Source organism: Monashia sp. HAY1-2A (assembly GCF_056755315.1).
Window position 1 is genome coordinate 1 of record NZ_JBNDHY010000003.1, and the last position, 57,671, is coordinate 57,671.

44 protein-coding genes and 1 riboswitch (1 of these 45 running past the window's edge) are annotated in these 57,671 nt (G+C 73.4%); of the genes, 35 read left to right on the forward strand and 9 right to left on the reverse strand.

Going from position 1 to position 57,671, the window contains the following annotated elements:
* The coding region (locus tag ACPYOM_RS00765; protein WP_481344505.1) for a zinc-dependent alcohol dehydrogenase at positions 1-1,182 on the forward strand (1,182 nt) is incomplete at its 5' end.
* A 93-nt stretch (positions 1,183-1,275) separates the two neighbouring features.
* Here the strand turns inward: ACPYOM_RS00765 and ACPYOM_RS00770 are convergent.
* Complete coding sequence (locus ACPYOM_RS00770) at positions 1,276-5,214, reverse strand: S8 family serine peptidase (protein WP_481344506.1); 3,939 nt, start codon at positions 5,212-5,214, stop codon at positions 1,276-1,278.
* Positions 5,215-5,515: 301 nt separating this feature from the next.
* Here ACPYOM_RS00770 and ACPYOM_RS00775 point away from each other — a divergent pair, with 301 nt between their 5' ends.
* Positions 5,516-8,884, forward strand: a complete 3,369-nt coding sequence (locus ACPYOM_RS00775; RefSeq protein WP_481344507.1) for a TM0106 family RecB-like putative nuclease — start codon at positions 5,516-5,518, stop codon at positions 8,882-8,884.
* A gap of 68 nt (positions 8,885-8,952) precedes the next feature.
* On the opposite strand, the gene ACPYOM_RS00780 is transcribed toward ACPYOM_RS00775, so the two are convergent.
* Complete coding sequence (locus ACPYOM_RS00780; RefSeq protein WP_481344508.1) at positions 8,953-10,398, reverse strand: ADP-ribosylglycohydrolase family protein; 1,446 nt, start codon at positions 10,396-10,398, stop codon at positions 8,953-8,955.
* A gap of 145 nt (positions 10,399-10,543) precedes the next feature.
* On the opposite strand from ACPYOM_RS00780, the gene ACPYOM_RS00785 reads away from it, so the two are divergent.
* The 5 genes from ACPYOM_RS00785 to ACPYOM_RS00805 all read left to right on the forward strand — a co-directional run bounded on the left by ACPYOM_RS00785 (position 10,544) and on the right by ACPYOM_RS00805 (position 17,649).
* Complete coding sequence (locus ACPYOM_RS00785) at positions 10,544-10,906, forward strand: hypothetical protein (protein ID WP_481344509.1); 363 nt, start codon at positions 10,544-10,546, stop codon at positions 10,904-10,906.
* Positions 10,899-11,366 carry a hypothetical protein gene (locus ACPYOM_RS00790; protein ID WP_481339101.1) on the forward strand — a complete coding sequence of 156 codons (468 nt, stop codon included), beginning with the start codon at positions 10,899-10,901 and terminating at the stop codon, positions 11,364-11,366. The genes ACPYOM_RS00785 and ACPYOM_RS00790 overlap by 8 nt, the downstream gene beginning before the upstream one ends.
* A 10-nt stretch (positions 11,367-11,376) precedes the next feature.
* Entirely contained in the window at positions 11,377-12,597 is a 1,221-nt protein-coding gene (locus tag ACPYOM_RS00795) for a lipid II:glycine glycyltransferase FemX (protein WP_481344510.1), read from the forward strand.
* 79 nt (positions 12,598-12,676) lie between these two features.
* Positions 12,677-16,621 (forward strand): ATP-dependent RNA helicase HrpA, encoded by a 3,945-nt coding sequence (hrpA, locus tag ACPYOM_RS00800; RefSeq protein WP_481344511.1) that lies wholly within the window; start codon positions 12,677-12,679, stop codon positions 16,619-16,621.
* Positions 16,622-16,701: 80 nt separating this feature from the next.
* On the forward strand, positions 16,702-17,649 hold the full coding sequence (locus ACPYOM_RS00805; protein ID WP_481344512.1) for a proteasome assembly chaperone family protein: 948 nt from the start codon (positions 16,702-16,704) through the stop codon (positions 17,647-17,649).
* Between the two features lie 49 nt (positions 17,650-17,698).
* On the opposite strand, the gene ACPYOM_RS00810 is transcribed toward ACPYOM_RS00805, so the two are convergent.
* Together ACPYOM_RS00810 and ACPYOM_RS00815 are read right to left on the reverse strand one after the other, a co-directional pair.
* Positions 17,699-19,453 carry a DNA polymerase gene (locus ACPYOM_RS00810; protein ID WP_481344513.1) on the reverse strand — a complete coding sequence of 585 codons (1,755 nt, stop codon included), beginning with the start codon at positions 19,451-19,453 and terminating at the stop codon, positions 17,699-17,701.
* Positions 19,454-19,481: 28 nt separating this feature from the next.
* Positions 19,482-20,630 (reverse strand): MalY/PatB family protein, encoded by a 1,149-nt coding sequence (locus tag ACPYOM_RS00815; protein WP_481344514.1) that lies wholly within the window; start codon positions 20,628-20,630, stop codon positions 19,482-19,484.
* A 237-nt stretch (positions 20,631-20,867) separates the two neighbouring features.
* Between ACPYOM_RS00815 and ACPYOM_RS00820 the strand changes: the two genes are divergently transcribed.
* The 7 genes from ACPYOM_RS00820 to ACPYOM_RS00850 all read left to right on the forward strand — a co-directional run bounded on the left by ACPYOM_RS00820 (position 20,868) and on the right by ACPYOM_RS00850 (position 28,792).
* Positions 20,868-21,590: an EcsC family protein gene (locus tag ACPYOM_RS00820; RefSeq protein WP_481344515.1), complete on the forward strand. Its 723-nt coding sequence runs from the start codon at positions 20,868-20,870 to the stop codon at positions 21,588-21,590.
* Between the two features lie 136 nt (positions 21,591-21,726).
* Entirely contained in the window at positions 21,727-22,476 is a 750-nt protein-coding gene (locus ACPYOM_RS00825; RefSeq protein WP_481344516.1) for a YkvA family protein, read from the forward strand.
* Between the two features lie 101 nt (positions 22,477-22,577).
* Entirely contained in the window at positions 22,578-23,765 is a 1,188-nt protein-coding gene (locus ACPYOM_RS00830) for a DUF4192 domain-containing protein (RefSeq protein ID WP_481344517.1), read from the forward strand.
* A gap of 73 nt (positions 23,766-23,838) precedes the next feature.
* Positions 23,839-23,953: riboswitch (SAM riboswitch) on the forward strand.
* A gap of 17 nt (positions 23,954-23,970) precedes the next feature.
* Positions 23,971-25,206, forward strand: coding sequence for a homoserine O-acetyltransferase MetX (gene metX, locus ACPYOM_RS00835; RefSeq protein ID WP_481339084.1), 1,236 nt, complete (start codon positions 23,971-23,973; stop codon positions 25,204-25,206).
* A gap of 125 nt (positions 25,207-25,331) precedes the next feature.
* Entirely contained in the window at positions 25,332-25,730 is a 399-nt protein-coding gene (locus ACPYOM_RS00840; RefSeq protein WP_481339082.1) for a universal stress protein, read from the forward strand.
* A gap of 314 nt (positions 25,731-26,044) precedes the next feature.
* The gene (locus ACPYOM_RS00845) at positions 26,045-27,724 is read left to right on the forward strand and encodes an RNA polymerase sigma factor (protein ID WP_481344518.1); all 1,680 of its coding nucleotides are present in this window, start codon (positions 26,045-26,047) and stop codon (positions 27,722-27,724) included.
* A 117-nt stretch (positions 27,725-27,841) separates the two neighbouring features.
* Positions 27,842-28,792 (forward strand): rhamnan synthesis F family protein, encoded by a 951-nt coding sequence (locus tag ACPYOM_RS00850; protein ID WP_481344519.1) that lies wholly within the window; start codon positions 27,842-27,844, stop codon positions 28,790-28,792.
* Between the two features lie 15 nt (positions 28,793-28,807).
* On the opposite strand, the gene ACPYOM_RS00855 is transcribed toward ACPYOM_RS00850, so the two are convergent.
* Genes ACPYOM_RS00855 through ACPYOM_RS00865 form a run of 3 tightly spaced genes read right to left on the reverse strand, consistent with a single transcriptional unit; the run spans position 28,808 to position 33,381 of the window.
* Positions 28,808-31,123, reverse strand: a complete 2,316-nt coding sequence (locus ACPYOM_RS00855; protein WP_481344520.1) for a transglutaminase TgpA family protein — start codon at positions 31,121-31,123, stop codon at positions 28,808-28,810.
* Positions 31,120-32,364 carry a DUF58 domain-containing protein gene (locus ACPYOM_RS00860; RefSeq protein WP_481339052.1) on the reverse strand — a complete coding sequence of 415 codons (1,245 nt, stop codon included), beginning with the start codon at positions 32,362-32,364 and terminating at the stop codon, positions 31,120-31,122. Before ACPYOM_RS00860 ends, ACPYOM_RS00855 begins: the two co-directional genes overlap by 4 nt.
* An 18-nt stretch (positions 32,365-32,382) precedes the next feature.
* Positions 32,383-33,381 (reverse strand): AAA family ATPase, encoded by a 999-nt coding sequence (locus ACPYOM_RS00865; RefSeq protein WP_481339050.1) that lies wholly within the window; start codon positions 33,379-33,381, stop codon positions 32,383-32,385.
* 482 nt (positions 33,382-33,863) lie between these two features.
* Between ACPYOM_RS00865 and mraZ the strand changes: the two genes are divergently transcribed.
* The 18 genes from mraZ (at position 33,864) to ACPYOM_RS00955 (ending at position 54,413) form a co-directional block, all read left to right on the forward strand.
* Positions 33,864-34,295, forward strand: coding sequence for a division/cell wall cluster transcriptional repressor MraZ (mraZ, locus tag ACPYOM_RS00870; RefSeq protein ID WP_481339048.1), 432 nt, complete (start codon positions 33,864-33,866; stop codon positions 34,293-34,295).
* Between the two features lie 272 nt (positions 34,296-34,567).
* On the forward strand, positions 34,568-35,578 hold the full coding sequence (gene rsmH, locus ACPYOM_RS00875; protein WP_481339046.1) for a 16S rRNA (cytosine(1402)-N(4))-methyltransferase RsmH: 1,011 nt from the start codon (positions 34,568-34,570) through the stop codon (positions 35,576-35,578).
* Positions 35,575-36,234, forward strand: coding sequence for a cell division protein FtsL (ftsL, locus tag ACPYOM_RS00880; protein WP_481344521.1), 660 nt, complete (start codon positions 35,575-35,577; stop codon positions 36,232-36,234). The genes rsmH and ftsL overlap by 4 nt, the downstream gene beginning before the upstream one ends.
* Positions 36,235-36,649: 415 nt before the next feature.
* Positions 36,650-38,434, forward strand: a complete 1,785-nt coding sequence (locus ACPYOM_RS00885; protein WP_481339042.1) for a peptidoglycan D,D-transpeptidase FtsI family protein — start codon at positions 36,650-36,652, stop codon at positions 38,432-38,434.
* A gap of 47 nt (positions 38,435-38,481) precedes the next feature.
* Positions 38,482-40,125 (forward strand): UDP-N-acetylmuramoyl-L-alanyl-D-glutamate--2,6-diaminopimelate ligase, encoded by a 1,644-nt coding sequence (locus ACPYOM_RS00890; protein ID WP_481344522.1) that lies wholly within the window; start codon positions 38,482-38,484, stop codon positions 40,123-40,125.
* The gene (locus tag ACPYOM_RS00895) at positions 40,122-41,549 is read left to right on the forward strand and encodes a UDP-N-acetylmuramoyl-tripeptide--D-alanyl-D-alanine ligase (RefSeq protein ID WP_481344523.1); all 1,428 of its coding nucleotides are present in this window, start codon (positions 40,122-40,124) and stop codon (positions 41,547-41,549) included. Before ACPYOM_RS00890 ends, ACPYOM_RS00895 begins: the two co-directional genes overlap by 4 nt.
* Positions 41,546-42,631 carry a phospho-N-acetylmuramoyl-pentapeptide-transferase gene (gene mraY, locus ACPYOM_RS00900; protein ID WP_481339037.1) on the forward strand — a complete coding sequence of 362 codons (1,086 nt, stop codon included), beginning with the start codon at positions 41,546-41,548 and terminating at the stop codon, positions 42,629-42,631. The genes ACPYOM_RS00895 and mraY overlap by 4 nt, the downstream gene beginning before the upstream one ends.
* The gene (gene murD / locus ACPYOM_RS00905; protein WP_481339035.1) at positions 42,628-44,118 is read left to right on the forward strand and encodes a UDP-N-acetylmuramoyl-L-alanine--D-glutamate ligase; all 1,491 of its coding nucleotides are present in this window, start codon (positions 42,628-42,630) and stop codon (positions 44,116-44,118) included. The genes mraY and murD overlap by 4 nt, the downstream gene beginning before the upstream one ends.
* Before the next feature lie 19 nt (positions 44,119-44,137).
* Positions 44,138-45,505, forward strand: a complete 1,368-nt coding sequence (ftsW, locus tag ACPYOM_RS00910; protein WP_481339033.1) for a putative lipid II flippase FtsW — start codon at positions 44,138-44,140, stop codon at positions 45,503-45,505.
* Positions 45,502-46,617, forward strand: coding sequence for an undecaprenyldiphospho-muramoylpentapeptide beta-N-acetylglucosaminyltransferase (gene murG, locus ACPYOM_RS00915; RefSeq protein WP_481344524.1), 1,116 nt, complete (start codon positions 45,502-45,504; stop codon positions 46,615-46,617). Before ftsW ends, murG begins: the two co-directional genes overlap by 4 nt.
* Positions 46,614-48,098, forward strand: a complete 1,485-nt coding sequence (gene murC / locus ACPYOM_RS00920; RefSeq protein WP_481344525.1) for a UDP-N-acetylmuramate--L-alanine ligase — start codon at positions 46,614-46,616, stop codon at positions 48,096-48,098. Before murG ends, murC begins: the two co-directional genes overlap by 4 nt.
* Positions 48,098-48,865 (forward strand): cell division protein FtsQ/DivIB, encoded by a 768-nt coding sequence (locus ACPYOM_RS00925; protein ID WP_481344526.1) that lies wholly within the window; start codon positions 48,098-48,100, stop codon positions 48,863-48,865. Before murC ends, ACPYOM_RS00925 begins: the two co-directional genes overlap by 1 nt.
* A 287-nt stretch (positions 48,866-49,152) precedes the next feature.
* Positions 49,153-50,535, forward strand: coding sequence for a cell division protein FtsZ (gene ftsZ / locus ACPYOM_RS00930; protein WP_481344527.1), 1,383 nt, complete (start codon positions 49,153-49,155; stop codon positions 50,533-50,535).
* A gap of 99 nt (positions 50,536-50,634) precedes the next feature.
* Entirely contained in the window at positions 50,635-51,396 is a 762-nt protein-coding gene (pgeF, locus tag ACPYOM_RS00935) for a peptidoglycan editing factor PgeF (protein WP_481344528.1), read from the forward strand.
* Positions 51,393-52,175 (forward strand): YggS family pyridoxal phosphate-dependent enzyme, encoded by a 783-nt coding sequence (locus ACPYOM_RS00940; protein WP_481344529.1) that lies wholly within the window; start codon positions 51,393-51,395, stop codon positions 52,173-52,175. Before pgeF ends, ACPYOM_RS00940 begins: the two co-directional genes overlap by 4 nt.
* A 43-nt stretch (positions 52,176-52,218) precedes the next feature.
* Positions 52,219-52,701: a cell division protein SepF gene (locus ACPYOM_RS00945; RefSeq protein WP_481339019.1), complete on the forward strand. Its 483-nt coding sequence runs from the start codon at positions 52,219-52,221 to the stop codon at positions 52,699-52,701.
* Between the two features lie 84 nt (positions 52,702-52,785).
* Positions 52,786-53,070 carry a YggT family protein gene (locus ACPYOM_RS00950; protein ID WP_481339017.1) on the forward strand — a complete coding sequence of 95 codons (285 nt, stop codon included), beginning with the start codon at positions 52,786-52,788 and terminating at the stop codon, positions 53,068-53,070.
* Between the two features lie 131 nt (positions 53,071-53,201).
* Positions 53,202-54,413, forward strand: coding sequence for a DivIVA domain-containing protein (locus ACPYOM_RS00955; RefSeq protein WP_481344530.1), 1,212 nt, complete (start codon positions 53,202-53,204; stop codon positions 54,411-54,413).
* Here the strand turns inward: ACPYOM_RS00955 and ACPYOM_RS00960 are convergent.
* A complete protein-coding gene (locus tag ACPYOM_RS00960) occupies positions 54,325-55,464 on the reverse strand; it encodes a hypothetical protein (RefSeq protein WP_481344531.1) in 1,140 nt (379 codons plus the stop codon). The genes ACPYOM_RS00955 and ACPYOM_RS00960 overlap by 89 nt on opposite strands.
* On the opposite strand from ACPYOM_RS00960, the gene ACPYOM_RS00965 reads away from it, so the two are divergent.
* From ACPYOM_RS00965 to ACPYOM_RS00975, 3 genes are all read left to right on the forward strand, one after another.
* A complete protein-coding gene (locus ACPYOM_RS00965) occupies positions 55,448-55,936 on the forward strand; it encodes a TraR/DksA family transcriptional regulator (RefSeq protein ID WP_481339011.1) in 489 nt (162 codons plus the stop codon). The two genes, ACPYOM_RS00960 and ACPYOM_RS00965, sit on opposite strands and share 17 nt — an antisense overlap.
* Before the next feature lie 106 nt (positions 55,937-56,042).
* On the forward strand, positions 56,043-56,690 hold the full coding sequence (locus ACPYOM_RS00970) for a signal peptidase II (protein ID WP_481344532.1): 648 nt from the start codon (positions 56,043-56,045) through the stop codon (positions 56,688-56,690).
* Positions 56,683-57,633: an RluA family pseudouridine synthase gene (locus ACPYOM_RS00975; protein WP_481344533.1), complete on the forward strand. Its 951-nt coding sequence runs from the start codon at positions 56,683-56,685 to the stop codon at positions 57,631-57,633. Before ACPYOM_RS00970 ends, ACPYOM_RS00975 begins: the two co-directional genes overlap by 8 nt.
* Before the next feature lie 5 nt (positions 57,634-57,638).
* Here ACPYOM_RS00975 and ACPYOM_RS00980 read toward each other — a convergent pair whose 3' ends face one another.
* On the reverse strand, positions 57,639-57,671 hold the 3' end of the coding sequence (locus tag ACPYOM_RS00980; protein WP_481344534.1) for a hypothetical protein. The gene runs 741 nt beyond the window's last position; only the last 33 of its 774 coding nucleotides appear in the window; its start codon lies off the right edge, out of view; the stop codon is at positions 57,639-57,641.

Consider the following 57,671-nt stretch of genomic DNA (forward strand, 5'->3'; position numbering starts at 1 on the left):
CCCCCCCCCCCCCCCCTTCCCCCAACCAACACCCCCCCCCCCCAGATTACTACGCGTCTCGTGGGCTCGGAGATGTGTATAAGAGACAGCTCCCGAGGGAGGGCCGCCTCCCCGAGTGCGGCCTGGGAACGCCAGGCCTCGGAACAGGAGAGAGCCATGAAAGCAGCCGTCGTCACTCGTCTCGGTGAGCCGCTCGAGATCCGTGACCTTCCCGTCCCCGTTCCCGACCGCGGGCAGGTCCTCGTCCGCATCGAGGCCAGCGGGCTCTGCCACACCGACATCCACGCCGCGCGCGGCGACTGGCCCGTGCCGCCCACGATCCCGCTCGTGCCCGGCCACGAGGGCGTCGGCACCGTGTGCGCGCTCGGCCCCGGCGTCGACGACCTGGCCGAGGGGGACCGCGTCGCGATCCCGTGGCTCGGCCACGCCTGTGGGCGCTGCCGCTCCTGCATCGCCGGCCACGAGACCTACTGCGTCGCGCCGCAGTACACCGGCTACACGGTCGACGGCGCGTACGCCGAGTTCGCCGTCGGCTGGGCCAGCCACGTCGTGCGCGTGCCCGACGCGGTCTCCTCGCTCGATGCCGCACCCCTGACCTGCGCCGGCGTGACGACGTACGCCGCGCTCAGGGCCGCCCGCCCCCAGCCGGCCGAGACCGTCATGGTCGTCGGCATCGGCGGACTCGGACACCTCGGTCTCCAGTACGGCACCGTCTTCGGGTGCCGCACCGTCGCCGTCGACGTCGACGATGCCAAGCTCGACCTCGCCAAGCAGCTCGGGGCGGACCACGTCGTCGACGCCCGCGCCGGTCAGGCGGAGCAGGTGGCGCAGCTGGCGCAGGCAGGTGGCGCCGACATCGCGCTGGTCACCGTGCCCTCGCCGGCGGCGATGGCTGCGGCCCACGCCTGCCTCAACCCGCGGGGTCGTCTCGTCATCGTCGGCCTGCCGCACGACAACACGCTGCGGCTGCCCGTCTTCGAGACGGTGCTGCGCGGCATCAGCGTCCACGGCTCGCTCGTCGGCACGCGCAACGACCTGGCCGACGTCTTCAGCCTGCACGCCGACGGACGCACCCGCGTCGTGGCCCAGACGCGCCGGCTCGAGGACGTCAACGCCTGCTTCGAGGAGGTGCTCTCGGGCAGCGTGCCGGCGCGGCTCGTCTTCGACCTCTCGGGGGAGTGAGGTCGCCCCGGGTGGTCCCGGGACGCACGTGTGCCGCCCGGGGTCCCCGGGCGGCACACGTGTCGTGTCAGCGGTCGCTGCGCGGCGGTCGGCTCAGCGGACCGTGAGCGTCACCGCCGCCGAGGACGACGGGTTGTAGGCCCTCGACCCGGAGTAGGTCGCCGTGACCCGGTGCGTGCCCCTGGAGAGCACCGGCGCCCAGAGGGTCGCCTTTCCGGACCGCACCGTGCTCGTGCCGAGCACCCGCGAGCCGTCGCGAAAGGTCACCGTGCCGGTGGCGCCCGAGGGCGTCAGGGTCGCGGTGAGCACCGGACGACCGCCGTAGCGGTAGCTCGTGGCACTGGCCGACAGGGCCGTGCGGCTCGTCAGGCCCTTGACGGTGACACCGACCGTGCCCGAGCGGCTCGCCACCGTCGACGCGTCACCGGAGTACGACGCCGTGAACGACGCCGTCCCGCGGGGCAGCCCGCTGACAGGCAGGACGGCCTTTCCGCCGGAGACGGCGACCGTTCGCAGCGCCGTGCCGTTGTAGCCGAAGGTGACCGTCCCGGTGGCGTTCGAGGGCGACACGGTGGCCGTCAGTGTCGTGCGGCCCCCGTAGGTGATCGACGTCGGGCTCGCGGTGAGCGTCGTCGTCGAGGCACGCTTGACCGTCACCACCTGGGCGCGCGAGCCGTCGGTGTTGAGGTGGTGCAACAGCAGCAGGCCCTGCGGCTTGTCCACCGCGGCGGCCGTCGCGTCGCGGTAGACGTCGAGCGTCGCCCCCGGCAGGTCGGTGTCGAGCAGGGTGCCGTAGTCGCCGAAGGCGGACAGGCCGGGTGAGGCCAGGCTGACCGTCAGCGGAGCCTCGGGGCTGCCGACCCCGTCGACCTCGCCGTTCTGGCTGAACGAGCTGACCCAGTACCGCACCTTCGGTGCCGACCCGGAGACCAGACCGGCGTCCATGAGCACGCCGACCGAGACCGGCATGACGAGCGAGTCGCTGTTGAACGGGTTCGTCTCGAACGAGCCGTCGGTGCCGTTGACGAGCTGGTCGTCGAGGATGTGCCCGACGTGTCCCGGACGCAGGTCGACCAGCTCGGTGAGGAAGTAGTCGTAGTCGTCCGTGCTCGTGGCGTAGCGCGTCGTGTAGGCCACGGCGTCGGCGGTGCCGTCTCCGTCGGTGTCGAGGTTGACGTCGAACTCGACCTCGCTCGCCGGCGTGCGCCACGGCCCGTGCGTGCTGATGCCGAAGGTCAGCATCGCGTTCGTCGGGTCGTCCCAGCCGGGCCAGTCCGAGGCCGAACCGACGTAGCGCAGGTCGGCGCCCCGGTCGTCGGCGGTCTCGAGGCAGTCGAGGACCTGGGACGTCGAGCACGAGGCCAGGCGCGGGCTGCTCGCCTGCAGCTGGAACGTCGAGACCGTCGACACGTGGTCCTCGGGGTCGGTGCCCTGGTCGAGGCCCGAGCCGGTGAGCGGCAGTGAGGAGTGCTGGACGCTGCCCGCGCCGGTGACCGTGGTGCTGGCGGCCGCCCTCATGGCCGAGGCGGCCCGCGGGGCGGACCACACCGGCACCCGCAGCTCTCCACCCGACGTGCCGTCGACCGGGGTCAGGACGATCCGGCCGCTCGCGTCGGTGCGCTGGTTGCGCATGATGCCGAGGTCCGCCGGGTCCGCCGACGTCGTCGGGTCGGTGACGGCGCGCAGCGCCGAGCGGGTGAAGGTCGCGGTGACCGTCACGTCGACCGAGCCGCCGGCCGGGACGCGGACCTGCGACGGGCTGAACGTGTACGTGACGCCGGGCGTGGGGTGCGCGGCGACGTAGTCGAGGGTGTACGACGCCGAGGTGACGGGCCGCTTGTTGACGACGCGAACGGTCCTGGTCAGCGTCTTCGTCGCCGTCGTGACCGCCACCGGGCCGAACGAGACGCTCACCGCGCCCGGGTCGTCGGTGACGTAGGCGAGCGTCGAGGTGCCGACCGCGGCGTCGGTGACGACGCGTCCGGACCCCACGCGCTCGGGGCCGTAGACCTCGCCGGTGTGGTCGGGTCCGACGAAGACGTCCTGGGTGGCCGTGTTCATGATGGCCGCCTTGACCTCCTCGACGGTCCACCCGGGGTGGGCGGCGCGCACGAGGGCGGCCTCGCCGGCCACGTGCGGGGAGGCCATCGAGGTGCCGGACTCGGCGATGCCCTCGTCCCCCGTGCCGACGGCGGCCGAGAACGTCGTGACGCCGGGCGCCGCCACGTCGGGCTTGACGCCGCCCGCGACGCCCACACCGCGCGAGGAGAAGTCGGCCAGCCGGTCGACGGCCTCGGGGTTCTTGACCGTGACGGCGTTGCGCAGCGCGTTGGTCAGCGTGACGCGGACCTCGGTGGAGGCGTCGAGCCGGGCCTTGACCGCGTCGCGCCCCTGCTTGACGAGGAGCATCGCCGGGATGTCGGCGTTGCCGCTGACCCCTGCCGAGAAGGCGTTGGAGTCGCTGCCGTAGACGACACCGACCGCGCCCGCGGCGAACGCCGCGTCGGCGCGCACCTTGGAGCCGCACCGGCGTCCGTTGCCGTCGAGCCACCAGACCATGACGACCTTGCCGGCGACTGCCGCCTTCTCTGCCGCGGAGTAGGAGTCGCAGCCGTCGATGTTGTTGCCGGTGCCGACCGGCTGGGTCCAGTCGCCGATGGTGACGAGCGGGGTGTCGGAGACGCCGGGCTCACCGGCCCAGTCGTAGCTGACCGAGCGCAGCGATGCGAAGACGTCGTCCTGATCGCCGTCGATGGTGTCGGCCGGCTCGATGCCCGCGGGGGAGTCGATGCGCAGGCCGTCGACGACGTCGTCGCCGTCGTCGGAGGCCGCGACGCCGAGGACGCGGCGGGCGTTGCCCGGCGAGCCGCCGACCTCGTACACGTCACCGGAGTTGCCGATCGAGGCGACGACCGTCGTGCCGAGCGCCGCGAGGTTGTTCGAGGCGACCGAGTCGGGGTCCTCGGGCGAACCGTAGGAGCTGCCCAGCGACATGTTGACGACGTCGAGGTGGTCGGAGACGTCGCCGTCGCCGTTGGGGTCCGCGGCCCAGTCGAGGGCCTGTCCGACGAGGTTCGTCGAGCCCTCGCAGCCGAAGACCTTGAGCGCGTACAGGGCCGCGCCGGGTGCGACGCCCGGGCCGATGCGCACGGCGGCCGGGTCGATCGGGTCGGCGTAGCCGCCGGTCCACGTCGAGCCGTCGGCCGCGACGCCGAGACCCGCGGTCGTTCCGGCGACGTGCGAGCCGTGGCCGTCGCAGTCGAGCGGGTTGGCGTCGGGCGTGGGGACCGACGCGGGGTCGTCCCCGTCGTAGTCGTCGCCGGCGAAGTCGTAGCCGCCGACGACCTTCGCTGTGGGGGTGAAGGCGTTCGAGGCCTTGGCCGCGGCGTAGGCGGCCGTGGTGCCGTCGCCGCCGAAGTCGGCGTGCGTGTAGTCGATGCCGGTGTCGATGATGCCGATGCGGACGCCCTCGCCGGTGTTGCCCGTGCCGGCCCACACCTTGGGGGCACCGATGAGCGGCACCGACGAGCTGTTGGACGTGGTCTTCGGGGTGAGCCGGTGGACCGCCTTGACGCCCGGGATCGCCGCCAGCGCCCTCAGGCGGGCGGCGTCGGTGCGGACGGCGACACCGGCGTACACGGCGTGCGTGCGGAAGAGGGTGCGGGCGCGCGTCGCGCCGGCGCCGAAGCGGCTCTCGACGGCCTTCTGGGCCTGCTCGACCGCGGACGTCTGGCTCCGGGCGGCGGTCCTGGCGGCGGCGAGGCCCCGACCGCGGGCGTGGCCGAAGGCGCGGGCCGCGGGCGCGGCGTCGAGCTCGAGCATGACGTCGACCGTGCCGGTGGCCCGGCGCAGGGACGGGTCCACCCTTTCGCCGGGGGTGCGCTGCGTGCCGAGGCCGAGCGAGCCGGCACCCTTGACGCGTGCCGGTAGCTGCTTGTCGCTGCGGTGCTTGACCGACGGGTGGGGGTCAGCCGTCGCCGGCGTGGCCCCGAGGGTCGCGGCGACGAGGGCCGTTGCGGCTCCTGCGCTCACCGTGCCAACCAGACCGCGGCGACGTCGCCGCGGGCCCCGAGAGTTGATCGACACTCATCCTCCTCGCGCGGCTCCGATCGCATCGGCGCCCGCTCGGGCCCCCGTGCGCAGGGGCGCTCGCCCCCGAACCTTGCCTGCCACGCGGGGGCAACCTATCCGACGCAGGGGGTGTCCGCGCGGTCAACCGAGCACCTGCGCTCCCCGCGTGTCAGCAGGTCCGCCCGGGGCGCCCAGGCAGTCCTGCTGACGATGGACGGCACGGCTGCGCGGGCCTGTCGGTGCACCTCGGCATACTCGGGCCATGCAGCGCATCGACGGCCACCTCGTCCTGTCACCCACGGACCTCACGAAGCACGTCGCCTGCGCGCACATCACGACGCTCGACCTCGAGGCGCTCGACGTCCGCGAGGGCAGTGCGCCCCGCGTGGCGCCCGACGACTCGCTCAACCTCGTCTTCGCCAAGGGCCTCGAGCACGAGCGCGCCTACCTGGCGCGGCTGCGGGCCGAGGGCCGCGAGGTCCTCGACGTCGCGGCCCTCGGTCTGTGCGGCGCCGCCGCCGAGGCCGCCACGGTCGAGGCGATGCGACGCGGCGTCGAGGTCGTGTACCAGGCGACGTTCTTCGACGGGCACTGGGTCGGCCTGGCCGACTTCCTCCTTCGCGTCGACCTCCCCTCGGGGCAGCTCAGCGCGTTCGGCCCGTGGCGCTACGACGTCGCCGACACCAAGCTGGCCCGGCGCCTCAAGGTGCCCGCGCTCCTGCAGATGGCCACCTACGCCGCCCGGCTCGAGACCCTCCAGGGTCTGGCCCCGAAGTGGCTCACCGTCGTCATGGGCGACCAGGAGCAGCACCCGTGGCGCCTCGTCGACGTCGCCCCGTACGCGCGTCGCCGTCGCGACGAGCTCCTCGACGCCATCGAGCGCCCGCAGCCGACCGAGTCGGCACGCGTTCAGCACTGCGGTCAGTGCCGCTGGAAGGACCGGTGCGCGCAGGAGTGGCTGGACCGGGACGACCTCGTGCAGGTCGCCGGCATGCGGGCCGACCACCGGGCCGCCCTGGTCCGGCTCGGCATCCCGACGCTCCGGGCGCTCGCGGGCGCCACGGAGGAGCAGCTGGCCCCTGCCCTGTCGGCGACCACCCGGCGCCGGCTGCTCCAGCAGGCCCGGCTCCAGCTGGCCGAGCGCGAGACGGGGCGGGCGCAGTTCGAGCTCCTCGAGCCCGAGCCCGGTCGCGGCCTGCAGCTGCTGCCCGAGCCCGACGCCGGCGACGTCTACCTCGACTTCGAGGGCGACCCGTGGGCCGAGGGCGGGGCGGGGCGCGAGTACCTCGCGGGCATCTGGACGCGCGAGGGCGAGTTCGTCGACTTCTGGGCGCACGACTTCGCCGAGGAGGGCCGCCTGACGGCCGACCTCGTCGACTGGCTCACCGAGCGCTGGCAGCGCCATCCGGGCATGCACGTCTACCACTACGCGCCGTACGAGACCACGGCCCTCAAGCGGCTCGTCGGCCAGCACGCCACCCGCGAGGCGCAGCTGGACCAGCTGCTGCGCCACGAGGTCTTCGTCGACCTCTACGCCGTCGTGCGCCAGGGCGTGCGCATCAGCAAGGGCTCGTACTCGATCAAGAAGCTCGAGGAGTTCTACTGGGGGCACACGCGGTCCGCCGACGGCGATGGCGTCGCCGACGGCCTGTCCTCCGTGGTCGAGTACGAGCGGTGGCTCGCCGGGCGTGCCGAGGGCAGGGCCGACCCCGCGATCCTCGCCGACATCCGCCGCTACAACGAGGAGGACGTCCGCTCGACGCTCGCCCTGCACGACTGGCTCGAGGACCGGCGCCGCGACCTCGAGGCGGCCGGCCACCTCCTGACCCGGCCGGTGCCGGAGCCGCTCAGGGAGGTCTCCGAGGAGGAGCAGGCCGAGATCGACCTCACCGAGCGACTCGTCGGGGCCGGTCACGAGCTTCTCGCCGGGTGCGTCGGCTGGCACCGCCGCGAGAAGCGACCCGAGTGGTGGGACTTCTTCCGCTACAAGGACCTCGACACCGCCGAGCTCGTCGAGGACGCCACGGCCATCGGCGACCTCGGCGAGCCGGTCGAGGTCGGGCAGGTCAAGCTGTCGCGCATCTGGCGCTACCCCTTCCCGCCGCAGGACTGCAAGGTGTCCGAGGGCAAGTACGTGCCCGACGTCGACACGCACGCCCCGGTCGGCAAGGTCGTCGCGCTCGACCCCGTCGGGGGGTGGGTGGAGCTGTCGATGAAGCGCACCCTGGAGCCACCCCGCCCCCGCGGCATCGGCGGCCCGGGACCGATCATGGACGCCGTCCTGCGCCAGTCCATCGCCCGCACCGGTGAGCTCGCGCTCGCCGGCGGGAGCAACCTCGCCACGCGGCTGCTCGAACGCGTCGTCCCCGCCCCCGACGTGCTCGCCGTCCGTCCGCACGAGACGCCGAAGGACGCCGTCGTCCGCGTCGGCTCGCGGCTGGACGGAGAGGTCCTCGCCGTCCAGGGACCGCCCGGCACCGGCAAGACCCACGCCGGCTCCGCCCTCATCCGGCAGCTGCTCGACGCGGGCCTGACCGTGGGCGTCACGGCGCAGTCGCACGCCGTCGTGCTCAACCTGCTGCACGAGGTCGGCCGACCGGCCTGGCACAAGGACGGCACCAACGCCGAGGAGGGTGACGAGCCCGCCGACCCGGACTCGCTCGTCCGGCACACCTGCGACAACTCCGAGGTGGTCGAGGCCATCACCTCCGGGCAGGCGCGGCTCGTCGGGGGCACGGCGTGGCTGTGGGCCCGCGCGGACCTCGCCGACGCCGTCGACGTGCTCGTCATCGACGAGGCGGGTCAGTTCTCGCTCGCCAACGCCGTGGCCGTGGCCCCCGCTGCGCGGTCCCTCGTGCTGCTCGGGGACCCGCAGCAGCTGACCCAGCCGACCAAGGCCGTGCACCCGTTCGGCTCGGGGGTGTCGGTCCTCGACCACCTCCGCGCGGAGCACATCGGCGACCCCGGCGGTCACGGCGTCCTCGTCCACGACGTCATCCCGCCGGACCGGGGCATCTTCCTCGACCGCACCCACCGGATGCACCCGAGCCTGACGTCGTTCGTGTCCGAGCTGGCCTACGAGGGGCGCCTGGAGTCGGCCCCCGGTCGCGACCGGCTCTCCGTCGAGGCCCCCGGGGCCCTCTCCGGCGACGGCCTGCGCTGGGTCCCGGTCGAGCACACCGTCGTGTCCGAGCAGGCCAGCGCCGAGGAGGCCGCCGTGGTACGCGACCTCGTGGCCGACCTCCTGCGCGGGTCGTGGACGTCGGCCGACGGGCGCTCGCAGCCGATCGGGGCCGACGACGTGCTCGTCGTGGCGCCCTACAACGCCCACGTCGCCACCCTCGCCCGGGCGCTGCCCGACGGCGTGCGCGTCGGCACCGTCGACCGGTTCCAGGGCCAGCAGGCGGCCGTGGTCATCTACTCGATGGCCAGCACGAGTGCCGCCGTCGCACCGCGCGGCGTGCCGTTCCTCTACGACCTGCACCGCCTCAACGTCGCCGTCTCACGGGCAAAGGCCATGGCGGTCGTCGTCGCGTCGCCGCTGCTGCTCGACGCGGCCGTCCACACGCCCGAGGAGCTGCGGGCCGTCAACGCCCTGTGCCGGTTCGTCGACGAGGCCAAGGCGGTCTGAGGCCCGGACAGACCGCCCGGCCGGCCCGTCCGGGCACCTCAAGCACTGAGTCGGGGCGGGGCGTCCGGTCAGGCCCCGTGGGCGGCCACCCGCCACAGCCGGCCCTCGCCGCGGATCCCCGGCAGGGCCGCCCGGATGGACCGTTCGGCGAGCTCGGGCGCCACGCCGAGGTCGACGGCGTAGCGCAGGGCGACGGCGGGGGCGCGGTCCCCGCCGTGGTGGCAGTGGACGAGGACGCGCTTGCCCTCGGCCCGGAACTGGCGCAGCGCAGAGGAGGCGTCGTCGAGGACGAAGTCGAGGTGGGGGTTGAGCTCCTGGTCGTCGTGCTCGTTGATCCAGAACTCGATGTGGTCGCGGGCCGACATGCCCTCGGCCGGGATGTCGCGCAGCCCGAGCGGACACAGCGACACGACGGCCTGGACGCCGAGCTCGCGGACCCGGCCGAGGTCGGCGATGCTGCCGAGGAGGATGTCCGGGTCGATGGGGTGAGGCTGGGCCCGGGACGGGACGTCGGGATCGGCCATCGTCTCGACGGAGGGCCACTCGCCGTGACGGCGACCGCCGATCGAGGTCGAGACGGCCAGCTCGACGAGGTCGTGGGCGCGCAGGCCCGGCCAGCCGTGCACGAGGCGGCGCCACTGCGTCGGCACCGCCGAGGCGCCGTAGCGGGCCCCGAGCAGCGACCCGGCGATGGCGGCGACGGTGTCGGTGTCGTGCCCGGCCCGCACGGCCGCCTGCAGACCACGCTGCAGGTGCATCGCCGAGCCGTCGCCACGGTCGGTCGACGTGATGGCTGCCCACGCGTCCTGCAGCGCCGTGACGGTGTAGCCGTTGTCGCCGAAGCCGCCCGGGTCGGCGCCGGTGGCGGCCTCGATCCAGTCGCCCCAGTGACCGGCGTGCTCGACGCTCACGAGGTCGAGGCCGGCGGTGAGGTCGAGTCGGCCCTCGGTGACCGCGACGCGGATCGCCTCGGACCACAGCACGGCCGAGTCGCCGGCCAGCAGGTCGGCGTGGGTCAGCTCGGCGACGGCCCGGGCGGCCCGGGCGGTGGCCTCGCGGTCGGTCAGGGTGGACAGCCCGACGACCGAGGTCCGCATCAGTGCACCGTTGCCGGCCGTCAGCCCCGTCCGGGCGTGCAGGTTCCGGCTCGCCTGCGTCAGGCGCTCGTGCGCGCGACCCTCGAGGGCGCGCGCCTCGGTGAGCACCGCGCGCGTCTGCGTCCCGACATCGGTGGCACCACCGTCGAGCCACGCGGTGAACGACTCGGCGACCTCGTCGAGCCCGCACGGCCCGCTGAGGTCGAGGCCCTGGGCCGCCACCCGCGCGACGCACAGGGTCATCTGGGTGTCGTCGCTCCACTCGCCGGGGCCGTACGGCCCGAGGCCTCCGCCCTTCATGACGGCCTCGCCGACGGGAGGCGCCGCCATCTCGTACGGCACGCCGAGCGCGTCGCCGCAGGCCTGCCCGAGCAGGACGCCGGCGGCACGGTCGACCGTGACCGGGCGGATCGCCACGATGGCCTCCTGGCATGGCTGAAGGGAGAACGTCGACCGGGCGGACCGCCCGGGCGCGCGTCACAGGGCAACCTACCGGCCGACGGGCATGGCCCGGCTCCCGGGCACGACAGGTCGACGCCGGAGCACACAGTAGGCTCGCCGCGTGCTCCAACCGCTCACCGTCGTGCTGCTCGTCGGCAGCGGCCTGCTCGCCCTCCTCGCGGCGCACCACCTCGCGCGCAGGCGCCTCGTCGACGACGCGGTCGTCGTCACGGGGCTCGTTCTCGAGGTCGCCCTCCTCGTGCAGCTCGTCGTCGGGCTGACCCGCGCCTCAGCCATCGCCGACGGCGCGGAGCGGGCCACCTTCATCGCCTACCTGTTCACCGTCCTCGTCGTCGCCCCGGTCGCGATCCTCATCGCGATCAAGGAGAAGACGCAGTGGTCCATGGGTGTCGTGCTCGCGGCCGCGTTCGTCGTGGCCGTCCTCGTGGCCCGGCTCCAGCAGGTCTGGACGCTCCATGCCTGAGCAGACGACGCCCTCGCCCACCCCCGGGCCGCAGGCACCGCACACGGGACACGGCTTCGGCCGGCTCCTCGTGGCCGTCTACGGCCTGCTCGCCCTCGCCGCCACGGGCCGTTCCATCCTGCAGATCAGCGAGTACTTCCACCGGGCCCCGGTCTCCTACGTCCTGTCAGCAGTGGCCGCCGTCATCTACCTCGTCGCGACCGTGGGCCTGGCGCGTGGCGACCGCGCCTCGGTCCGGCTCGCCACGGTGGCGCTCGGCGTCGAGCTGGTCGGCGTGCTCGTCGTCGGCACGCTGTCCTACGTCGTGCCGTCGGCCTTCCCGGACAAGACGGTGTGGTCGCACTTCGGGTCCGGCTACGGCTACGTGCCGCTCGTCCTGCCGGTCGTGGGACTGTGGTGGATCCGCCGCACCGCGCGGGCGGGTGGCGGCACGGACGGGACGCCGACCGGCCGCCGCTAGGGTGGCGGCCATGACTTCGCAGCCCGCCGCGACCGGGGCCGCCGGCCCCCTGACCGTCCGCGAGATCAGCCCCGACGAGGAGCTCGACACGCTCCACGCCGTCGGCGGCAGCTTCCTGCAGACGCCGGCGTGGGGCCGGGCCAAGGCCGGCTGGCGCCGGACGCCACTCGGCTGGTTCGACGCCGAGGGGACCCGCGTCGGGGCCGGCCTGGTGCTGTCGCGCTCCATCCCGCGGCTGCGACGCACGTACGCCTACCTGCCCGAGGGGCCCGGCCTGCCCTGGGAGGCCGTGGCCGCCGATCCGGCGGCCTGGATCGACCCGCTCGTCGGGTGGGCCCGCGGTACCGGTGCCTTCGCCCTGCGTCTCGGGTTCCCCGTCGTCTCGCGGGTCTGGGACCGCGAGCCGGTCAAGAAGCAGGTGGCCGAGGGCGGCCTGCTCAGCTTCACCACCCTCGAGCCCGCCGTCGACAGCCCCGTCGCGCGGTCGCTCGAGGCCTGGCTCGGCCGCAACCGGTGGCTGCCGATCGGCGGGGACGGCGTCGCGGTCGGCCAGCCGCGGCTGCTCTGCGTCGTCGACCTGCGCGGACGCACCACCGAGGACCTCAACAAGGCCATGAACCAGCAGTGGCGTCGCAACGTCAAGAAGGCGGCCAAGTCCGGGGTGCAGGTGCGGGCCGTCGGGCTGGAGGGCCTCGACACCTTCCACGACCTGTACGTCGAGTCGGCCCGGCGCGACAACTTCCTGCCCCGGCCCAAGGCCTACTTCGAGACGATGGCCCGCTCCTTCATGGAGGGCGTCGACGAGCGAGAGTCGCGGCCGCACGCCTGGTTCTACGAGGCGCACGTGGACGGGGACGTCCTCGCCTCGGCGCTCATGATCCGGTTCGGTCCGACCTTCTCCTACCTCTACGGCGGCTCGACCGAGCGCAACCGCGAGGCCCGCGCGTCGAACGCCCTCCAGTGGCAGGCGATGCAGGACGCGCTCGAGCAGGGCTGCGAGGCCTACGACTTCCGTGGCTTCAACACCTCCCTCGGCGCGACGAGCCCCCTGACCGGCCTGCTGCTGTTCAAGCTCGGCGCCGGCGCCGACGTCCGGGAGATGGTCGGGGAGCGAGAGCTGGTCCTCAACAGGTTCTGGCACCTGGCCTTCCAGCGCGCGATGGCCCTGCGCATCGCGGTCAACAAGCGGCGCAAGGCGGCCCGGGCCTCGGCGGACGACGCCGACATCTGACCTCGGCGCCCCGGCCCCGGGCGCTGTCGGACGGAAACCGGTGCGACCCGCACCCGGCGGCCCGCCTATCCTGTCGAGCATGCCCGACCAGTCCGCGAACGCCCCGGCGCGCCCGCGGTCACCGCGAAGCCGGGGGCGGCGCAGCGGCCGCGGGCCGAGGCCCGAGCAGCGCGAGGCGCGTCGGGCAGCCCGTGCGGCCACCGTCCCGCCGATCACCTATCCCGAGCACCTCCCGGTGGTCGACCGGCGCGACGACATCGCGGCCGCCATCCGCGACCACCAGGTCGTCGTCATCGCCGGGGAGACCGGCTCGGGCAAGACGACCCAGCTGCCGAAGATCTGCCTCGAGCTCGGCCGTGGCCTCGACGGGCAGATCGGTCACACCCAGCCGCGTCGCATCGCCGCGCGGGCAGTGGCCGAACGGCTCGCCGAGGAGCTCGACGTCGAGCTCGGCCAGGCCGTGGGCTACCAGGTGCGCTTCACCGACCACGCCACGCGCGACACGCTCGTCAAGGTCATGACCGACGGCATCCTGCTCGCCGAGATGCAGCGCGACCGCGAGCTGCGGCGCTACGACACGATCATCATCGACGAGGCCCACGAGCGCAGCCTCAACATCGACTTCATCCTCGGCTACCTCAAGCAGCTGCTCCCGCGTCGACCCGACCTCAAGGTCGTCATCACCTCGGCGACCATCGACCCCGAGAAGTTCGCCCGGCACTTCGCCGACCCCTCGACGGGTGAGCCCGCCCCCGTCATCGAGGTCTCCGGCCGCACCTTCCCGGTCGAGATCCGCTACCGCCCGCTCGTCGACCCCGACCGGCCCGACGCCGAGGAGCGCGACATGGTGACCGGCGTCTGCGAGGCCGTCGAGGAGCTGTGGACCGAACGTCACACCGGCACGAGCAGCGACATCCTCGTGTTCTTCTCCGGCGAGCGGGAGATCCGCGACGCCGCCGACGCCCTGAACGGCATGAGGCTGCCGGTCACCGAGGTCGTCCCGCTCTACGGCCGGTTGTCCGCCGCCGAGCAGCACCGGGTCTTCGCGCCGCACACCGGGCGCCGGATCGTCCTGGCCACCAACGTCGCCGAGACGTCGCTGACGGTCCCGGGCATCCGCTACGTCGTCGACACCGGCACGGCGCGCATCAGCCGCTACAGCCAGCGCACCAAGGTCCAGCGCCTGCCCATCGAGCCGGTCAGCCAGGCGTCGGCGAACCAGCGGTCCGGCCGCTGCGGACGCCTCGCCGACGGCATCGCGATCCGGCTCTACTCCGAGGAGGACTACGACCGTCGCCCTCCGTTCACCGACCCCGAGATCCTCCGGACCAACCTCGCCTCGGTCATCCTGCAGATGACGAGCCTGGGCCTCGGCGACATCGCCCGGTTCCCGTTCGTCGACCCGCCCGACTCCCGCCAGGTCACCGACGGCGTCCGCCTCCTCGAGGAGCTGCAGGCGTTCGCTCCGGAGGGGGACGCCCACGGGCAGGCTCAGACCGACGGCCGGGACCGGGGTCGGCGCCGGCCCGGGCGCCGGCTCACCGACCTGGGCCGCACCATCGCCACCCTGCCGATCGACCCGCGCCACGCCCGGATGGTCCTCGAGGCCGACCGACGCGGTGTCCTGCGGGAGGTGCTCGTCGTCGTCGCGGCGCTGTCCATCCAGGACCCCCGCGAGCGACCGCAGGACAAGCAGGAGCTCGCGAACGCGGCGCACAAGCGGTTCGCCGACGAGACGAGCGACTTCGTCACGTGGCTCAACCTCTGGGCCTACCTCAAGGAGCAGCAGAAGGAGCTGAGCAGCAGCGCCTTCCGCCGGATGTGCAAGACCGAGTTCCTCCACTACCTGCGGGTGCGCGAGTGGCAGGACCTGCACAGCCAGGTGAGGCAGGCGGCCAAGCAGGCCGGTCTCGACGTCACCCGGGGCAGCGCCCACGGGGAGTACGACAACGACGCCATCCACCAGTCTCTGCTCGCCGGACTGCTCTCGCACGTCGGCGTCCGCGACGAGCAGCGCCGCGAGTACGCCGGCGCGCGCGGCACCCGGTTCGCGATCAGCCCCGGGTCGGCCCTGTTCCGCAAGCAGCCGCAGTTCGTCATGGCCGAGGAGCTCGTCGAGACGACGCGGCTGTGGGCGCGCACGACCGCCCGCATCGACCCGCAGTGGGCCGAGGACCTCGGGGCCCACCTGGTCAAGCGCCAGTACTCCGAGCCGCGGTGGTCGGCACGCCGTGGCTCGGCGATCGCCACGGAGCGGGTCACCCTCTACGGCGTGCCCCTCGTCGTCGGGCGCACCATCGGCCTGGGCCGCGTCGACCCCGAGCTGGCCCGCGACCTGTTCATCCGGCACGCGCTCGTGGAGGGCGACTGGAACACCGAGCACGCCTTCCTGCGGGCCAACGCCGCCCTCGTCGAACAGCTCGGTGAGCTCGAGGCCCGCACCCGCCGCCGCGACATCGTCGTCGACGACAGCACGCTGGTCGCCTTCTACGACAAGCGGGTTCCCGCCGACGTGGTCTCGGGGCGGCACTTCGACACGTGGTGGAAGAAGGCTCGTCGCACCGATCCGGACCTGCTGACCTTCACCGAGGACCTCCTGCTCCGCGAGAGCGCCGGCAGCATCGCCGACGAGGACCACCCGACGACGTGGACCCAGAGCGAGAACGTCCTTCCGGTCACCTATCGGTTCGAGCCGGGGGCCCCCGACGACGGCGTCACCGTGCACGTGCCCGTCGACCGACTCAACCAGGTCACGGCCGACGGGTTCGACTGGCAGGTCCCGGGCTTCCGCGAGGAGCTGGTCACCGCGCTGATCCGTTCGCTGCCCAAGGCCGTTCGCCGGCTCATCGTGCCCGCGCCCGACCACGCCCGCGCCGTCCTGCCGGAGCTCGACCCGGCGTCGGGCCCGCTCCTGCCCGCGCTCGCGACCGCACTGCGTCGTCGGGCCGGGGCGGCGGTGTCGCCGGCCGACTTCGACTGGGCGCGGGTGCCGGACCACCTTCGCATCACCTTCTCCGTCGACGGCCCGGACGGTCGGCCCGTCGCCACCGGCAAGGACCTCGAGGCCGTCCGTGAGGCCGCGACGCCGCAGCTGCGTCGCCAGGTGCGCCGCGCCGGCTCCAGCCTCGAGCGCGCCGGGCTCACCGCCTTCCCCGACGACGGCGTTCCCGAGACCTTCGAGAGCGCGGACGGTGTGCAGGGCTACCCGGCCCTCGTCGACACCGGGTCGGCTGTCGACCTGCGGGTCCTGCCGACGCGCGGGGAGGCGGAGGCCGAGCACCGCCTCGGCGTGCGGCGGCTGCTCCTGCTCGGGATCACCCCGCCGTGGAAGCAGGTCCTGGCCCGCCTGACGAACACCCAGAAGCTCGCGCTCGGCCACAACCCGCACGGCAGCGTCCCCGCCCTCCTCGACGACTGCCTCGCCTGCGCCGTCGACGCCATCGGGGCCGACGCGGCCGGTGACCAGGACCCGGCCGGGCGGGCCGACCACACGGTCCGCAGCCGCGAGGACTTCGAGTGGGCCCTGTCGGCCGTCCGCACCCACACGACGGCGCGGGTCGTGCAGGTCGTCGGCCTCGTCGAGCCGATCCTCGCGCGCCACCTGGCCCTCACCAACCGCCTGGCCGAGCTCGACCGCTCGGCGAGCCCCGCGCTGCGGCCGGTCCTCGCCGACGTCCGGGCCCAGCTGCGCGAGCTCGTGCGCCCGGGGTTCGTCGCCGACACGGGCTTGAAGCGCCTGCCCGACCTCGACCGCTACCTTCGGGCGGCGCAGCACCGCCTCGACAAGGCGCCGGACAACCTCGCGCGCGACGCGCAGTCGCTCGACCAGGTCGACCTCGTCGAGGGCCGCTACGCCGACCTGCTCGAGTCGCTGCGTCCGGCCCAGCGCGGGTCCCGCGAGGTCGTCGACATCGGGTGGATGATCGAGGAGCTGCGGGTGTCGCTGTTCGCCCAGACCCTGGGTACGTCGTACCCCGTGTCGCCGCAGCGCGTGCTCAAGGCCATCGCGAAGGTGTCCGCCTGACGCACGGCCTCGCGGGCCGGGAATCCGCGGCTCGCGCCGGGCGTTGCAGTCATCGACCCGCCACACGAAAGGCCAGACCCGTGCAGGACCCGACCGAGCTCTTCCAGTTCGAGAGCGACACCTCGCCGAGCATGCTCGAGGAGCTGCAGGCCTCGGTTCTCGTCGTCGCCCTCGACGGGTTCATCGACGCCGGCAGCACGCAGAAGCTGCTCGCCGACCACCTCCTCGCCGCGCACGAGTCGCGCGTCGTCGCCTCCTTCGACGTCGACCAGCTGCTCGACTACCGGGGCCGTCGCCCCGTCATGGTCTTCGACCGCGACCACTGGAGCAGCTACGAGGACCCGAGCCTGCTGCTGCACCGCGTCGTCGACCGCGAGGGCGTGCCCTTCCTCCTCCTCGTCGGTCCGGAGCCGGACTACCAGTGGGCTCGCATGGTCGAGGCCACGACGACGCTCATGGACGCGTTCGGCGTCGACCTGACGGTCAGCGTCCACGGCATCCCGATGGCGGTGCCGCACACGCGGCCCCTCGGCGTCACCGCCCACGGCACCAACCGCAGCCTCGTGCCGGCGAACGAGCCCGCCTTCGGCACCGTCCAGGTGCCGGCGAGCTTCTCCTCGCTGCTCGAGCTGCGCCTCGGCGAGGCCGGACGCGACGCCATCGGGTTCGCCGTCCACGTGCCGCACTACCTGGGTCAGACCGAGTACGCCGACGCGGCCCTGCTCGGCCTCGAGCGCGTCCGCACCGCCACCGGCCTCGACCTCGACACCCGCGAGCTGGCCGCGACGGCCGGGCTGAACCGGGCCGAGATCACCCGGCAGATGGAGGAGTCGGACGAGATCACGGCGGTCGTCAAGGCCCTCGAGCAGCAGTACGACACGTTCCTCGAGGGACGCCGCCAGCGCAGCCTGCTCGCCACCGACCTGTCCGACCTGCCGACCGCTGACGAGATCGGCGCCGAGTTCGAGGCGTTCCTCAAGGACGTCGCGCAGGACGACACCGACGGCGGGACCGGCGACACGGCCTGAGCCGTCAGGGGGCCCGACGGGGCCCACGGACCCGAGGGGGGCCGGCGGGTCAGCCCTTGGCCTCGCTCCAGCGGCGCACCAGCGTCGTGTCGGAGACGAACCGCACCGTGTCGGTCCCGGCCCACGTCCGGGCCGCCCGCTCGAGCGCGGTCCCGACCGCGGCGGCCGCCTCCTCACCGTGCTCCTCGGGCACGTGGACGAGCAGCTCGTCGTGCAGGCACAGCACGATCCGGCCACCGAGCGGCGCCACCGCGTGGCGCACCGTGGCCGCCCACGCCTTGAACAGCTCGGCCGCCGACCCCTGGATGATGGCGTTGCGGGCGTACCGGCCGCGTCCCGCGTCCGCGGCGGCCGACGACGGTCGCCCGGCGAGGACGTCCTCGCCGGGCTCGAGTCCCTGCGGCGGCGCGCCGGGGGAGCCGAAGCGGATGAGCCGTCCGCCGTAGGTGCGGACCGGGCGCCGGGCCACGCCGTCGGCGAAGGCCCGGTCGAGCAGACCCATGGCGACCGGGTAGGCCCGCTCGAGGTCCTTGAGGGCCTCGCCGGCCGGACCGGAGCGCTGGCCGTACATCGCCGCGAGGACGGCGACCTTCGCGGTGGGGCGGTCGGCTCCGAGCTTGGCGGCGACCGGCGCGTAGAGGTCGTCGCTGCGCGTCGCCTCCGCGAACGCGCGGTCGGCGCTGACGACGGCGAGCACGCGCGGCTCCACCTGGCCGAGATCGGCGCGGACGAACACGTGCCCCGGCTCCGCGGCGACAGCCGGGCGCAGGGGAGCGGGCAGGTTGTGCAGGCCGTTCTGGGCGGTCATCCGCCCGGCCGCCCCGTCGCACGCGGTCCAGCCACCACGCAGCCGGTCGTCGGGGCCCACGTGCTCGTCGAGCCACCGGTAGCCGTACGTCGTGGCGATGCGCTCGTCCTTGCGCCAGCGCAGCAGCGCGTCGACGAGGGCATGGGTCCGGCGGTAGGGCTCGAGGACGAAGGCGCGGGTGTTCGGCACGTCGACGCCGACCGACAGGAGCAGCTCGCGGACCTGTCCGGGGTTGCGCAGGTCGGTGCCGGGCCGTCCCGGGGCATGGCGCAGGACGTCGTGGTCGCGGTCGGCGCGGATGCGAGCGGCGTCTGCGTCGTCGACCGGGCGGGGGCCGGCCGAGGCGGCGATGAGCTCCTCGGCGACGTGGCGGTCGACGGGCAGGCCGTCACGCTCGAGCTCGAGGCAGAGCACCGCGGCCGCGGACTCGGACCAGACCGTGCGCTCGAGTCGCCCTGCGGCCGCACCACCGATCCGCCGGAGCGACGCCTGTTGGGACAGCTGGCACTCCAGGGCCAGCTCCGCGAGGGCGCGCACGCGCTCGGGAGTGCGGGCCCACGTGAGGGCGTCCGGACGCAGGTGGCCGTCCGAGGTCCACAGCGAGGGGTCGTCACCGGCGACGACGTCGAACAGGTCGCCGTCGAAGCCGCTGAGGCGACCGACCAGCGGGCGCGGCACGTCGAGCTCGTCCAGGCCACGGCAGCCGGCGACGACGTGGCCGGGGGTGGCCCACCAGCCGCCGTGGACGATGCGGTGGGCCTCCGCGAGGTCCCAGGTGCGCGGCACGTCCACCCCCGCGTCGACCACCGGGCGCAGGGTCGAGGATGCCGACCAGACGACCCACCGGGGCCGCATCGAGGCGGTGAGCCCGGCCACCCGGTCCACGAGGTGCGAGAGGGACACCCGCTCGTCGACCCCCTCGCCGAGGAGCGCCGAGTCCGACGGCCCGACGACGAGGGCCACGAGGGGGCTCCGGCCGCCGGGGGTGACCGCCACGTGCTCGTCCGGAACGCGGGTGGCGCTGTCAGCCAAGGGATCTCGCGATCCGGTCGATGGCCTCGGTGAGGATCTCGGGTGAGGTGGCGAAGTTGACCCGGGCGTGACCGGCCCCGGGCGTGCCGAACAGGGGACCGTCGGACAGGGCGACGCGCGCCGTGTCGACGAGACGCGTCGCGGGCCGCTCCCCGAGGCCGAGCCCGCGCAGGTCGAGCCAGGCCAGGTAGGTGGCCTCCGGCACCGTGAGCTCGGCGCCCGGCAGGCGCTCGGCCACGAGCCGGGCGAGCAGCGTGCGGTTGGCGTCGAGCTCGTCGAGCAGGCGCGCGAGCCATTGCCGTCCGTCGCGCCACGCCGCGACGTGCGCGACGACGCCGAGGTGGCTGGCCCCGAACGTCACGAACGGGTGCAGGCGACGCACGTCGGCCACGGCGTCCGGCCCCGGGGCGATGACCGCGGCCTTGAGGCCGGCGAGGTTCCAGGCCTTGGAGGCCGACGACACCACGATGCCGTTCTCGGTGCCGGGAACGGCCAGGTACGGCGTGAAGGTGCTCGTGGAGTACACGAGCGCGCCGTGGATCTCGTCGGACAGGACGCGCACCCCGTGCTCGTCGGCGAGCCGGGCCACCGCCGCGAGCTCGTCCGCGGTGTGCACGGTGCCGGTCGGGTTGTGCGGGTTCGACAGCAGCAGGACGGCCCGCGCCCCACCCTCGGTCGCCGTGGCGAATGCCCTTGCGAGGGTGTCGAGGTCGAGCCGGTGGCCCTCGCCCAGCGGTGCTTCAACGACGCGCCGTCCGGCGGCCTCGACCACCTCGAAGAAGGCGTTGTACACCGGTGTGGTGAGCACGACGGGGCCGCCCGGGTCGGTGAGCAGCCGAAGCAGGTGGGTGACCCCGGTCAGCACGTCGGTGACCCGGACCGTCGTCGCGGGGTCGGGCCGCCAGCACCACGTGGCCTCGGCGTGGTCGGCGAAGGCCTCGGCGTAGTCGTCGGTCCACGCGTAGCCGGTGTCGCCCCGCCGCATCGCCTCGCTCACCGCGTCGACGACGGCGGGACAGGGCAGGGCGTCCATCTCCGCGATCCACAACGGCAGGACCTCGGGCCCGTACCGCCGCCACTTGACGCTCGTGCGGTCGCGGCGCAGGTCGTCGAGCGACGCGCCGAGGATCGGTCCGGACATGGGTCGACCCTACGAGACGCCGCCCACGCTGCTGCGTCCACGCGTCCGTCCGGGGCCGTCCACCGACCGTGCGCCGTCCGTCCGGGGGCGTGGCAGATCGCCGCGGCGTTGGCGCGCACCGCGGCGCCGAGTCGTCATACGGTGGCGGGGGAGGGGTCGCCGGGTGCGGCCGCAGACGCGACGTCGTGCGAGGAGTGAGGGCCGGTGGGCTTGTTCGGATGGGACAGGGGCGGGGCAGTGCAGACCTCGGACGCAGGGGCCGAGCAGGTGGGCGAAGGGGCGGACGGCGGCGCGCTCGCCCGTGCCGCCCTGCCCGCGGAGAGCGGCCTGACGGGCGCTGCGACGCGGTTCGTCGAGCGGCTCCTCGACGTCGGCATCGACGGCAAGGGCCCGTTCGACTCCGCCCACGAGGTGGCCGCGAAGGCCCTGCGCGACGCCCACGGCGACGCCGAGCAGGCCCTGCGGATCATCGCTCGCGACCACCGGCAGCTCGGCGCCGCAGGTGGGTTCGTCACGGGCCTCGGCGGCTTCTTCACGATGCCGGTCTCGCTGCCCGCCAACCTCCTCGAGTTCTACCTGCTCGGCACGCGCCTGACCGCCGCGACCGCGAAGGTCCGCGGGTACGACATCGACCAGCCCGAGATCCGCTCGGCGATCCTGCTGACCCTCGTCGGCGCCGACCGCGACGACCTGCTGAAGAAGGCCGGCCTCCACGCGGCGGGGGGCCGGCTGTCCATGCTCGCGCTCGATCGTCTGCCCCCGCCGACGCTCATGGTCGTCAACAAGGCCGTCGGCTTCCGCCTCCTCGGACGCATCGGTCAGGGCACCTTCGCCCGTCTCGGGCGCGCCGTGCCCGTCGTCGGTGGCGTCCTCGGCGCCGGTGTCGACGTGTACATGCTCGGCCGGATCGGCCAGCAGGCCGCCAAGGAGTTCCCGCCCGTGGCGACGTTCGGTCGGTGACCTCACCGATGACGGCCCCGACGCCCGGCCGAGGCCGCGCACGCGTCCTCCATCCCGGCGGACGCGTCGCCGGCGTCCCCGCGCACGCGACGTCGGCCCCGGGAATCCATCTGCCCGGCCGCTCGTTGGGGCGGGCATGAAGACCGCCTCTCGGCTCAAGCTCGCCGCGACCGTCGCGTCCGTCGTGCGCGCCTCGACCCGCCCGGGCGCGCCCCGGCTCGGCGAGCGCGTGCAGGCGGTGCCGCGGCTCGTGCGGGCCACGCTCGACCGCACGTACGCCGGCACGTCGCTGGGCAGGCTCGCGCTCGTCGCGGCGGCGGTCGCCTACGTGGCGTCACCGCTGGACCTCGTGCCGGAGGCCATCCTGCCGGTCATCGGGGTGGCCGACGACGCCGTGGTGCTCACCTGGGTCGTCAAGGCCTTCCTCGAGGAGACCGACCGCTTCATCGCCTGGGAGATCGGCCAGGGGCTGCACCGGCCCGGGACGTCACGCCCGGGTGCTGCCCAGCGGACGCCGCGGACCCGCACCGAGCAGCCCGGGCACGCGTCGGCGTCCCCGACCGCACCGGACGACCGCGTGGGGACCGCGCTGGGGACGCCTGCCGACGCGCAGGCCCGGCTCTGGGCCGGCCAGGTCGCCGACGGTCGACGCCGCGACCGTGACGTGACCGGGGCTGCCGCACCGGGCCGTGTCGTCGGGCGGCTGACCGGCTCGACAGGCGCCTCGGGGACACCGACCGCAGGTGGCCTCGGAGCGCAGCGCCCGGCGGCCGGCCCGCGCTCGACCGGACCGGGTCGCTCCGAGGGGGTACGCCTGCCCGAGGGGGTCCGCCAGGCGGCCACCGACTACGTGCTCGAGTCGGTCCGCAAGCGCCTCGAGCGCTGACGCAGCACCGTCGTCCACACCCCCTCCGCGCTTGGCGGCGCGGTCCACAGGCGGCCGGCGGGGGAGTGCCGCTCCGCGCCGGCCGGGGGCAGCCTTCGGGCATGCCGAAGATCTCCCTGTCCGGACCGGCCGACCTGCTGACGGTCCTGCCCTACCACCTCGGTTTCAGGCCCGAGCGCAGTGTCGTCGTGGCCTGCTTCCACGGCCGGCGCCTCGGGCTCGTGGCCCGGCTGGACCTCGTCGCCCCACCCGACGCCGCCGCGGCGGCTGCGCAGGTCCTGCCCGCCCTGGTGCGCGAGCGGCCGAGCCGCGTCGTCCTCGTCGGGTTCGCCGGCGGCGCCGCCGACGAGGATCCCGCACCGTTGCTCACCGCCCTGGGCGACGCGCTCGAGGCTGAGCTCGTCCCGGTGGGCGACCGGCTCGTCGTGCGCGAGGGCCGCTGGTTCGGGCTCGACTGCGCCTGCTGCCCACCGCCCGGGCGAGCCCTGCCGGACGTGGCCGACGTCCCGGCCGTCGCCGAGTACGTCGCCCTGGGCACCGTCGTGCTGGGCACGCGCCAGCAGCTCGCAGCGCTCGTCGAGCCCCTGCCGACGCAGGACCCGCGTCACGACGACCGGCTCGCCGCGGTCGAGGCGTGGGCCGAGCGGTACGCCCCCTCGGATGTCGGCACCGGCGTTGCCGACCGCCGGGCGCGCGCTGCCCTCGTCGACGAGGCACTGGGGGCGTGGGTCCGCCTCGTGCGCCGCGGGCTCGGCACCGAGCCGACGCCGACGACGCTGGCCGCGCTGCTCGGCCCGCTCGTCGACGTCCGCCTGCGCGACCTGCTCGTCGCGTGGCTGTGCCCCGGGACCCTCTCCCTGGAGGCCTGCCCGCGCGACCTCGTCAGCCGGTTGCGCCGCGCACTCGAGGCCGACACGTCCTCCCACGAGAGCATGCTGCGGGACGTGAGGGAGGTCGTGGACGGGGAGATCGAGGAGGACATCGAGCAGGACATCGACGAGGACATCGAGGAGGACATCGACGAGATGCTGGAGGGGAGCGGCGGGTGGAACCGCGCGGTGACCGAGCGAGTGCGCCTGGCGCGCCTCGAAGAGCTGTGCCGGGCGACCCCCGCCGCGTGTGCGGCACCGGTCCTGGCGGTGGTGGCCGCGTACGCCTGGTGGCTCGGCGACGGCGCCCACGCCTCCGTCGCCGTGGACCGTGCCCTCGAGGTCGACCCGCGGTACCGGCTGGCACAGCTCGTGCGGCAGTCCCTCGACCGGGGCCTGCGTCCCCGCAGCTGCGCCTGACCTGCCCTCCAGGCCGTCCAGCCCGTGGACCCGAGGGCCACGCCTCGAGACGCGGTCGCGTATGGTGGTGGCAGGTCATGAGCGCCAGCGCCAAGCCCCGGCTCGCTGGCCGGCAACCCTCCTTCGCGGTGGGGTGCCCCGGGTGAGGACCAGGCCGCACCGGCACGGGACTGCGGCAAGCGCGCACACCCGAGGAGCAGCCAGAATGACTGTGACCCACCGGTCCGGCCAGGTCACGCGCCGTCCGGCCCGACGCCAGCAGGGTGTCGACGGCTCGCAGCCCGTTCGTCCCGACGTCTCGGCCGACCGACGCGGCGACGGCGTCTGGCGCGAGGGGGACCCCGTCGGCAGGCGGCAGTTCGTCGACGTCGGTGACCTCGAGCTCGAGCGCGGGGGCGTCCTTCCCGAGGTCCGGATCGCCTACGAGACGTGGGGCCGGCTCAACGAGGCCCGCGACAACGTCGTCCTCGTCGAGCACGCCCTCACCGGCGACAGCCACGTCGTCGGTGAGGCGGGCGAGGGCCACCCGTCGCCCGGCTGGTGGAACAGCCTCATCGGCCCCGGGCAGGCCGTGGACCCCGAGGACTGGTTCGTCGTCGCCGCCAACGTCCTCGGCGGCTGCCAGGGCTCGACCGGGCCGGCGAGCCCCGCCCCCGACGGGCGCCCCTGGGGCAGCCGCTTCCCGTACGTGACCGTGCGCGACCAGGTCGCCGCCGAGCGGGCGCTGCTGACCGAGCTCGGCATCACGCGGCTTGCCGCGGTCGTCGGAGGTTCGATGGGCGGCATGCGCGCCCTCGAGTGGGCCGTCAGCCACCCCGACGACGTCGACCGCTGTGTCGTGCTCGCCTCCACGCCCTACGCCACGGCCGAGCAGATCGCCTGGTGCCAGCCGCAGCTGCTCGCCATCCGCAGCGACCCCCACTACGCCGGCGGCGACTACTACGACACGGACCAGCGTCCCGACACCGGCCTGGGCCTCGCCCGGCGCATCGCGCACGTGACCTACCGCACCGAGACCGAGCTCGACGACCGGTTCGGCCGTCAGGCCCAGCTCGGCGAGGACCCGTTCAGCCTCAGCGAACGCGCCGCCGGCAGAGGGCGTTTCGCCGTCGAGTCCTACCTGGACCACCACGCCGGCAAGCTCGCTCGCCGTTTCGACGCGAACTCCTACGTCGTGCTCACCGAGGCGATGAACTCCCACGACGTCGGCCGCGACCGCGGCGGCATCGAGGCGGCGCTGGCCCGCGTCACGGCCGACTGCACCGTGGTGTCCGTCGACACCGACCGGCTGTACCCCCCGCGGCTGTCGGACGAGCTGCATGCGGCTCTCCCCGTCTCGACGCGCGTGTCGATCACCTCCGCCTACGGACACGACGGCTTCCTCATCGAGGAGGAGCAGGTCGGCTCGGTGGTCCGCGAGGCCCTCGCGCGTCCGCGCTGACCCCGACGCCTCGGCAGGCCCGGCGCGCAACGCGATCCGTCCGAGCGCGCGTGCCGGTGCCCGCGGCCACCTTTTCGGGTACGGTGCGACCACCCGGTTTGTTGCCGTACAAGGAGGTCCGCGAAGTGGCCATCGTCGTCGGATACGTCGCCACCAAGGAGGGACGCGCGGCGCTCAAGCGAGCCGCCGAGGAGTGCGTCCTCAGGGGGACCAAGCTCGTCGTCATCAGCTCCCACCGGGGTGGGAAGGACTTCGACGCCGACGAGGCCAGTGCGTTCGAGGCCGAGCTCGAGCGGGTCACGACCGTGCTCGAGGACAAGGGCCTGGAGCACGAGGTGCGCCAGCTGGTACGGGGCAACGACCCGGCCGAGGACCTCATCAGCGTCGCGGAGGCGGAGAACGCCGACTTCATCGTCATCGGACTGCGTCGCCGCAGCCCCGTCGGCAAGCTCATCCTCGGCTCCAACGCCCAGCGCATCCTGCTCGACGCGTCCTGCCCGGTGCTCGCCGTCAAGGCCGGCTGAGCCCGGCCCGCCCGCCGGCGGGGTCGTGTCACACCGGGTCGGCACCACCGCGCGGCCCGATCCGTTCGCTCGCACGCCGTTGCGCGTTTTATAATGTCCGAGTACCGGATCGCAAGAGGCACACAGCGAGATCGTCCGAGGGGACCCGACTCCGACAGGCCACGCTCTTCCGGCACGAACCCCCGTTCTCGCTCGTTGTGATGTGGCATGCCCGCGTGCTCACGTCGGCCCGCACCACACGAGACCCGCGATGAAAGGCGACTGCATCCGTGCCGAAGGCAACACCCGCTGGACCCCCGAAGACCCTGCCCAAGGTGTTCCAGCACGAGGCGATCATGCAGCTCCTGGTCAAGGGCAGCACCAACGGAAGCATCACCGGCACCGAGATCGCACGAGCGCAGGCTGAGGCAGCCCTCGACCTGAAGCAGATGAAGCCGGTCCTCGTCACCCTCGAGGCCCACGACATCGAGATCGTCGTCGACGCGCCGCACACCGACACGAAGAAGCGAACCCGATCCGGGACCAAGGGAGGCACTGTGGCCACCGCACGTTCCACCACCGCTGCTGCGACGACGACCGCCAAGAGGACGACGACCGCCAAGACGACCGCCAGGAAGGCCACCCCCGCGACGAAGGCCGGCGAGGCCGAGGCCACCGCCGAGGCCGAGGGCGCGGCGGCGCGCAAGGCGCCGGCCAAGAAGGCCGCCACGAACGCCGGCGTCGCCAAGGCCGCCGCCAAGCCGGCCGCGAAGAAGGCCGCCGCCAAGAAGGCCGCCGGCAAGACCGCCCCGAAGAAGGTGGCTGCCGCCGAGGTCGCCGGGGACTCGGACGAGCTCGAGGACGATGACGCCGAACCCGAGGACGCCGACGAGAGCGAGCTCGTCGACGTCGAGGTCACCGACGACGACGACAGCGACGAGACCGACGAGTCGCCCGCGGCAGAGGACACCGAGGAGGGCGACGACGACACGGTCCCGGTCGCCACGGACGCCGCCGCTCCCGCCGAGGAGGCCGAGGAGTCCGGGTTCGTCATCCGCGACGACGACGAGGACGACGCCCCCGCGCAGCAGGTCGTCACCGCCGGTGCCACCGCCGACCCCGTCAAGGACTACCTCAAGCAGATCGGCAAGGTCGCCCTCCTCAACGCCGAGCAGGAGGTCGAGCTCGCCAAGCGCATCGAGGCCGGCCTGTTCGCCGAGGAGAAGCTCAACTCCGGCGACAAGATCGACATGAAGCTCAAGCGCGAGCTGTGGTGGATCGCCCAGGACGGCAAGAAGGCCAAGAACCACCTCCTCGAGGCCAACTTGCGTCTCGTCGTGTCGCTCGCGAAGCGCTACACCGGTCGCGGCATGCTCTTCCTCGACCTCATCCAGGAGGGCAACCTCGGCCTGATCCGCGCGGTCGAGAAGTTCGACTACACGAAGGGCTACAAGTTCTCGACGTACGCGACGTGGTGGATCCGTCAGGCCATCACCCGTGCGATGGCCGACCAGGCCCGCACCATCCGCATTCCGGTGCACATGGTCGAGGTCATCAACAAGCTGGCCCGTGTCCAGCGACAGATGCTCCAGGACCTCGGCCGCGAGCCCACCCCGGAGGAGCTGGCCAAGGAGCTCGACATGACGCCCGAGAAGGTCGTCGAGGTCCAGAAGTACGGCCGCGAGCCCATCTCGCTGCACACCCCGCTCGGCGAGGACGGCGACAGCGAGTTCGGTGACCTCATCGAGGACTCCGAGGCGATCGTGCCCGCGGACGCCGTCAGTTTCACGCTCCTGCAGGAGCAGCTGCACTCGGTCCTCGACACGCTCTCCGAGCGCGAGGCGGGGGTCGTCTCCATGCGCTTCGGCCTGACCGACGGCCAGCCGAAGACGCTCGACGAGATCGGCAAGGTCTACGGCGTCACGCGCGAGCGGATCCGCCAGATCGAGTCCAAGACGATGAGCAAGCTGCGTCACCCGAGCCGTTCGCAGGTCCTGCGCGACTACCTCGACTGACGCGTGGACTCGCGGACGGTCCCGACGCGGGCCGGGTGGCTGGATGCCGCCCGGCCCGCGGGTTCGTCCCCCGCGTCGGTTCCGGAGCAGGCCCTGCCACCGAAAGAGGAGTCCAGCGTGCCCTCCACCGTCCACCGACGCGTCGCGGTCATGGCCCACTTCGACCCCGACGGGCAGCTGGCGCCGCACGCGCGACGGTTCGTCGACCAGCTCGCGACCGTCTGCGACCGCGTCATTCTCGTCACCACGAGCGGCCTGGGCCGGGACGGTGAGCGGTGGGCTGCCACGCGGCCCCACGTCGAGGTCGTCCAGCGGCCCAACGTCGGGCACGAGTTCATGAGCTACCGGTACGGGCTCGAGGTCGCGCACGTCGAGTCCGGCCACGAGGTCGTCCTGTGCAACGACAGCTTCGTCGGGACGACGGTCCCGTTGCTGCGGATCTGGAAGCGGATGCAGCGACGGCGTTGCGGCTTCTGGGGGCTGACGTCGAACACGGAGATCGCGCCGCACGTGCAGAGCTACTTCATGGTGTTTCGGCACGAGGCCGCCGGCAGCGAGGCCTTCCGCTCCTTCTGGGAAGGGGTCACGGTCCTGCCGGACAAGAAGCAGGTCATCCACTCCTACGAGGTGGGTCTGAGCCGCCGGCTGCTGGAGGCCGGCTTCGAGTGTGCCGCGTACTTCCGGCCGGGGCTGCGCGACACGTGGATGGCTCTGAATCGCGTCGCGTGGCGTGCCCGGCCGGACACCGTCGCCGGCGGTCGGGCCCGGCTGCTCACCGTGGCCCGGGAGATGCGGGGAGTGCGGCGGGACCGGTGGAACCCGACCATCGTCCTGGCCGACCGGGTGCTGGGCGGTCGCCTGCCCGTCGCCAAGCTGCAGGTGTTCCGCGAGGACACGGCCCGTCTGGGGGCGGCCAGCCTGCTGGCCCGGTGCGAGCAACGCCACCCCGAGCTGTTCGAGGGGGTCCGTGCCTACCTCGAGCGGACGGCGCCCGCGTACACCACCGGCCTCACCGAGCACGCGCCACCGGCGTCGCACGCGGCGCTCTACCGCCGGGTCCGCTACTGAGGCGACGACCTCACGTCAGCGACGGCGGGTCCGCGAGCCGAGGCGGGCGGGCAGCCCGCGCCACCACTCGACGCCGGCCGCGGGCCAGAAGAAGGAGCGCAGACGCGTCTGCCAGGCGCGGGTGCGCCCGACGTTGCGGCGGATCGCGCGGATGTCGCTGTGCAGGCGGATCGCCTCCTGCGGCGTCGTCCGCTCGGGCCGGTCGTACCGGGACTTCTCCAGCGTCGCGGTGACTCGTCCCATCGCCGTGGCGTTCTCGGTGTCGAGGTGGCCCTCGGTGACGTACTGGTGCCGCAGCTGGCGCAGCGTGACGCCGTCCGGCGCCGACAGGCCGAGGTCACCGAGGTGCGAGGTCAGCGCCTCCCACTCGGCCTCGATGAGGTCCTGACGCGTGACGGCGGCTCGGCGGCGCCGGGCCCGCAGCAGCCAGGCCGTCAAGGGCATGACGAACGCGGCGAGGAGTCCGATGAGGACGGCGAGGACGACGGCGAGGTGGCGCAGGCTGAAGACCGACGCGAGCGTGTCACCGAACGAGGGCTGCGCCGCCACCGCCGTCGTCGTCGTGGTCGTCGCCCGGGTCGACGTCGGCCGCGCGGTGCTCCCGGACTCGGTGTCGTCGACCGAGCGGCCACCGCCCGTGCCGCCGGAGCCGGCGCCGACGACGGCGTACGGCGGTGGCGTGCCAGAGCGCGCACCCGGCGTCGGCTCGAAGCGCAGCCATCCGTAGCCCTGGAAGTACAGCTCGGGCCATGCGTGGGCGTCGGACGCCTTGACGACGTACTCGTCGCCGGAGCGGTTGCCGGGCAGGAAGCCGATGGCCATCCGGGCCGGGATGCCCTGCGCGCGGGCCATCATGATCATCGCCGTGGCGAACTGGACGCAGTAGCCGCGGCGCGTGCGGTAGAAGTTCTCGATCGGCTCGAGGAGCCGGCCGGCCTCGTCGCGCAGCGGCTCGCCCAGGTCGAGCGTGTAGGTGTACCGCGACGTGTCGCGCAGGTGGTTCTGGATCGCGATCGCCTTGTCGAGCGGGTTGTCCGCGCCGGCGGTGACCTCTGCGGACCACCGCTCGATGAGGGCCCGAGAGCGGTCGGGGATCGTCAGGTCGTCGTCGGTGAGGTCGGCGGGGTCCGGCGGCCCGGAGTCACGCAGCTGGGCGGCGCTCGGCGCGATGTCGGCGTAGGTGATCTGGTAGTCGGCGACCGCCTTGTCGACGCGGACGTCCCGGGTCGCCGGGTCGATCCGCCAGCCGGTCCCCGGCATCGACACGGCGACCACGGGGAAGGGGGCGGCGACGCGGGGCGCGGAGAGCGTGTTGCCGGTGACCGAGATGACGTAGTCGCGACGCTGCGACGGTGGGGGCAGGGGCATCCCGTCGACGGGGCCCTTGTCCGTCGTGCCGAGCTCCTGCCACTGGCCGCGGGAGTAGTACGACGTGGCGAGCACGCGCAGCGGCGGCCGCGTGAAACCGGTCGTCGTGTACCGCAGGACCGGGGACTGGTTCGTGTCGTTGAGGCTGCGGCTGAGGTCGAGGGTGTTGTTGAAGCCGACGGAGCCCTCGCCGCCGACACCCGAGCGCCCGAGTCCCTCGGTGAGGTAACGGGGCGGGAAGTGCGGCACGACGGCCGGGACGGCCAACGCCAGGACGACGCCGGCGGCTCCCACCCGCACCGCCGCGCCGGAGAAGGAGCGCAGGGCGGCGCGGTCGTGGGCCGCCTCGTCGATCTCGCTGTGCTCGGCCGGTCGGGCGGTGCCCCAGCGACCGAACTGCGCCCGGGCCGTCGTGTGGAGCATGACGAGCCAGAGCGCGACCGGGACGACGAAGTAGCGCAGCGCCAGTGCGGAGTCGCCGTTCGCGGCGGTGATGAGGTAGGCCGTGAGGAGGGGCAGCCCCGCGGCCGCGGGGCTGCGCCAGGTGGCGGCCGTCGCGTCGACGCTGATGGCGACGACGGCCACGACGACGAGCATGCAGAAGGTGACGCCGTCGTTGAGCGGTGCGGGCGCGGTGTACCGCTGGACCGTCTCGAGCGCCTGGAGGCCGAGGCCGTTGAGCACCTCGGCCGTCTGGACGGTCGGCACGACGAGGTAGGCGAAGGTGCCACCGGCCACCCGCACGACGAGGAAGGTGCCGAGGACGAGCACCTGGAGGGCGACGACCAGCGTGCGCGAGCGGGTCAGGCCGCGCAGGACGAGTCCGACGGCGGCGACGACGGACACGACGACGACGGCCTGGCCGAACCACGTCGCCTCCGTGAAGAGGCTGGTCACCGGGTAGCACGCGGTGAGCGTCGCGAGGGCCCCGAGCAGGGTGATGCGCCAGCGCCGGCGGGTCATCGGCTGCCTGCCACGGTCGCGGCCGTCAGGACGGCCCAGGCGTGGGCGATGTCGTCGGCGCGACCGGCGCCGGCTGCCCGCCAGCCGGCGAGGCGCAGCGCGTCGACATGGCCGCCGGCGTCCTCGGCGTCGCTCGGGCCGAAGGAGCGGGCGTCGACGACGAGGGCCAGCCCGGTCGTTCCCGGCTGGCGCAGGCTCGCCACGCGCGAGGTGACGACCGGGTCGTGCGGGCCGATGATGGCCACGACGAGCCCGCCCGCGGCCGCGAGGGCCTGCGCGGCGCGGAGGATCTCGTCCTCGCCGCTGTCGTCGCGCAGCTGGGTCACGGCGAGCACGTCGAGGATCTCGTCGACCGGCATCGGGTCGGTCACGCGCGTGCTCGCGACGGTCTCGGCGCACAGGAGGTGCACTGCGTATCCCGACTCGGCCAGGTGCACGGCGATCGACGCCGCTGCCGTCACGCACCACTCGAAGGAGCTCGTGGCGCCCGACCCTCCGTGCGCCGAGGGGCGCGGGTCGAGCAGGACGACTGCGCGGCGCTGGGCGGGGCGGTCCTCCTGGCGCACCATGAGGTCGCCGGTGCGGGCCGTGGCGGGCCAGTGGATGCGCCGCAGGTCGTCGCCGTCGCGGTACTCGCGGATCGTGACGTCGTCCTCGCCGTGCAGCGCGATGAGGTGTGCCTGCTCGCCCTCGGAGCCGACGCCGGCGCTCGGGTGCCGGCTCGAGCCGAGGGGGTGCACGGCAGGCAGGATGACGAGGTCGGCCGTCCCCTCGAGGACGGCATGGCGGTTGGCCAGCCCGAAGGGGTCCTGCACCTGGACACCGAGTGGGCCGAGGCGGTGCCGGCCCCGCAGGTGCGACCGCACGCCGTAGTCGATGGCCCGGACGCGTCCGGGCGGGATGCGCCCGACGACGAACCGGGGGCGGTCACCCAGGACGTAGTCGATGCGCTCCTCGGCCAGGAAGAGCGGCGTCGTCGAGCTCGAGACGTTCTCGAACGAGAGCGTGACGTGGGCGTCCTGCCCGACGCTGATCCGCTCGGGATGCGCGTGCCGTTCGATGCGCATCCGGGTGCGTCGCGTGCGCACGAGCGCCGCGGAGATGACCGGCAGCGCGACGAGGAGCACCCCGAACCGGGTGATGTCGCGGAAGCCGAAGACGACGCCCGCGAGAACCAGGACGACGCCGGAGCCGAAGAACGCCCGTCCCCGGGTCGTCAGGACGCTTCGCAGGGCACGCACGGGCCGGCCCTCCGTCCCTCAGCGCGCCGCCGGGGGGACCGGCACCTGACGCAGGAGGTCGACGACGACGTCGGACGTGGTGCGCCGGGCCAGCTGGGTCTCGCTCGAGGGGATGAGGCGGTGCGCGAGGACCGGACCGGCGAGGACCTGCACGTCGTCCGGGATGACGTGGTCGCGACCCTCGAGGGCGGCGTGGGCGCGCGCCGCCCGGAGCAGGTGGAGGGCGGCCCGCGGCGAGGCGCCGAGGCGCAGGGCGGTCGTGGCGCGGGTCCGCGCGACGAGGTCGACGATGTACTGGCGGACCGCGGGACTCGCGTGCACGCGGGTGACGGCCTCGACGACGCGGTTGATGGTGGGGGCGTCCGTGACGGGGGCGAGGGCCTCGAGCGGGGAGCGGGCGCCGTGCGTCTCGAGCAGCTCCAGCTCGGCCTGCGCCGCCGGGTAGCCCATCGAGATGCGGGCCATGAACCGGTCGCGCTGGGCCTCGGGGAGCGGGTAGGTGCCCTCCATCTCGATGGGGTTCTGGGTCGCCATGACGATGAACGGTGCCTGGAGCGTGTAGGTCGTGCCGTCGACGGTGACCTGGCGCTCCTCCATCGACTCGAGCATCGCCGACTGGGTCTTGGGCGAGGCGCGGTTGATCTCGTCACCGACGACGACGTTGGCGAAGATCGCGCCCGGACGGAAGTCGAAGCGTCGCGCGTCCTGGTTGAAGACGCTGACGCCCGTGACGTCACTCGGCAGCAGGTCGGGCGTGAACTGGATGCGCCGCACGGTCGCGTCGATCGAGCGCGCGAGCGCCTTGGCCAGCATCGTCTTTCCGACGCCCGGCACGTCCTCGATGAGCAGGTGGCCGCCGGCGAACAGGACCGTCACGGTCGTGCGCACGACGTCGGCCTTGCCCTCGATGACGCTCGTCATGGCCGCGACCAGGCGGTCCGCGACGTCGTGGACGAGGTCGAGGTCGGTCCCCCCGGCACCGGCCGTGGTGTCGAGTCCGGTCTCCGTCGTCGTCACTGTTCCTCCGCTTCTTCCCCATGTCGGTGCGCCGGTCCGCTCGTGGCGACCCGACGCACTCCGTCACGTGATCTTCCCCCATGGACCTGCCGTGCCGGTAGTGACCGACGTGCCGTGACTGCAGGGAGTTCCTGCGGGCCGCGGGCCACCCGCGGCTCCCCGGTTGCCCGAGACCTCCTCCACTCTCCTCCACCGGGACGACGACCGGGTCCGGTTGGTTCGTTCCGCGTGTCCTCCGCGTGCTCCGGGCGTGCCACCCGGCCCGGTCCGGGAGGCAGGGCAGGTCGGGCAGAGCGCGACGCCGCGGTGACGGGGGAGTGCCGCCCTCCACTTCGCACCACCGCCGCTGACCTGCGCAAACGCGACGCGCCGGACGCGATTTTGGGGGAAACGTCGTTGACGGTGGAGGGAAGTGGAGTATCGTGGAGCAACAAGGTGGGAATGGGGTCGCCTGCGGGTCGGACAAGGGGAGGTGGCGGACCGTGTTTCTGGGGACGCACACGCCTCGTCTCGACGACAAGGGCCGCATCTTCCTGCCGGCCAAGTACCGCGACCGGATGGCCGAAGGGCTCGTCGTCACGCGTGGTCAGGAGCGGTGCCTGTTCATCTATCCGATGGACGAGTTCGTCACGGTCGCGGAGCAGATGCGCCAGGCGCCCACGACGAGCCGAGCCGCTCGCGACTACATGCGCGTCTTCCTCTCCGGCGCGTCGGACGAGGTCCCCGACAAGCAGGGGCGTTTCACCATCCCGGCCAACCTGCGTCAGTACGCCGGCCTCGACCGCGACGTCACCGTCATCGGTGCCGGCTCGCGCCTCGAGGTCTGGGACAGCACCGTCTGGAACGACTACCTCGAGCGGACCGAGCAGGCGTTCGCCGACACGGCCGAGGAGGTGATCCCCGGCCTCTTCTGAGCAGCTCGACCCGCTCGACCGCACCCTCGCGCCGTACCTAGGCGCCGGCCTCCAGCCGCTTCTCCTCCCGGGACGACTTCCCCCGTCCCGGGCGGCGCAGCGGATGGGGACCAGCCCCCAGGTGCAGCACCGCCGGACCCCGCGCCGGCCCGCACCGTCGGCCACCCTCCACCTCCACTGCCGCATCGCACACCCCTATCCCCGAACCAGTCACACCAGCAACTTCAGTAACACCAGCCCCACTGGCAGCAGAACGAGCGTGAGGACGCCCCATGAACGACCGAGGACCGGCGCAGGAACGGCACGTGCCCGTCATGCGCGACCGGATCCTCGACCTGCTCGCCCCGGCCCTGGACCGGCCGGGCGCGGTGCACGTCGACGGGACCCTCGGCATGGGCGGCCACGCCGAGGGCGTCCTCGACCGCTTTCCCGGGTGCACCGTCGTCGGCATCGACCGCGACCGTGAGGCCCTCGCCCTCGCCGGCGAGCGACTCGCCCGGTTCGGGGACCGCTTTCGCCCGGTCCACGCCGTCTACGACGAGATCCGCGAGGTCGTCGACGACCTTCGGCTCCCGGCCGTCCACGGCATCCTCTTCGATCTCGGGGTCAGCTCGCTGCAGCTCGACGAGACCGACCGGGGCTTCGCCTACCGCGTCGACGCCCCGCTCGACATGCGCATGGACCAGTCGACGGGTCTCACCGCCGCCGACATCCTCAACACGTACACGGCCCAGGACCTCACCCGGATCCTGCGCGAGTACGGCGAGGAGCGCTTCGCGCGCAAGATCGCCGCCGCCGTGGTCCGCGACCGGGAGGTCGAGCCGTTCACGACCTCGGGCCGCCTCGTCGAGCTGCTCCGACGCGTCATCCCCGCCGCGTCGCAGCGCCAGAGCGGTCACCCCGCGAAGCGGACCTTCCAGGCCCTGCGCATCGAGGTCAACGACGAGCTGGCCGTGTGGCGCCGGGCCATCGAGGAGGCGGTCGCCGTGCTCGCCGTCGGCGGCCGGATCGCGGTGCTGTCCTACCACTCCCTCGAGGACCGGACGACCAAGCGCGCGTTCGCCGCGGGGGCCACCTCGAGCGCGCCGCCGGACCTGCCCGTCGAGCTGCCGGAGCACGCCCCCTACCTGTCCCTCGTGACCCGTGGGGCCGAGGAGCCCTCGGCCGACGAGGTCGCCACCAACCCGCGGGCCGCCTCGGCCCGCCTTCGCGTCGCCGAGCGCGTGCGCGACACCTCCACGCACTCCGCCCGCAGCACCACCACGAAGGGACCCACCCGATGAGCCAGATGACCGCCACGGCCCGGCCGCTCCGTGCACCGCGACGGGCGCCGGCCGCCGCGCCGCTCCGCGTCATCCCGACGTCGATCGCCAGGACCGGCAACGGCGCCTTCGCCGCGCTGTGCATCGCCCTGCTCGTCGGCGGTCTCATCGCGCTCCTGCTGCTCAACACGGCCCTGGCCCAGGGCTCGCTCGCGCTCGGTGACCTCCAGCGCGAGTCCGCGCGCCTCGACGACACCGCGAGCAACCTGCACGAGCAGATCGACGCCGCCTCGGCGACCGGTGCGCTCGCCCGCAGCGCGTCCGCGCTGGGCATGGTGCGGATGAACACGCGCGGCTACGTCGACCTGCGGACCGGGACCGTGAGCGGGAACCCCGAGCCGGCGACGAAGCAGAACGCCTTCCCGATCGTCACGAGCCCGACGCCGCCGACGGTGACCAAGAAGGTCCGCAGCGTCCTCGCGAAGGCGACCAAGGTCGCCACCGCCGAGGAGGCCGCGGCGAAGGCGGCCGCCGGCGCCAACGCAACGGGTGTGACCGGGGCGTCGGGTGCCGCCACGCCGACGACGCCGGATGCGACGCAGTCGGCGACCTCTGAGCCCACACTGGGCACGACGCAGCAGCCGAGCCAGGGCACGGCCCCCACGACCACGAGGTGACCCCGTGACGCAGACCCGAGGTGGTGACCCTCGGCGCACCGGCCGCGGGGCCGCACCGTCCCGGACGCCGAGCCGGCAGGCCCCCCGCCAGGGTGCTCCCGGCGCGGGGGCAGCCCGCGCCGGGGCCCCGCGTGCGGGTACCCCGAGCGGGGGTACCCAGAGGGCGGCTACCCCGCGGCCCGGGCGCTCGGCCGGCGCCCGCACCACGTCCGGCCCCAAGGCCGCCACGACGTCGCCGCGTCCGACCGAACGTCCGACCGAACGTCCGACCGGACGTGGGCGCCCGACCGGGCGTCCGAACCCGACCGGCACCGGACGGGGAGCGGCGCCGCGTCGCGCCCCGGCGGCCCGCCGGAGCAGGCCCCGTCGCCCGCTGCGCATCTCGAAGGTCAACCCGCGCCGCCGTGCGCGGGTCATGTTCGTCGCCACGCTCTTCGTCTTCACGATCTTCGCGGGGCAGCTGTTGCGGATCCAGGCGTTCGACGCCTCGGCCACCCAGACGGCGGCGCTCAGCAAGCGCCTCGTCACGCAGACGACCCCGGCCATGCGCGGCGAGATCCTCGACACCAAGGGCCAGGTGCTGGCGCAGTCCGTCGACCGCTACACCATCGCCGCCGACCCCACCATCATCGGCTGTTTCGTCAAGGTCGCCGGTGACTGCACCGCCGACGGCGTCGCGAAGGCCGCCGAGGTCCTGGCGCCACTCCTGCAACGCAGCACCGCCGACCTCACGCCGCTGCTGACGCGGGAGCGGACCCGCTACGTCGTCCTCGCGCGCAACGTCAACCCTGCCGTGTACCGGGAGATCCGGGCCCTCGGCGTCCCGGGCATCACCGGGGAGCGCACGGCCCAGCGCGTCTACCCCACCTCGATGGCCCTCGGCCAGCTCGTCGGCTACGTCCTGCCCTCGGACCAGACCGGTGCCGGTGGCGTCGAGCAGATGCTCGACCGGACGCTTGCGGGCACGCCGGGCCGGTCGGTGGCCGAGCGGGCCCGGGACGGCTACATCATCCCGGGCTCGCAGCGCACCGACACCCCGGTCGTCAACGGCCGCAACGTCAGGCTCACGATCGACGCGGACCTGCAGTGGTACGCCCAGAACGCCCTGGCCAAGCAGGTGACCGCGGTCGGCGCCGAGTCGGGGACCGCCGTCGTCCTGGAGGTCGCCACCGGCAAGGTCCGCGCGGCCGCCAGCTACCCGACGTTCGACCCCAACGACCTCGCCGACGCCAAGGCGTCCAACCTCGAGAACCAGGCCTTCAACGTCGCCTTCGAGCCCGGCTCCACCGGCAAGCTCATGACGATGGCCGCCGCACTCGAGGAGGGTGTCATCACACCCGACACCGGCGTCATCGTGCCCGAGCGCCTGCCCCGCGCCGGGGTCCGGTTCAAGGACAACGAACCCCACGGGGTCGAGAACATGACGGCCACCGGCGTGCTCGCCAAGTCCTCGAACATGGGGACGATGCTCATCGGTGAGCGGGTCCCGCCGGCCGTCATGGAGGCCTACTACCGCAAGTTCGGCGTCGGCCAGAAGACGCCGGTCGGGTTCCCGGGCGAGTCGGCGGGCCTGCTCGCCGGAGCCAAGGACTGGGTCTCGAGCCGTCGCTACACGATCCTGTTCGGCCAGGGCTACGCGGTCACCGCGATCCAGCAGGCCGGTGTCTTCCAGACCATCGCCAACAAGGGCGTCCGTGTGCCCCCGTCCCTCGTCGAAGGGGTCTACAACGACAGCGGCACCTTCATCCCGTCCGCCCCGACGACACCGCGCCGCGTCGTCACGCAGGACACCGCGGTCAAGCTGTCGCGGATGATGGAGGAGGTGACCGGGCAGAACGGCACCGCGAGCGCAGCCCGCATCAAGGGCTACCGGGTCGCGGGCAAGACCGGCACCGCCGACCGGTACGACGAGAAGCTCGGCCGGTACAACGGCTTCACGGCCTCCTTCATCGGCTACGCCCCGGCGGAGGCGCCCAAGTACGTCGTCGCCGTGTTCATCCAGAAGCCGTCGGCCGGCATGTTCGGTGGCATGCTCGCCGGGCCGGTCTTCAACCAGATCATGACCTACATCCTCGAGCGGACCGGTGCGCCACCGAGCCCGAAGTCGAACCTGGACTACCACGTGTGGGCCGACAAGCCGCTGTCCGCGAGCGACCCCACGGTCATCAGCAATGCGCGGGCCCAGCGGGATGGCCTGTAAGTTGGGATGACGTGTCACCTTCCACCGTTCGACCCGCCACGTCGGGCGTGCCACTGCGTGTGCTCGGCGCCCTCGGCGACCTGACGAGCCGGACGGGCGCCGCCGACGCCGCTTCCGAGGCCGCATCCGACGCCGCATCCGACGCCGCTTCCGACGCTGCTTCGGTCGTCGTGACGGGCGTGACGCTGGACAGCCGCAGCGTCCTGCCGGGAGACCTCTACGCGGCCCTGCCGGGGTTCAACGTCCACGGTGCCCGCTTCGCCGCCGACGCCGTGGCTGCGGGCGCCCTCGCGGTCCTCACGGACGCCGAGGGGCGCGGGCTCGTCGAGGCCGCCGTGGCGCAGGCCGGCCTGCCGGCGGTCCCGGTGCTCGTCTCGGGGGACCCGCGTGCGGTCCTCGGGGACGTCGCGGCCACCGTGTACGGGCACCCCTCGGCGGCGCTGACGATGATCGGCATCACCGGTACGAACGGCAAGACGACGACCGCCTACCTCGTCGAGTCGGCCCTGCGCGCGCACGGCTCGCGCACCGGCCTCATCGGCACCGTCGAGACGCGCATCGGTGACGACCACGTCGACTCCGTGCGCACGACGCCCGAGGCCACCGACCTGCACGCGCTGCTCGCCGTCATGCGCGAGCGTGGCGTCGACGCCTGCGTCATGGAGGTGTCGAGCCACGCGCTCGCCCTGCACCGGGTCGACGGTGTCGTCTACGACGTCGCGCTCTTCACCAACCTCTCGCAGGACCACCTCGACTTCCACCCGTCGATGGAGGCCTACTTCGCCGCCAAGGCGTCCCTGTTCACCCCGCGGCGCTCGCGGTCCGGTGTCGTCTGCGTCGACGACGCCTGGGGTGTGCGCCTGGCCCGCGAGGCCGGCGTCCCGGTGACGACCCTGTCGACCACCGAGGTCGTCAGGGCCGACTGGGGCGTCGAGGAGGCCGAGGGCGGCGCCTTCACGCTGCGCGAGCACGCCTCCGGACGCGGCATCGCCCTGGTGTCGCACCTGCCCGGACACTTCAACGTCGCGAACACCGCCCTGGCGGCGCTCGCCCTGCTCGCCGTCGGCCTGTCCGACGCCGACGTCGAGGCGGCGATGGCCGTGCCCCCCGTCGTGCCGGGCCGCATGGAGGTCGTGGCCCCCGGTGGCGACGGCACGCCACGCTGCGTCGTCGACTTCGCCCACACGCCCGACGCCGTGGACGCAGCCCTCGCGGCGCTGCGGCCGAGCACTCGGGGCCGTCTCATCGTCGTGCTCGGGGCCGGTGGTGACCGCGACAGCGGCAAGCGGCCGGCCATGGGCGCCGCCGCCGCCCGTCGCGCCGACGTCGTCGTCGTCGCCGACGACAACCCTCGCAGCGAGGACCCCGCGACGATCCGCGCGGCCGTCGTCGAGGGAGCCAGGGCGCAGGTGGCGTCCGGTGACGCCACGGCGTCCGAGATCATCGACGGTGGCGCGCGTGCCAGCGCCGTCGCCGAGGCCGTCGCGCTCGCGGTGGTCGGGTCGGGGGAGCAGGCCGAGGACGTCGACACCGTCGTCGTGCTCGGCAAGGGACACGAGAAGGGTCAGGAGATCCACGGAGTGAAGCACCCGTTCGACGACCGCGACGCCGTCCGCGCCGCCCTCGCCGCCGTCACCTCGACGCGTCCGACGACGACCCGTCCGACGACGAGGCCGGGGGTGACCGCGTGATCGCCCTGACCCTGGCCGAGGTCCGCGACCTCACCGGTGGCACCGTCCACGGCACCGATGCGCCCGAGACCGTCGTCGTCGACGGCCCCGTGAGCACCGACTCGCGCGAGTGCGCCCCCGGCAGCCTCTACGTCGCCCGCGTCGGCGAGCACGCCGACGGGCATGCCTACGTCGGCGCGGCCCTCGCCGCAGGTGCCGTCGCCGCGCTCACCTCGCGCGTCGTCGACGGCGTGCCCTGCGTCGTCGTCGACGACGTCCAGACCGCCTTCGGCCGTGTGGCCCGCGGCGTCGTCGACCGCGCCCCGGAGCTGCGCGTCGTCGGCATCACCGGCTCGTCGGGCAAGACGAGCGCCAAGGACCTGCTCGCCTCGGTCCTGTCGACCGTCGCCGAGACCGTCGCGCCGGTCAACTCGCTCAACGGCGAGATCGGGGTACCGCTCACGGTCTGCCGGGTCACCCCGACGACGCGCTTCCTCGTCGCCGAGATGGGGGCCCGGGGCGTCGGGCACATCGCGTACCTGACCGGCATCGCGCCGCCGCAGGTCGCCATCGTCCTCAACGTCGGCACGGCCCACGTCGGCGAGTTCGGCTCGAAGGAGAACATCGCCCTCGCCAAGTCGGAGCTGCCGCGCGCCGTGCCGGCCGAGGGTGTCAGCGTCCTCAACGCCGACGACCCCCTCGTGCGCGCGATGGCCCACGGGCTCGACTCGCGCGTGGTGCTCGTGGGCCTCGCCCCCGACGCCGACGTGCGCGCCGAGGACGTCGTCCTCGACGACCGCGGACGGCCCTCGTACACCCTCGTCACGGCGCAGGGCTCCGCACGGGTCTCGCTGCGCCAGAGCGGCGCCCACCACGTCGGCAACTCGCTGTCCGTGGCCGCGGCCGCCCTCGAGCTCGGCCTGACCCTCGACCAGGTGGTAGCCGGCCTGTGCGCCGCCGAGGCCGTGAGCCGCTGGCGCATGGAGATCACCGAGCGCCCCGACGGCGTCGTCGTCGTCAACGACGCCTACAACGCCAACCCCGACTCGATGCGCGCCGCCCTCGACGCCCTCGCCGCGATGGCCGCGCCCGGCCGCCGCTGGGCGGTGCTCGGCGGCATGCTCGAGCTCGGTGCCGGCAGTGCCGCCGAGCACCGGGGCGTCGGTGAGCACGCGGCCGCGCGCGGCATCGACGAGCTCGTCGTCGTGGGGGAGGGCGCGCGGCCCATCGCCGACGCGTTCCCCGGCGCCGCGTGGGTGCCCGACGCCGACGCGGCGCACGACCTGCTCGTCGAGCGGCTGCGGCCCGGTGACGTCGTCCTGCTCAAGTCCAGCCGTGACAGCGGCCTGCGCTGGCTCGGCGACCGGCTCGCCGGCATCCCCCTGCCGGCCGGCCCGACGGCGTCGACGTCGGCGGCGGCGGCGGTCCAGGGAGCCGCGCGGTGAAGGGCGTCCTCCTCGCGGCGTCCATCTCGCTGCTCATCTCGCTGTTCGGCACCCCGTTGTTCATCAAGTTCCTCGTCAAGCGCGGCTACGGCCAGTTCATCCGCGACGACGGCCCGACCTCGCACCACACCAAGCGTGGGACCCCGACGATGGGCGGGGCCGTCATCATCGCCGCGACCTTCGGCGCCTACCTCTTCGCCCACCTGCTCACCCTCAACCCGCCCACGGCGAGCGGACTGCTCGTCCTGTTCCTCATGGGCGGCCTCGGGTTCGTCGGGTTCCTCGACGACTTCATCAAGATCAGCAAGCAGCGCAGCCTCGGGCTGCGCTCGAAGCAGAAGCTGTTCGGCCAGACGCTCGTCGGCGTCGTCTTCGCCGTGCTCGCGGTGCAGTTCCCGAACGACCAGTACCGCACCCCCGCGTCGCTGCTCGTCTCCTTCGTGCGCGAGACGAACATCAGCCTCGCGCTGGCCGGCAGCTCGGTGGTCGGGGTCATCCTGTTCGTCGTCTTCGCCAACGTCATGATCGCGGGCGCCTCCAACGGCGTGAACCTGACGGACGGCCTCGACGGCCTGGCCACCGGCGTCTCGACGATGGTCTTCGGCGCCTACGTCCTCATCAGCATCTGGACCTTCAACCAGAACTGCCAGACCAACCCGGGCATCAAGTGCTACGAGGTCCGCGACTCCCACGACCTCGCGCTCGTCGCGGCGGCCGGGATGGGCGCCTGCTTCGGGTTCCTCTGGTGGAACGCGACGCCGGCGAAGATCTTCATGGGCGACACCGGGTCCCTCGCCCTGGGCGGAGCCCTCGCGGGCCTGGCCATCACGACCCGCACCGAGCTGCTCCTCATCATCCTCGGCGGCATGTTCGTCCTCGAGACCCTCTCGGTCGTGGCCCAGGTGGCCTCCTTCAAGCTGACGGGCAGACGGGTGCTGCGGATGGCGCCGTTGCACCACCACTTCGAGATGGTCGGGTGGAACGAGGTGACCGTCGTCGTCCGGTTCTGGATCGTCGCCGGCCTCTTCGTCGCGTTCGGGCTGGGCTTCTTCTACGCCGAGTGGGTGGTGGGTTCCCAATGACGTTCGACCCGACCTACGAGCCCCGTGAGGGCCTGACCCACCGCGACGCCGACTGGAGCGGCATCGAGGTCCTCGTCGTCGGCCTCGGCGTGTCCGGCTTCGCCGCCGCCGACGTGCTGGCCGAGCGCGGGGCCCGGGTGACCGCCGTGTCCCGCGACGCCACCGACGCCATCCGCGAGCGGGCCACGATCCTGGAGATCCTCGGCGTCGACGTGCGCCTCGGTCCCGAGCACGTCGTGACCCCGCCGGAGGGCACCGAGCTCGTCGTCACCTCGCCCGGCGTGCCCCCGCACGACCCGCTCATGCTGGCCGCGGCCACGGCCGGGATACCGGTGTGGGGCGAGGTCGAGCTCGCCTGGCGGATGCGGCCTGCCGAGGGCGCCGCGCCGTGGCTCACCGTCACCGGCACCAACGGCAAGACGACGACGGTCCAGATGCTCGCCTCGATCCTGCAGCACGCCGGCCTGCGCGCCGCGGCCGCCGGCAACATCGGCACCCCGCTGCTCGAGGCGGTCCTGCACCCCGAGCCCTACGACGTCCTCGCCGTCGAGCTGTCGAGCTTCCAGCTGCACTGGCAGCGGTCGGTGTCCGCCGTCGCGTCGGCGGTGCTCAACGTGGCGCCCGACCACATCGACTGGCACGGCGGCTACGCCGAGTACCTGCGGGCCAAGGGCCGCATCTACGAGAACACACACCTGGCCTGCGTCTACAACGTCGCCGACATCCAGACCGAGCAGCTCGTCATGGAGGCCGACGTCGTCGAGGGCTGTCGCGCCGTGGGCTTCACCCTGGGCATCCCGGCCCCGTCGATGGTCGGCGTCGTCGAGGACGTCCTCGCCGACCGTGCCTTCGTCGAGCAGCGGCAGCGCTCGGCGGCCGAGCTGTGCACGCTCGCCGACCTCCAGGGCGACGGCCCGCCCCCGCCGCCGCACTACGTCGCCAACGCCCTCGCGGCGGCCGCCCTGGCGCGGGCCTACGGCGTCGGCCCGATCGCGGTGCGTGACGGGCTGCGCGGCTTCCGGCCCGACCGGCACCGGATCGCCGAGGTCGCCACCGTCCGCGGCGTCCGGTTCGTCAACGACTCCAAGGCCACCAACCCGCACGCGGCCGCGGCGGCCCTGCGCTCGTTCGACTCCGTCGTGTGGGTGGCCGGTGGGCTGCTGAAGGGCGCCGACGTCGACGCGCTCGTGGAGGACGTCGCCTCGCGGCTGCGCGGGGTGGTGCTCATCGGAGCCGACCGGGACCAGATCGCCCAGGCCCTTTCCCGACACGCGCCGGATGTCCCCGTCGTCGACGTCGCCGACACGGACACTGGGGTCATGGACCGCGTCGTGACGCACGCCGCACGCCTCGCCCAGCCGGGCGACGTCGTGCTGCTCGCCCCGGCGGCGGCGTCCATGGACATGTTCACGAACTACGGTGCGCGCGGCGACGCCTTCGAGGAGGCGGTCCGCCGGCACGCCAGGGGGAGCGGGGGCGACGCGTGAGTGCGGGGGTGAGCACGGGGTGAGCACGACGACCTCGTCCCGGTCGAAGGGTGCGGCCGCCAAGGGGTCGGCGGCGCAGCGGGCCCAGGCGGCGCAGGCCGCCAAGGAGCGAGCCCGGGCGCGCGCCGAGGCGCACGCCGAGGAGGCGGGGCGGTCCGGGGGCACCCGGTCGCTGCCGATCATCGCCAAGCTGGAGTCGCCCCTAACGACCTACTACCTCATCCTCGGGGCCACGACGACCCTCGTCGTCATCGGCCTCATCATGGTCTTCAGCGCCTCAAGCGTCGAGCAGCTGCTGGCCGACAAGGCCTCCTACACCGTCTTCGCCCGCCAGCTGCTGTTCGCCGTCCTCGGCGGGGTCGCGGCCGCCGTGGCGAGCCGGTTCGACGTCAAGCGCTGGAAGCGCCTCGCGATGCCCTCGCTCGTCGTGTCCGTCCTCCTCCTCGCCGCGGTCATCCCGCTCGGCGTCTCGGTCAACGGCAACCAGAACTGGCTCGCCCTCGGCCCGGTGCAGTTCCAGCCCTCCGAGCTGGCCAAGGTCGGGCTCGTCCTCGCCGGCGCCGCCATCTACGCCAACAAGTCCGCGCGGATGTCGAGCGTCCTGCACGTCGTGCTGCCCTTCCTCGTGCCCATCAGCGCGGTCGTGCTGGCGCTCGTCCTCGCCGGCCACGACCTCGGCACCGCCATGGTGTTCCTCGTCGTCATCGCCGCGGTCCTCGCGGTCGCCGGGGCCCCACTGCGGGTCTTCGTCGTCGGCGGCGTGCTCGGGGCGGCCGGTGTCGCGGCGCTCGTCGCGACGAGCGGCAACCGCGTCAAGCGCATCACCGACTTCCTCGACCCGGCGTGCAACACCAACCCCGACGGCTGGTGCGGCCAGGCGGTCCACGGCATGTACGCCCTCGCCGACGGCGGCTGGTGGGGCGTCGGCCTCGGCGCCTCGAAGGAGAAGTGGGCCTGGCTGTCCGAGGCCCACAACGACTTCATCTTCGCCATCATCGGCGAGGAGCTCGGCCTGCCGGGCACGCTGATGATCCTGCTCCTGTTCGGCATCCTCGCCTGGGCGTGCTTCCGCCTCGTGAGCCGCACCCAGGACCGCTTCGTGCGGGTCGCCGGCTCGGGCATCATGGCCTGGCTCATCGGGCAGGCGATCATCAACATCGGTGCCGTCATCGGCCTCTTCCCGGTCATCGGCGTGCCGCTGCCACTCGTCTCGGCAGGCGGCTCGTCCCTCGTCACGACCCTCCTCGCCCTCGGCATCCTGCTGTCCTTCGCCCGCAACGAACCGGGGTGCCGTGCGCTGCTCGAGTCCCGACGCGGGATGATCAGGCGGTCGCTCGCGGTGCTGCCCTCGCGCACCCGCGCCCTGTCCTCTCGCAGAAGTCGGTGATCCACCTGTCCTCGCCCACCTCCGTCCTGCTCGCCGGTGGGGGGTCGGCCGGCCACGTGTCGCCCCTGCTCTCCCTGGCCGACGCCCTCCGGCGCCGGCACCCCGACGTGCGCGTCACGGCCCTCGGCACCACCGAGGGACTCGAGGCGCGCCTCGTGCCGGCGCACGGGCTCGACCTTCGGGTCGTGCCGAAGGTGCCGCTGCCGCGCCGGCCGAGCGGTGACCTCCTGTGGCTGCCCCGCCGGCTCAAGGCTGCCGTCGACGCCGCGGGAGCGGCCATCGACGACACCGGCGCGCGGGTCGTCGTCGGGTTCGGCGGGTACGTCAGCACCCCGGCCTACCTGGCCGCCCGGCGCCGCGGCGTCCCCGTCGTCATCCACGAGCAGAACGCCCGGGCCGGGCTGGCCAACCGGCTCGGGGCACGCTTCGCCGCCCACGTCGCCACGACGTTCGCCGTCACCTCGCTGCCCCACGCAACCCGGATCGGCATGCCGCTGCGTCGCGCCGTCTCCACCCTCGACCGGGCCGCGAGCCGCGGCGAGGCCCTCGCCGGGTTCGGGCTCGACGCGTCGGCCCCGACCGTCCTCGTCACCGGCGGCTCGCTCGGGGCCCAGCGGCTCAACGACGCCTTCCGGGAGAACGTCCGGCGGCTGAGCTCCGCCGGCGTCCAGGTGCTGCACATCACCGGGCTCGGCAAGGAGTTCGACGTCGCGGTGCCCGACGGGGGCGCGCCGTACGTCGTCGTGCCGTACGCCGACCGCATGGAGCTGGCCTACGCCGCCGCCGACCTCGTCGTCGCTCGCGCGGGGGCCAACACCGTCTGCGAGCTGACCGCCGTCGGCCTGCCCGCCGTCTACGTCCCGCTGCCCATCGGCAACGGGGAGCAGCGGCTCAACGCGGCCGACGTCGTCGCAGCAGGAGGCGGCCTGCTCGTCGACGACGCCGACCTCACCGCGGCGTGGGTCGGCTCGGAGCTCGTCGCGCTCGCCACCGACCGGCCCCGCCTCGAGCGGATGGCCGCGGCGGCCGCGACGCTCGGGGAGCGTGCCGCCGACGAACGGCTCGCCGACATGGTCGACGACGCCGCGGCGCGGGCGGGGGTGCCCGCGTGACCGGCAGGCCGGCCGGGCGCCGGACGCCGACCGTGGCCGAGCCGTTCGCCGCCGCCCGCTTCGACTTCGGCGCGGAGGTGCCCGATGCCGCCGACCTCGGCCGCGTCCACTTCCTCGCCATCGGCGGGGCCGGGATGTCGGGCGTGGCCCGCATCATGCTCGCCCGTGGCGTCCCCGTCACCGGCAGCGACGCCAAGGACGTCCCGGTGCTCAAGGCGCTCGAGAGCGAGGGCGCGCACGTCTGGGTCGGGTTCGACGCCGCGCACCAGGAGCGCGCCGACGCCGTCGTCATGAGCAGCTCGATCCGTGAGGACAACGTCGAGCTCGTCGCGGCGCGCGAGCGGGGCCTGCCGGTCCTGCACCGGGCGCAGGGCCTGGCCTCCCTCATGCACGGGCGGCGTCCCGTGGCGGTCGCCGGGGCCAACGGCAAGACGACGACGACCTCGATGCTCACGGTCGCCCTGCAGGGCTGCGGCCTCGACCCGTCCTTCGCCGTGGGCGGCGAGCTGGCCAAGCACGGCACGAACGCCCACGACGGCCGCGACGACGTCTTCGTCGTCGAGGCCGACGAGAGCGACGGCTCGTTCGTCGTCTACCACCCCGAGATCGCGGTCGTGACCAACGTGCAGCCCGACCACCTCGACTTCTACGACAGCTTCGAGGTCGTCCAGGCCGCGTACGACGCGTTCGTGGCGACCATCGCGCCGGGCGGCCTGCTCGTCACCTGCCTGGACGATGCCGGCTCGGCCGCGCTGGCCGGGCGCGCCCGTGCCGCCGGCACCCGCGTCGTCACGTACGGCTTCTCGAACGGGGCCGACGTCGTCCTGCGCGACCACCGGCAGGACGGCCTCACCGCGTCGGTGATCGTCGCGGACGCCGGCCCCGAGCGCACCATGACCCTCGCCGTCCCCGGGCGGCACAACGCCCTCAACGCGGCGGCGGCGTACGCGGCGGCGGTCCACGGCCTGGCCCTGGACCCCGGTGCCGTCCTCGACGGCCTGGCCGGCTTCACCGGGACCCGACGACGCTTCGAGCCCAAGGGCGAGGCCGGCGGCGTCGTCGTCGTCGACGACTACGCGCACAACGCCGGCAAGGTCACTGCCGTCGTCGAGACGGCCGCACGCCTCGTCGAGGGCGCCGGTCGCCTCGTCGTCGTCTTCCAGCCGCACCTGTACAGCCGCACCCGCGACTTCGCCACCGAGCTCGGCGCCGGGCTCGCGCCCGCCGACGTCGTCGTCGTCATGGACGTCTACGCCGCCCGGGAGGACCCGCTGCCGGGCGTCACGGGGCAGCTGGTCGCCGACGCGGTCCTCGCGGCCCGCCCGGAGGCCGAGGTCCACTACGTGCCCTCGTGGTCGGAGGTGGCCCGCCACGTCGCCGCCCGGGCCCGTCCGGGCGACCTCGTCCTCACCGTCGGGGCCGGTGACGTGACGATGATCGGACCCGAGGTGCTGCTCGCCCTGGGTGGGGGAGAGGCCTGATGCTCGATCGGTCGCCGGGACGTCAGCTCGCCGGGCGCGGGCTGTCCTCCTCGCGCGCCCGCTTCGAGCGGCGGGCCGCAGCGGCGCGGCGTCGCCCGCGTCTGCTCGCCGCCGTCGGCGTCGGCCTGCTGCTCGTGCTCGGGCTCCTCGCGTGGGTCGGCTGGTTCAGCGGGCTCCTGACGGCCACGCGGGTGGAGGTCCGGGGGGTCACGGGAGCGGCCGCCACCGACGTCCGCCGAGTCGCGGCCGTGCCCCTCGGGGGTCCGCTGCTGCGGGTCGACACCGGGGCGGCCGAGCAGCGCCTCGTCGCGGCCAAGGCGTGGGACGACGTGTCCGTCTCGCGCAGCCTGCCGCACACCGTCGTCGTCGCGGTCACACCGCGGCGGGCCGTCCTCGCCGTGCGCACCCCCGAGGGCAGCGTCGACCTCGTCGACGCCACCGGATTCGCCTTCCGGACCGTCGACGCAGCCCCCGACGGTGTGCCCCTCGTGCGCTCGAGCACCGACACCGTGACGAAGGCCGGCGTCGCTGCCGCCCTGCAGGCCCTCACGTCGCTGCCGGCGTCGGTACGGGGCGACGTCTCGGGAGTGACGGTCTCGGCCGCCGACCAGGTCAGCTTCACCGTCACGTCGACGTCGAAGCGCAAGACCGTCGTGTGGGGCGGTCCGGGGGACGGTGAGCGCAAGGCCCGGCTCGTCGCGGTGCTCCTCGGCCAGCCCGGCAGCACCATCGACGTCAGCGTGCCCGACTCGCCCGTGACGCGCTGACCCGTGACCCGGGTGACCCTCCCGCGTCGAGCCGCCGGTGCCGTGGCACAGTGGGGACGCTGCTTGGTGCCGGCGGGGTCCAGCGAGGTTGATGGTGCCGGTGTGACTGCTGTGCAGATGCCGTCGCAAAAGGCCCAATCGCCCTGGCGACACGCCGCGAGTCGGGTTGATCGGCCTCGGGTCACGGCATACCGTCGGGGCACTGGTTCGTGACCAAACTGTAACCTTTAGGTCGACCTTTAAGGTTGAGGTCCGAACCCTCGCGCCAGGCGCATCTCACCCGAACCATGCAGCACCGGCACCACCACTCAGGAAGGCCCACTCCCGTGGCAGCAGCACCGCAGAACTACCTGGCCGTCATCAAGGTCGTCGGCATCGGCGGCGGCGGCGTCAATGCCATCAACCGGATGATCGAGGTGGGTCTCAAGGGCGTCGAGTTCATCGCCATCAACACCGACGCGCAGGCGCTGCTGATGAGCGACGCCGACGTCAAGCTCGACGTCGGCCGCGAGCTGACCCGCGGCCTCGGTGCCGGCGCCGACCCCGAGGTGGGCAAGAAGGCCGCCGAGGACCACGCCGAGGAGATCGAGGAGGTCCTCAAGGGGGCCGACATGGTCTTCGTCACGGCGGGTGAGGGCGGGGGCACCGGCACCGGCGGCGCGCCGGTCGTGGCCCGGATCGCCCGCGGCCTCGGCGCCCTGACGATCGGCGTCGTGACGCGCCCGTTCACCTTCGAGGGCCGACGACGCGCCAACCAGGCCGAGTCCGGCATCGGCAGCCTCCGCGAGGAGGTCGACACCCTGATCGTCATCCCCAACGACCGCCTGCTGTCGATCAGCGACCGCAACGTCTCGATGATGGACGCCTTCCGGTCGGCGGACCAGGTGCTGCTGTCGGGTGTCCAGGGCATCACCGACCTCATCACGACCCCGGGCCTGATCAACCTCGACTTCGCCGACGTCAAGTCGGTCATGCAGGGCGCCGGCTCGGCGCTCATGGGCATCGGCTCCGCGCGCGGCGAGGACCGTGCCGTCCAGGCCGCCGAGCTGGCCATCAGCAGCCCGCTCCTCGAGGCCTCCATCGACGGCGCGCACGGCGTCCTCCTGTCGATCCAGGGTGGCTCCGACCTCGGCCTCTTCGAGATCAACGAGGCCGCGCGCCTCGTGCAGGAGGCCGCGCACCCCGAGGCCAACATCATCTTCGGCGCCGTCATCGACGACGCCCTCGGCGACGAGGTCCGCGTCACGGTCATCGCCGCCGGGTTCGACGGTGGCGGCCCGAGCCAGCGCCACGACGACCGCGCCCTCGGCCAGGTCATGGGCCGCTCGTCCGCACCGGCCTCGTCGCACCAGCCCAACCACCAGGCCCAGCCCGAGCACCGCCCGGCTCCGGCGCAGCCCGCGGCCCCGCACAGCAACGGCGTCCCGGCCGCGCAGCCGGTCGTCGGCCAGCAGGCGCACCAGCCCGCCCCGCACCAGGCGGCGGTGCCCCAGCAGCTGCCGACCCAGCAGCAGGCCCCCGTCCAGCACCAGGCGCCGCAGCACCAGGCCCCGTCGCACCAGGTGCCGCAGCACCAGCAGCAGCCGGTCGCCCCGCGCTCGAGCCAGCCGCCGCGTCAGGTGACCTTCGAGGACAGCGACGACCTCGACGTGCCCGACTTCCTCAAGTAAGGCCCCCGGGCCTCGCCCGAACACCGGACCACCCCGACGGGAGGCGCCCCACGCGGCGCCTCCCGTCGGTCGCTCCGGGCGCGACGGTAGGTTGGCCCCGTGTTCTTCTGGCGTTCCGGACCCTCGGCCGACGACCCCGCCGGCGGGTCCGTCCCCGACCGCGTCGACCTCGGCTTCACCGGACGCTCGGCGGGGACCGGACGGGAGCCGTTCACCGGGCTGAACCTCGGGGGCCACGTGGGCGACGACCCCGACACCGTGGAGTCCAACCGCGCGGCCCTGGCCGGTGAGGTCGGGGTGGCGCGCGAGCGCCTCCTGTTCATGAGCCAGGTGCACGGCACGGAGGTCGTCGAGGTCGACGGCCCGTGGACGGGCGAACCGCCGGCCGTCGACGGGATCGTCACGCGTGCGCCGGGGCTCGCGCTCGCGGTGCTCGTGGCCGACTGCGTGCCGCTGCTGCTGCACGACGCCGCTGCCGGCGTCGTCGGGGCCGTCCACGCGGGCCGGCCCGGCATGGTGTCGGGCATCGTGCCCCGCGCCGTCGCGGCGATGCGCGACCTCGGCGCCCGCTCGGTGCGCGCCACCGTCGGCCCCTCGGTGTGCGGTCGGTGCTACGAGGTTCCCGCCGAGATGGCCCGCGCGGCCGCTGCCGTCACCCCTGCGGCCGCCGCCCGGTCGTGGCAGGGCACTCCGGCCGTCGACGTCGCCGCCGGCGTCGTCGAGCAGCTGGCCGATGCCGGCGTCCCGGTCGCCTGGGTGCCCGGCTGCACCCGCGAGGACCGCAACCTCTACTCCTACCGCCGCGACGGCACGACGGGCCGGTTCGCCGGTGTCGTCGTGCGTCGCAGGGCGACGGCATGAGCGCCTCGGCCGTGCGCGCGGAGGGAGAGGCGGCGCGGCGCGACCAGCTGCGGGCGGCCCTCGAGGCGGTCGAGGCACGGATCGAGCGGGCCTGTGCCGATGCCGGTCGCGACCCCGGCGAGGTGACCCTCGTCGTGGTGACGAAGTTCTTCCCGGCCTCCGACGTGCTGCTCCTGCACGGCCTCGGAGTCCGGCACTTCGGCGAGAACCGCGACCAGGAGGCCGCCGAGAAGTACGAGCAGGTGCGCCACGTGCTCGAGGAGCAGTCAGGTGGCAGGGGGCGATGGGGGCGCGGCGAGGACGCCGCGGTGCTGCACTTCATCGGGCGGCTGCAGGGGAACAAGGCAGCCCACGTGGCGCAGTACGCCGACGTCGTCCAGAGCCTCGACCGGACCAAGCTCGTCGACGGCCTCGCCAAGGGCGCCCACCGGGTCGGGCGCCCCGACCACGCGCTCGACGTCCTCCTGCAGGTCAGCCTCGACGGAGACACGTCCCGCGGCGGAGCCCTTCCCGAGACCCTCGACGAGCTCGCCGCGGCGGTCGAGGCGCAGGCTGCGCTGCGGCTGCGCGGGCTCATGGCCGTCGCTCCCCTCGGAACCGACCCCGACGCGTCGTTCGCCACGGTGCACGAGCTGTCCCGCCGGCTGCGGCAGAAGCATCCCGACGCCACGTGGGTCTCGGCCGGCATGAGCGGCGACCTCGAGGCGGCCGTGCGCCACGGCGCGACACACCTGCGTGTCGGCACGGCAATCCTCGGTTCACGCCCGTCACTTCTGTAACGTCGGGAGCGATTCAGCACGATCCGAACGTTGGGAGCCGACCATGGCAGGGGCACTGCGCAAGACGATGGTGTACCTCGGACTGAGCGAGGAGGACCAGCGTCACGAGCGCTACGACGACTACGAGGCGTACGACGAGCCCGAGCGCTACGACGACGAGCCCGAGCACACCGCGGCCGTCACGCAGCTGCCGACGCGTCGTCCCGTCGCCGCGGTCGTGCGTGAGCCCGAGGTCGGCGGACTCAACCGCATCACGACGATCCACCCGCGCACGTACAACGAGGCCAAGAACATCGGCGAGTGGTTCCGCGACCAGGTCCCGGTCATCATGAACCTGTCGGACATGGACGACGCCGACGCCAAGCGCCTCGTCGACTTCGCGGCCGGTCTCGTCTTCGGCCTGCACGGCACCATCGAACGGGTCACGTCGAAGGTCTTCCTCCTGTCGCCGGCCCACGTCGAGATCTCGGCCGACGAGCCCGAGGCGCCGTCCCCGTCGACGCGCGGGTTCTTCAACCAGAGCTGACGCGAGCCTGCCGGCCGGCGACGCACAGTGACCACACAGCACCCCGCCGGCTCCTGACGCGCGCGCATCGGCGACACTGACGACATGGACGCGTTCTGGACGATCTACGGCGTGGTCGTCTTCCTCTTCTTCATCGCCCTCATCGGCCGCTTCGTGCTCGACTGGGTGCAGATGCTGGCGCGGTCCTGGCGCCCCACCGGGGTCGTGCTCGTCCTGGCCGAGGCCGTGTACACGGTGACCGACCCACCCCTGCGGGCGCTGCGCAAGGTCATCCCGTCGCCGAACCTCGGCGGCGTCCGGCTCGACCTGAGCTTCCTCGTCCTGATGCTGCTGACCTCGCTCGCGCTCAACGTCCCCAGCTACTTCTAGCGGACCGTCGGCGGCGCGCCGCTGCGGGCGGGCCGTGGCCTGCGGCGCGCACCGCGAGGCACGGCTTTGGTTCGTGACCGGAACGTTAGATACCTTGGACCCGAACCACTACGTCTGCATCGAGGTGAGACATGGCGCTTACGCCGGAACAGGTGCTCAACAAGCACTTCCAGACCACGCAGTTCCGCCGGGGCTACGAGGAGCGGGACGTCGACGACTTCCTCGACGAGATCGTGGCCGAGATGCGCTCTCTCATCGAGCAGCGCGACGACTACCTCAAGCAGCTCAACGACTGCCGCGCGTCGAAGAACCAGACGGCGGTCCGCGCGGACGGCGCCACGGCCGCGATGCCGGTCGTCGGCCGTCCCGGTGACGACGCCAAGCTCGGCGGCCTCACCGCCAAGATCCAGGACGCCGAGCGCGCCTTCAAGGCAGCCCAGGACCGTGCGGCCAAGGCCAAGGCCGAGGCCGACAACTCCGAGCGCCAGGCCAAGGAGCGCATCGAGCGCGCACGGGCCGAGGCCGAACGCGCCGAGGCTGCCGCGAAGGCGGCCGTCGACTCCAAGGCCCTCAACGACGCCCAGGCCAAGCTCAACGAGCTCAACACCAAGGTCGCCGACGCGGAGTCCCGGCTGGCCAAGGCCCAGGAGAGCGCCCGCGAGGTCGAGGCCCGCATGACCAAGGCGCAGGAGAACGCCCGCGCCGCCGAGGAGCGTGCCGCCCGCGCGAACTCCGACGCCGAGGCCGCCGCCCGCATCCAGCCCGCTGCCGCTGCAGCTGCTGCTGCGCCCGCTGGCACCACCGACGCCGCCGGCGTCATCGCGTTGGCACAGCGCCTCCACGACGAGCACGTCGCCGCGGGTGAGACGCGTCGCAACGAGCTGATCTCCGAGGCCGAGAACCGTCACCGCGAGCTCATCGCGACGGCCCAGGCCAGGCACGACGAGCTCGTCAACGCCGGCCAGGCCCGTCACGAGGAGGCCACGCGTCAGGCCGAACAGCTCGCGGCGGCAGCCGCGGCCCAGCGTGACCAGATGATCGCCGAGGCCACCTCCCAGCGCGACCAGATCCTCGCCGACGCCGCGACCAAGCGGGACGAGATGCTGACCGAGGCGCGCGAGCGCTCGACGGGCATGGTCGCCGAGGCGCAGCAGCGCAAGGCCCAGCTGCTCGAGGAGCTCGACAAGCAGAAGTCGCTGCTCGACCGCAAGATCAGCGAGCTGCGCGGGTTCGAGAAGAACTACCGCTCGAACCTCAAGTCCTACATCGAGAGCCAGCTGCAGGACCTCGACGCCAGCGTCCAGGAGCCGGCGCACGCCGGCGCCGGTGACACCCAGGGCTGAGGCGCGCTCTCACCCTCCTCGACAGACGCACGCGGGCCGCTCGGGAACCATCCCGGGCGGCCCGCGTTGTGTGCCCAGGACGACTCTTGCCTCCCGTAGCGTTTCGTGTTTGTGCCGGACCCGCGCGGGGCTTATTGTCAGCCGCACTTGCAACGTCGACAGCACGAGCGACGGAGGTGGACGCCATGGCGGCGAAGAGGACGGCGGCGGCGGTGACGTCCGCGGCCAAGCGGGCGGTGTCGGCAGTGGGCCGCACGGCCAGGGCCGCCGCGACGAAGGCGACGAGGCAGACCCCCGCGCAGACGACCGCGGCCCCGACGCCCGCGAAGACCCGGAAGACCGCCAAGGCCACGACGGCGCCCGCGACGAGGACGGCAGCGAACCCCGCCGCGAGGCCCGCCGCGAAGACCCCGGCGAAGTCCCCTGCGAAGTCCACGGCGAGATCGACCACGACGAAGAGCACGAAGAGCGCGACGACGGCGGAGAAGAGCGCGGCGAGGACGACGAGGGGCCTGTCGACCAAGACCGCTAGCAAGACCTCGACCAAGACCGCAAGCAAGACCGCCAGCAAGACCCCGAACAAGACCCCGAGCAGGACCGCCGCGAAGACGTCGACGACGAAGCCTGCCCCGAAGAAGACCGCGAAACGGTCCACGACGAAAGCTGCCGCGACGCAGACTGCGAGACAGTCCGCGACGAAGACCGCCGCGACGCGGACTGCGACGAAGTCGGCAACGACGAAGTCCGCGAAGAACGCAGCGACCACGTCCCCGAAGAAGTCCGCGACGAAGAGCGCGACGACGGCCAAGAAGAGCGCCGCGAACAAGGCCACGGCCACGAGCCCGGCCCCGAGAGCGACCCCCGAGACGGGCGCGACGAAGAAGGCGACGACCAGGACCGCGACGACCAAGACGACGACTCCGAAGACGACGACTCCGAAGACGACGAAGACGACGAAGACGACTCCGGCGCGCCAGAGCGCGAGGACCACCCGGCCGTCCGCGAAGACGGCCCCACGACCCGAGAAGGCAGCAGTGACGACGAGCCCCACGACCGGCACCCCGAGCGCGACGAGCGCGAGCACGCGGGCCAGGACCGGAACCTCGCGCACCAGCGCGAAGAAGATCGCCGAGACGCTGCGCGTCAAGGACGACGAGAGCCCCTGGAGCGAGGACGAGATCGCGGAGGTCCGCGGCGTCCTCCTCGAAGAGATCGAGCAGCACCGCGTCGAGCTGAAGATCGCCGAGGAGGAGCTCGACAGCTTCCTGCGCTCGTCGGGCGACGGAGCGGGCGACGACCAGGCCGATGCCGGCGCCAAGACGGCCGAGCGCGAGCACGAGATGTCGGTGGCCGCGAACGCGCGCGCCGGGCTCCTGCAGGCCGAGCACGCGCTCGAGCAGCTCGAGGCCGGCACGTACGGCGTGTGCGAGAACTGTGGCAACCCGATCGGCAAGCTTCGACTGCAGGCCCGTCCGCGTGCGACCCTGTGCCTGTCATGCCAGGAGAAGCAGGACCGCCACTGAACGACGCCGCCGGCAGGCTGAGGCACGCCGACGCACCGACCCGGGACGCGGCGCCGCCCCTCGCTCGTCCGCGAGCGAGGGCGGCGTCGCGTCCGACCGAGAGACCGTGAGCACCGAGAACACCGCACCGCCCACCGCGAGGGCCTCGTCCCCGCGTCCCACCTCGACGCGCCGGAGGCGGCTGTTCGCCATGCTCGCCGCGGTCGCCGTCGTCGCCTACGCCAGCGACCAGGTCACCAAGGCCGTCGCCCTCGCGACCCTGGCCGACGGCAGCCCCCGGCCGTTCATCGGCGAGGTCATCCGTTTCAAGCTCATCGGCAACCCGGGGGCGGCGCTGTCGCTCGGGGCGAGCAACACGTGGGTCATGACCGGCATCGCGCTCGCGGTGCTTGTCGCCATCGTCGTCGTCGCCCGCGACCTCGGCTCCCGCTCGTGGGCCCTGGCCCTCGGGCTCCTGCTCGGGGCGGCCGTCGGCAACCTCACCGACCGGTTCGTCCGGCCGCCCGGCGGTGGTCAGGGGCACGTCGTCGACTTCATCGACTACAACCGTTGGTTCATCGGGAACGTGGCCGACATCTGGATCGTCGGCGCGGCCTGCCTCGTCGTGATCCTGGCCATGCTCGGCATCGGCGTCGACGGGCGACGTGAGCGGGACAAGCGCGCCGCCGAGGCGGCCGACGCGCCCGAGGCGGCAGAGGCGGCAGAGGCGGCCGAGGCGGCCGAGGCGTCGGGTCGGGAGCGCGGCGATGACTGAGGCGCTGCCCGTGGGGGAGGCCCGCACCGTCCTCGTGCCCGACGGGCTCGAGGGCGAACGCGTCGACTCCGGCGTGTCCCGGCTCTTCGGGGTGTCCCGGACCAAGGCCGCCGAGCTGGCCTCGGCGGGGCACGTCGCCCTGTCCGGCAGGTCGGTCGGCAAGTCGGAGCGTCTCGTGGCCGGGGCGATGCTCGAGGTGTCGTTGCCGCGGGCGGAGGCCAGCCCCAGCCTGCAGGTCGTCGCCGAACCCGTGCCGGGCATGCGCATCATCCACGACGACGACGACCTCGTCGTCGTCGACAAGCCGGTCGGCGTCGCCGCCCACCCGAGCCTCAACTGGACCGGGCCCGACGTCGTCGGGGGCCTCGCCGCGGCCGGCTACCGCATCTCGACGTCAGGTGCTCCCGAGCGGCAGGGCATCGTCAGCCGGCTCGACGTCGGCACGTCCGGACTCATGGTCGTGGCGAAGAGCGAGTACGCCTACAGCCGGCTCAAGCACCTGTTCCGCAGCCGGCAGGTCGACAAGACCTACCACACGCTCGTCCAGGGCCTGCCCGACCCGCTCGTCGGCACGGTCGACGCGCCGATCGGGCGGCGACCGGGCGCCGAGTTCAAGTTCGCCGTCATGAGCACGGGCAAGCCCTCGGTGACCCACTACGAGGTGCTCGAGGCGTTCCGGCACGCGAGCCTCCTCGAGATCCATCTCGAGACCGGGCGCACGCACCAGATCCGGGTCCACCTGGCCGCGCTCCACCACCCGTGCTGCGGTGACCCCCTCTACGGTGCCGACCCCAGGCTCGCGGCCCGGCTCGGCCTCGACCGGCAGTGGCTGCACGCCGTCGGCCTCGGCTTCGAGCACCCCGGTACGGGTGAGTACGTCCACTTCGAGAGCCCCTACCCGGACGACCTCCAGCACGCCCTCGACGTCGCCGCGACGTTCTGAGAGCCTCAGCTTCGACCGGAGCGTGAAGGTCGGGGCGG

Bases quoted from the DNA above. Each gene is read 5' to 3' on its own strand.
- ACPYOM_RS00825 (WP_481344516.1), top strand. From the start codon at position 21,727: ATGAAGACCGCCTCTCGGCTCAAGCTCGCCGCGACCGTCGCGTCCGTC.
- rsmH (WP_481339046.1), top strand. From the start codon at position 34,568: ATGAACGACCGAGGACCGGCGCAGGAACGGCACGTGCCCGTCATGCGC.
- ACPYOM_RS00975 (WP_481344533.1), top strand. From the start codon at position 56,683: ATGACTGAGGCGCTGCCCGTGGGGGAGGCCCGCACCGTCCTCGTGCCC.
- metX (WP_481339084.1), top strand. From the start codon at position 23,971: ATGACTGTGACCCACCGGTCCGGCCAGGTCACGCGCCGTCCGGCCCGA.
- ACPYOM_RS00775 (WP_481344507.1), top strand. From the start codon at position 5,516: ATGCAGCGCATCGACGGCCACCTCGTCCTGTCACCCACGGACCTCACG.
- ACPYOM_RS00855 (WP_481344520.1), bottom strand. From the start codon at position 31,123: ATGACCCGCCGGCGCTGGCGCATCACCCTGCTCGGGGCCCTCGCGACG.
- murD (WP_481339035.1), top strand. From the start codon at position 42,628: ATGACGTTCGACCCGACCTACGAGCCCCGTGAGGGCCTGACCCACCGC.
- ACPYOM_RS00885 (WP_481339042.1), top strand. From the start codon at position 36,650: ATGTTCGTCGCCACGCTCTTCGTCTTCACGATCTTCGCGGGGCAGCTG.
- ACPYOM_RS00925 (WP_481344526.1), top strand. From the start codon at position 48,098: ATGCTCGATCGGTCGCCGGGACGTCAGCTCGCCGGGCGCGGGCTGTCC.
- ACPYOM_RS00795 (WP_481344510.1), top strand. From the start codon at position 11,377: ATGACTTCGCAGCCCGCCGCGACCGGGGCCGCCGGCCCCCTGACCGTC.
- ACPYOM_RS00790 (WP_481339101.1), top strand. From the start codon at position 10,899: ATGCCTGAGCAGACGACGCCCTCGCCCACCCCCGGGCCGCAGGCACCG.
- ACPYOM_RS00950 (WP_481339017.1), top strand. From the start codon at position 52,786: ATGGACGCGTTCTGGACGATCTACGGCGTGGTCGTCTTCCTCTTCTTC.
- hrpA (WP_481344511.1), top strand. From the start codon at position 12,677: ATGCCCGACCAGTCCGCGAACGCCCCGGCGCGCCCGCGGTCACCGCGA.
- ACPYOM_RS00830 (WP_481344517.1), top strand. From the start codon at position 22,578: ATGCCGAAGATCTCCCTGTCCGGACCGGCCGACCTGCTGACGGTCCTG.
- ftsL (WP_481344521.1), top strand. From the start codon at position 35,575: ATGAGCCAGATGACCGCCACGGCCCGGCCGCTCCGTGCACCGCGACGG.
- ACPYOM_RS00955 (WP_481344530.1), top strand. From the start codon at position 53,202: ATGGCGCTTACGCCGGAACAGGTGCTCAACAAGCACTTCCAGACCACG.
- ACPYOM_RS00815 (WP_481344514.1), bottom strand. From the start codon at position 20,630: ATGTCCGGACCGATCCTCGGCGCGTCGCTCGACGACCTGCGCCGCGAC.
- ACPYOM_RS00945 (WP_481339019.1), top strand. From the start codon at position 52,219: ATGGCAGGGGCACTGCGCAAGACGATGGTGTACCTCGGACTGAGCGAG.
- ftsZ (WP_481344527.1), top strand. From the start codon at position 49,153: ATGCAGCACCGGCACCACCACTCAGGAAGGCCCACTCCCGTGGCAGCA.
- ACPYOM_RS00940 (WP_481344529.1), top strand. From the start codon at position 51,393: ATGAGCGCCTCGGCCGTGCGCGCGGAGGGAGAGGCGGCGCGGCGCGAC.